The organism is Burkholderia sp. HAN2018, from assembly GCF_024704855.1.
In the GTDB taxonomy this organism is placed as follows: Bacteria; Pseudomonadota; Gammaproteobacteria; order Burkholderiales; family Burkholderiaceae; genus Burkholderia; species Burkholderia cepacia.
This window is the reverse complement of the sequence record NZ_QOBB01000039.1, coordinates 1-46164: the sequence shown is the minus strand read 5'-3', so window position 1 is coordinate 46164 and position 46164 is coordinate 1. Positions and strand designations below refer to the sequence as shown.

The window sequence follows — 46164 nt, the reverse complement described above, 5'->3', positions numbered from 1 at the left end:
CTTCGGACGGGCCGGCGCTCGCACGCTTCGCCGTCGACCTGACCGCCCGCGCGCGGGCCGGCGAGATCGACCCGGTCGTCGGGCGCGACGCCGAGATTCGCCAGATCGTCGACATCCTGCTGCGGCGCCGGCAGAACAACCCGCTGCTGGTCGGCGAGGCCGGCGTCGGCAAGACGGCCGTTGCGGAAGGCTTCGCGCTGCGGATCGCCGCCGGCGACGTGCCGCCGTCGCTGCGCGACGTCGCGCTGTACCTGCTCGACATCGGGCTGCTGCAGGCCGGCGCGAGCGTGAAGGGCGAGTTCGAGAGCCGGCTGCGCGGCGTGATCGACGAGGCGATGTCGTCCGAGCGGCCGGCGATCCTGTTCATCGATGAAGTCCACACGCTCGTCGGCGCGGGCGGGGCCGCCGGCACCGGCGACGCCGCGAACCTGCTGAAACCCGCGCTCGCGCGCGGCCTGCTGCGCACGATCGGCGCGACCACGTGGTCCGAGTACAAGCAGTACATCGAGAAGGACCCGGCGCTGACGCGACGCTTCCAGCTCGTGCACGTGCACGAACCGGAAGAGGCGGCCGCGCTGACGATGCTGCGCGGCCTGGCCGGAAAGCTCGAGGCGCATCACCGCGTGCTCGTGCTCGACGACGCGCTGCAGGCCGCAGTCACGCTGTCGCACCGTTACATTCCCGCCCGCCAGTTGCCGGACAAGGCGATCAGCCTGCTCGACACGGCCTGCGCGCGCGTCGCCGTCAGCCAGCACGCGGTGCCCGCGCCGATCGAGGATGCGCGCCGCCGCATCGACGGCCTGCACGTCGAGCAGGAGCGGATCGGACGCGAATGCGCGCTCGGCACCGGCGACATCGCGCGACGCGATGCGATCGATCACGACATCGCCACCGCCCGGGCCGAGCTCGACCGGCTCGATACGCGCTGGCAGACCGAACGCGACGCCTTGACGGCGATCGTCGATGCCCGCGCGCTGCTGCTCGACGACGACCCGTCGCACGTGCTCGACGCCGACGCGCGCGTCGTCGCTCAAACCCGCCTGTCGGCCGCCCAGCAGGCGCTGGCCGACCTGCAGGGCGATGCGCCGCTCGTGCTGCCCGCCGTCGACACGCACGCCGTGGCCGCCGTCGTCGCCGACTGGACCGGCATTCCGCTCGGCCGGATGGTGCGCGACGAAACGCAGGCCGTGCTGAAGCTCGCCGATACGCTCGGCGAACGCGTCGTCGGCCAGAAGCATGCGGTCGAGCTGATCGCCGAGCGCATCCAGACCGCGCGCGCCAGGCTGGACGACCCGAAGAAGCCGCATGGCGTGTTCCTGCTGTGCGGGCCGTCCGGCGTCGGCAAGACCGAAACCGCGCTCGCGCTGGCCGACACGCTGTACGGCGGCGAACACAACGCGATCACCATCAACATGAGCGAGTTCCAGGAGGCGCATACCGTGTCGACGCTGAAGGGCGCGCCGCCCGGTTATGTCGGCTACGGGCAGGGTGGCGTGCTCACCGAGGCCGTGCGCCGGCGCCCGTACAGCGTCGTGCTGCTCGACGAGATCGAAAAGGCGCACCGCGACGTGCACGAGATTTTCTTCCAGGTGTTCGACAAGGGCTGGATGGAGGACGGCGAGGGGCGCGACATCGATTTCCGGCATACGGTGATCCTGCTGACGTCGAACGTCGGCGCCGATCGCGTGATGCAGCTGTGCCGCGATCCCGAGCGCCTGCCCGACGTGCAGACGCTCGCCGATGCACTGCGCGCGCCGCTGCTCGACGTGTTTCCCGCCGCGCTGCTCGGCCGGCTGACCGTCGTCCCGTACTACCCGCTCACCGACGCGACGCTTGCGAGGATCGTCGCCCTGCAGTTGCGGCGGATCGAGCAACGGATCGACGCGCATCACGGCATCCGGCTGCGCTGCACCGACGCGGCGACCGCGCTGGTCGTCGAGCGCTGCCGCACGATCGAGTCCGGCGGCCGGATGGTCGACGCGATCCTCACGCATACCGTGATGCCGCGCATCGGCCGCGCGATCCTGCAGGCGACGCTCGAAGGCCGCACGCTGTCGTCGATCGAGCTGGGCGCGGCCGACGGCGAATTCACATACCGGTTCGACGAGGAGGAGGCGACTTGAATCGCGTATTCACACTCGACAGCCCGCACGGCGACGACCTCAAGTTCCATACGCTCGACGGCAGCGACGAACTCGGCCGGCTGTTCGAATTCCGGATCGAGGCGCTCGCCGACAGTCACAGCCTGTCGTTGAAGGACATGCTCGGCAAGCCCGTGACGGTCAGGATCGAACAGCAGGACCTGTCGACGCGCTACCTGAACGGCATCGTGGCGCGCGCGTCGCTCGCCGGCCGGCGCGCCGAGCGGTACTACGGCTACGAGCTGATCGTGCGGCCCTGGTTGTGGCTCGCGACGCGCCGCTCCGATTGCCGGATCTTCCAGAACAAGACCGTGCCGGAGATCGTGCAGGAGGTCCTGTCGACGTACGGCTTTCCGATCGAGAGCCATCTGGCGGAGACGTACGTGCCGCGCGATTACTGCGTGCAGTACAACGAGACCGACGCCGCGTTCGTGTCGCGGCTGATGGAGTTCGAGGGGATCTACTTCTGGTTCAGGCACGCCGAGGATACGCATACGCTGATGCTGGGCGACGCGATGTCGTCGCACACGGCGCTGCCCGGCTACGAGACGATTCCGTACATCGCGCGCGACCGCACAGCGATCGCCGACGAGGAGCGCATCGACGGCTGGCTGCCCGCGCAGGAAGTGAGCGTCGGCCGACACCAGACCACCGACTACGACTATACGAAGCCGCGTGCCGATCTTTCGTCGCAGAAGGTCGATCCGCGTGGGCACGATCACGACAGTTTTGCGTCGTTCGAGTGGCCGGGCGGTTATCGCGACGATGCGCCAGGCGCACATTACAGCCGCGTTCGGCTCGAGGAGCAGCAGGCCGAGCATGAGCGGGCGAGTGCCGATACCGATGTGCGCGGTGTCGCACCCGGTTACCTGTTCACGCTCGAACGATGCCCGCGCGCCGACCAGAACCGCGAATACCTGATCGTGCGGTGCCAGTACCGCTTCCAGGAGAACGCGTATGCGAGCGATCAGGGCGCGGAGGCCGTGGTGCATCAGACGATGATGCTCGTGCAGCCGTCGAGCCTGCCTTACCGGTCACCGCGCGACACGCCGCGGCCACGCACCAACGGGCCGCAGACGGCCACCGTGGTCGGGCCGCCGGGGGAGGAAATCTGGACCGATCAATACGGGCGCGTGAAGCTGCAGTTCCGGTGGGATCGGTATGGGCAAAGCGATCAGGATTCGTCGTGCTGGGTGCGGGTGTCGAGTCCTTGGGCGGGTGGTGGGTTCGGGGGCGTGCAGATTCCGCGGGTGGGCGACGAAGTCGTCGTGGATTTCCTCAACGGCGATCCGGATGAGCCGATCGTGACCGGGCGTGTTTACAACGGCGAAAAGATGCCGCCGTGGGGGCTGCCGGGGAGCGCGACGCAGAGCGGGTTGCTGTCGCGCTCGTCACCGGGCGGGACGACCGAGCATGCGAATGCGTTCCGGTTCGAGGACAAGAAGGGCGCCGAGCAGCTCTGGATGCACGCGGAACGGAATTTCGATGCGGAGACGGAACTCGATCATTCGCTTTCCGTCGGGAACAACCATACGCATACGGTCGGGAACGACGAAACGATGCAGGTGAAGAACAACCGGCAACGGAGCGTGGGGCAGAACGAGACGGTGAATATCGGGCAGAACCGGGTCGCGCAGATCGGGGCGAACGAGACGCATGGGGTCGTCGGCAACCGGACGCGAACGGTCGGACAGAACGAAACCGTGACGATTGCCGCGAATCGGGATGCGACCATCGGTGGCGCGCACACCGAGACGGTTGCAAAAGCCAAGACCGAAACGATCGGCGAAGCCAAGACGCTGAACGTCGGGCAGATGTATCAGACGACGTCGCAGGACATGAAGACGCTGGTTGCGTCGGCGCATACCGAAGAGATCGGCACGCGCACGTCGACGATTGCGAATGCGCACACGCACACGGTCGGCGGTGAGCACACCGTCAACGTCGGCGCGAACCATACGACGAACGTGCAGCATCAGGTGCTCGTCAACGCAGGCGATCAGCTTGCGCTCGTCTGCGGGATGTCGAGCATCGTGATGAAAAGCGACGGCACCATCATGATCCAGGGCGTCAACGTCGCGTCGACCGGCACGAACACCCACAGCGTGAACGGCAAGACGGTGACGTCGTCGGCGACTGCGGAGCACACGGTCGAAGGGGCCGTCCTGAAACTGAACCCGTGACGGAGGTCCGCACGAATGCAGAACTGGCAGCCGACCAATCCGGTGGAGCGCAGGTTCATGGATGCGCATGCGGACTGGATGAGTTTCGCGAAAGACAAAGCCGCGAGGTTGATGATCTGGCAGACCGACGAGACCGATTCGGAACTCGTGCGGCTGTATTTCCAGGTTCAGGACGAGACGTCGTGCGCGGTCAGGACGATGCGGGCGTCGTTCGTCGATGAATCGGGTTATGCAAAGGCATTGACGGATGAACTCGTTGCGTTCTACGACAGCCGGCGAGAGGGATCTGATGCGCAGGGCGTGCGTGCGAACTGGCAGCCGCCGTATGACGACGGCAAGAATCCGTTGCTGTATCTGTTCGCGGTTGCCGACAGCCTGATGCAGCACCACCCGGATGTTTTTCCGGCGATGGTGTTCGTGCTGGAGCCGGTGAAAGTGCGGGATGACGCGGCATGGGTGCGATGGATGGACGATGTGCTGTCGATCATTGCAGTCGCGCCGCAGCTTGCCGAGCGCGTGCGCTTTGTCGTGCCGCGTATCGAAATCGCACCGTTTGCTGCATTGATGCAACGGCATCGGGCGGCAGTGCGTGTCGTACGGGGAAAATATTCGATGGCGAGTGTGCCGCGCGAATTGCTGGCGGAATCGGGCGAGCGCGGGCCAAGCGGCGAGTTCCGACGGCACTTCGTGATGCTGACCGAGATGATCGAAGGCGGCAGTCCCGCACGGCTCGAGGAACTGCGTGCGGCTGCACTGGGCGTCGCGGAACGCGAGGAGTGGTTTGATCAGTGCGTGGTCGTCCATTTGATCGCAGGTGCGGCATATCTGAAGTGGCGCGATCGGGCGCGTGCGATCGAAGCGTATCGCAGCGCTGTCAGCAGCGGGATGCGTGCGGTCGAAGCAGGGCATCCGGCCGGGCACAAGCTTGTCGCGAATGGTTTGTTCGGCGAAGCGAGCGTGCATCTGACGCACGGGGATTACGCGCACTCGGCGTATTGCTATGAGCGTGCGGTGGCGTCGACTACCGCCGCGAAGGACGGGCTGATGACGGTCGAGGCGTGGCGGATGAGTGCGGTGTGCTGGGAGCGGGCAGGGGAGCGTGACCATGCGCTGGAGGCCGGGTTCAACGCGCTCGATGCGGGATTGATGATCGACGAGCCGATGCGGGCGAACAGCAATCTGCCGATGGTTGTCGAGTGGATGGTGTCGCAGCTCGGTGTACAGGATCGACGGCGCAACGCGTTGAGCGAGAAGGTCGCGGCGTTGCGCAGTGGTCGCTGAGCGGGGGCGAAACCGTGGCACTTCTGGCCGTCAAGCATCTGGATCCCGTTGTTGGCGTGGACGTTCATTCGGTACTGGTCACGCCGGGTACGCCGCCGGTGTTCCTGCCGCACCCCCATGTCGGGTTCATGCTCGATCTGCGCGAGTACATCCAGGCCGCAAAGGCTGTGGCCGGCTGCATTGCGATGATGATCGTGCAGGAGAAGGTGACCGAATACATCGAAGATCACCCTGAAGATGTGGCGAAGCTCGAACACCTCGCCGATGAAGCGGGCCAGCAGGTCAATGAACTGACCAGCGACCCCAATGTCGCCGAGGGGATGAAACTGGCGAAAGCAGCCAACACGATCAAGAATCGCATCAGCGACGATCTTGGCTCGAACGTCGGATCGGGTGGCGGCAGCGGCAGGCCGATTTTCGTGAACGGCATGATGCGGGCCACGGCCGGAACGCATGCGTATCACGTTCCGGGTTTGCATTTTCCGCTTGGCGAATCGTTTGCCCCGCCGCCGGCCGAGTTCGAACCGTCAAATGACGGGGAATCGTTCATGGGCAGCAAGACGGTGCTCGCCAACAACGATCCGATGTCGTACATGGCGCTGGAGGCGTTGAGTTGCTGGTCGATCGGGATGGAGCCGCCACCGCATAACAGCGCGCATACCGATCGAACCTATCCGTCGATGCCGAGTTCGGTGATGCTGCCGATTCCGGCAGGAAGGCCCGTGTTGGTGGGCGGACCACCGATCATGAACATGGCCGCGGCGGCGAAGGGGTTGTTCAAGGCATTTCGGGGATCGAAGTGGGCGAAGACGCTGGCGGACAAGCTGCATTTGAAGCCGGGATTCTTGCGCTGCAAGGTGTTGCACGCGGAGCCGGTGGACGCGTCGACGGGTGAAGTGGTCGTAGAGCAACGCGACTTCATCGTATCGGGACGCTTGCCGCTCGAGTGGGATCGATACTATTCAAGTCACGATGCGCATGTCGGTGCCGTTGGAGCAGGCTGGCAGACGCCAGCAGATATCCGGTTGGAGCTGTTGCCGAACGACGACGCGATCGGCGTGGTCGCCTATCTTCCGGATCATACGACTGCGTTCGATGCACTGCCCGCGACCGAAGGCTGGTCCTCGCGCGAATGCGACTGGCAGCAAGCGGATGCGTTGTACCTGCTCGGCGACCGGCTTTTGCTGCGCACGCGCGAAAGCATCGAATACGGATTCCCGTTGCCGCCGCAATGGCGGCAAACGATTATCCCGCCGAGCGGCGAGTCGAGACCGACGCTGCCCATCCATCGCATCTCCGACCCGAACGGAAATGCATGGGTCTTCGAACGCGATCAGGGCGGACGACTCGAACGTATCGCCGAATGGAGACGGGATGGCGCAACCGGGCGCGTCATCGCATGCGAGATCAGGGACGCTACGCGTCATGATGCGAACGGCGCCGCGCATGCCGGATTGCTGACCGCATTGACGCTGGTCGACGCGAACGGACACGCGCATCCGCTCGTTACCTACGAGCATGATCGAGACGGCAACTTGCGTGCCGCGGTCGATGCGATGGGATGCCCGTATCGCTTCGATTATGCGGACGGGCATCGGATCGTCAGGCATACGACCGCGCGGGGCATGTCGTTTCATTACCATTACTGCACCGACGACGACGGCGTTTGGCGCGTCGACCATGCATGGGGCGACGACGGCTTGTTCAATTACCGATTTGTGTACGACCGCACACGAATGCAAACGTGTATCACCAATTCGTTGGGACATACGACAGTACTGCAACTGAACGCGCAGGGCATGCCTGTATTCGAGCTGGATCCGCTCGGCGGTATCACGAGTTACCGGTACGAGGCAAGGGGACGCACGAGTGTCGCGACCGATCCCGCCGGACGTATCACGTCGTGGGCATACGACCGGCGCGGCAATCTCGTGATGGAAACGCTGCCGGATGGCAGATCGATTCGAACCGAGTACAACTCGAACCATCATCCGGTCTGCGTGACGTTGCCCGGCGAACGACAATGGCGATACGAATGGGATGAGCAAGGCAATTTGCTTGCACAAACGACGCCGTCGAATGCGGCCTCTCGTTACGAGTACGACTCGTACGGGCAGCTTGTCGCACAGATCGGACCATGCGGCGAACTTTCGCGATTCGAATGCGACCGCGACGGTCATCTGGCGGCGGTGACGGACCCACTCGGCCATCGAACGCTCTATCGGCACGATGCGCGAGGACATCTCGTCGAAGTGATCGACACGCTCGGACAGACGAGTCGGTACGAATACGATCGCAACGGCAATTTGACGCGCGCAATCGAGCCGAGCGGGAAGGAGATTCTGTGCGGGTACGATGCCGATGGCAACCTGACGCACTATCGCGATCCGGCCGGCGCTACGGCGCAGCTTCAGTACTCGACGCTGGGGCGAATCACCAAACGGCTATCGCTGGACGGAACCAGCGTCGAATACCAGTACGATACGGAAGGCCGGCTCATTGGCGTCATCAACGAGCGCGGCGAACGATACCAGCTCAAGCGCGATGCGATGGGCCGCATTGTCGAGGAAGTCGACTACTGGGGCCAACTGCGTCGCTACGAGTATGGCGAGCTCGGCGAACTGCGACGGAGTGTCGACCCGGCCGGGCTGGCTGTTCTCTACCTGACCGACAGGTTCGGGCGCGTGGTGCAGAAGCAGGTCGCGGACGCCAGACAGGCCGACGGTTTCCGCATCGAGAAATTCGAATACGATCGCATCGGCAGGCTCGTCGGGGCGCAGAATCCGGACAGTTGCCTCAGACTGGGCTACGACGACGCAGGCCGCCTCATTGAAGAAAGGCAAGGCGACGATTTCGTCATTGCTTACCGGTACGATACGGTCGGGCGGCGCATCGAGCGCCGCACACGGCTCGTGACCGGTCGCGAAACGGTGACGCACACCGTACGCTACGGCTACGACGCTTTCGGCGCCGTCGCCTCGATCCAGATCGACGATGCCGCGCCCGTCAAGCTCGAGCGGGACGCGCTTGGTCGGATCTGCGTGGAATACCTGGGCGAGGCGTTGCGACGCGAGCTGGTGTACACGAAGGAGGGGCAGCTGGCGCGGCAAACATTGTTGTCCGGTACCGGCGCCATCTTTGCCACCGAGTACACATACGATGCCAACGGCGAGATGACCGAGAAGCACGACTCCCGACTCGGTATCGAACGTTTCGATTACGACCCGATGGGCAAGCTGACCGCACACCTCGACCCGAGCGGCAAACTGCTGCGCTTCCTGCACGATCCTGCGGGCGACCTGTTGACGACGAGAAGCAACCTGGGCCATCGCACCGGTGTGTCGGACCCGACATTGCCACTCGATGCCTGGGTCCGCGAGGGCGAGCACGATGGCTGTCGTTATACGTTCGATCGTACCGGCAACCTGATACGCAAGCGTGACGCGCAACAGGATTTGCTGCTGCGCTGGGACGGCGACGGGCTGCTGATCGAAACATCGGCGGTACGCATGCCGGCGGACCCTGCGATCCAGGCGAGTCGTATTCATACCCGCTACGCGTACGACGTCTTTCAAAGGCGCATCCGGAAGACTACGCAGATCCTCGACAAGCCTGACGCGCCGGCCGGGTCGGTATCAGCATCGACAGTCAGGTCGCACCGTCACGATTACTTTTGGGACGGCGACGCGTTGGTGGGTGAAATAGCGCGCCCGGACCAGAACGTCGACGTGCCGTTGATGAATGTCGTCAACGAGCTGGATCCCGGCTGGGGAGCGGGCCCGGTCGACATCTCTCAGGCGGATGGCTACGGAGAATCGTGCGAGTGGGTTTATTACCCTGGTACGTTTCGGCCACTGGCAGCGTTGCGATACGCACCGAAGAACCGTTCGGATCAGTCGACGGCGGCGTCGGAATCTGCGGCGCGCAACGTGTTCTTCCAAACCGAGCCCAGCGGGGCGCCGACACGACTGATCGATCAATCCAGTGCAATCATCTGGGAAGGGCGCTACGGAGCGTGGGGGCATGTCGGTTCAGCCCGGATGCACGCTGCCGACGATCAGCGACTACGGCTCCAGGGGCAGTACGAGGACTGGGAAACAGGCCTGCACTACAACCGATACCGATATTACGATCCGATGATCGGGAGCTTCGTCAGCCAGGACCCCATTCGAATCGATGGTGGAATCAACCCATACCAATACGCGCCCAACGTATTTGGCTGGAGAGATCCTCTCGGTCTTAAACGAGAGGAAACGCCATTTGACGGCTATCAAAGAATCCGGTCATTTCGGGAAAGAAGAGGGCTCGATCTGCCAAACAATCCTGATGGCCGGTTCAAGACCGGGGATAAATTGGGCTCGATCGGCACGATCTTGGGCTCGGATCGCGTGTACGGGATCAATTCCACTTTGCGGGAGACCCAGGATTTCCAGTTGACGCGGGCGTGGCGGCAATGCCTCGGCCTTGATGGGTCAAAGGGAAACACGTTTCAATTTCTATTTCACTCCGAGGCGGGCACTTTATTGCTGGGGCATCGTGAAGGCCTGCTCGGCGATGAGGTCACCCTGATCAATGACCGGACGACATGCGCGCCTGCCTGCAGACCGATGCTGTCCCGGCTCTTGGCCCCCCTGGGCATCGGCCGTTTGACGGTGTACTCCGGTGGTTCGATGTCGCAGATTGCGCGCGTGGACGTCTATACACGCGGCGGACGGCACGAATGCATGACCGGCAAGCGCGATCCCAAGTTGTAACGTCGGCACGCCCGCCGGCCATGGTTCGTGCCACGCGTCGCGGCACGTCCGGCCGCCACGACCCGGCAGCAGGTTTGTTCAGTTTTATGAATTGACATAACGTGAAGGAAGACTGCTAACTAAAGCTGGCGTTACACCTGCGGAGCCCAAGCCCCACAAGCGTTAGCGGGTAGCGCCAGCCACCGAAAACCCTTGGAAAAATTTTCCCAAGCGTCCATCCAGAAAGTGCGGTGACGCTCATCGCGCGCGCGTTCTGCGTGCGTCGATGCAACGACTTCGAAGGCCCGCACGTTCAGAATTTCCGCGACGCGGAAGCAGGTGTCTTCATCGAAAGTCGATTTCCCGTTGCGGTAGCCGCTGACCGTCGAGCGGGTAACGCCTAGCGCCTTCGCGGCAGCGTAGTCGGAGGGCAAATCGAGTGCCGCCTTGACGGCATCGAGCCATTCAATCGTAGTTTTCATTGACAAACCCCAGTTAATTCAACCCGGCGTCAAGACTATCCGAACGCTCGACCCATGGCAACGTTCGCCGACAGCGAACGTTCGAAGGGTATTGACATGTTCAACCCCATCGAACTATTCTCCGACCCGTCACCCCGGCACCGGTTTTCAACCCCGCCGGTCTTGAGCTAGCTACTCAGGCGCCGGGGTGATGTTTCTCGCGGTATCCGTTCAAGGGGTTGAATAGGGGAAGTCAAATGCACGTTTCGCTGCAACAAACGCTTACACCTTCGGCGCCGATGCGCCAATCGCTCACGCCGCATTTCCGTGCGTGGATGGACGCAATGATTGCCTTGGTCCGAAAGTGGACTGCTTTCGACGGCGCGCAATGCGCAGGGTGGGCGGCATGAAAACCATCGCCAACGAACTGCGCGACGAGTTGCGCGCCGCGCACATCATCATCCGCAATGCGCTCGGCGTCGCGACGTTCGACCAGAAAATCGCCTGGGGCAACGCGAACGAGCGTGACGGAGTGATCGGCGAGGGCACTACGCGGGCCTACGAGCGGCAGGCCGCGATTGACGGGGGCGACGCGGATCGCCTGTACTGCGAACTGCGGAATGCCGACCGGATCATCGCAAACGCTGCGGCGCTCCTGTCGGCCCATCAGTTGGACCTGTGGGCCGTCGCGAATCGTCAAGCCGATGCGGTGCTCGCGCACCAGGCGCGTGATGACGTGCGGACCGCGTTGCTTGATCGCGCGGTGCACACTCTGGCTGTCGCGAAAATCGGTATCGATGCCGGTGACGCGCGGGGCGATCAGACCGTCGTGGTGATCAAGCCGGTTGGCGAGCTGTCGGCGGCCGACGTGGCGGCGCTGCGGCGCGTGCTGTCAAGTGCGCCGCGCGATCCGCGCATCATGCTGATGCCCGCGGAATTCGACATGCATGCGTTTCTGCGGCGTCAACGTGCATTTTCCGCTCGCACTTTCGGCCCGGGCCGTCTTACGGCTCGCGTGTGCGATCACATCCGCAAAGAGTTGACCGAGGTCGAGGCCGCGCCCGACGACCTGCGCGAGTGGATCGATGTAATCCTGCTCGGGCTCGACGGCGCGTGGCGAACCGGCGCAACGCCTGAACAGATCACTGCGGCGCTCTCGGCGAAGATGACGACGAACGAGGGGCGGGCGTGGCCGGACTGGCGCACGTGTGACCCGGAGCGCGCGATCGAGCACATCGAGCACGCGTCAAAAGGTGGTCAGGCATGACGGCGGAAAATATGGTCGCAGCCTTCAACGGTGACTTGCGCGGCACCGATCTCGTCGGTGAATCCAGCGTCGAGAAACCAGTTCGTCACCTGCCGCGCATCGGGAACGATGTAAGCGCCGATGCGGCGATACAGGTCGCCTGCGTCGTTGCGAACACCAATCACGAAGCGCGGTGCACATCGGCGGAATTCGCGCAATGTGTCTACATGAGCGAGGCCGAGACATTCAACCAATTCTGCATCGAATTCGGGTGGCTCGAACTGCGCGTCAACAGTGGCAATGAGCGGGTCCCAAGCCCCTGTGCGATCAAGCTTTTTCATAGGCGATTCGATAGCACAAGCCGCCGCGACCCGATCGATGAACTGTCCTATTTTCTGAAGTGGATTTCGATCGGTGGGTTCGACGGTGCGCCTGCTCCCGCTGAATGGTTGTCGAAAGTGCGTGAGTATATCGCGCGCCAGAAGGCGTCCCGGACAGTAGCGGACGCCAGTTCCTAAAGCAAACTGATTCAATCGAGGGATGACGAAATGGCTATTGTCTATAGCATTCCTAACCAACAAGAGGCGGAAACGCTCGCGATCCGGCGAGTGATTCGTGCCAGTAACGCCGAGCAAATGGCCCGCCGTCGCGCAAGCGATGAGGCAGAACGGCAGGCGTTGGCGTTGCACTGCGCCGATCGGGCTTTCGCTATCGTGAGGTCGGTATGACGCTTGCCGACATTCAAGCCGCTGCGCCGCGCCAGATCGAGCGCGGCATTATCGAAACCGGCCCGTTCTACGAACGTCGCACGCGCGGCGGCTACTTCACGGTGAACGGATCGGAATTTCACTGGTACGAGGAAAGCGGTGTGGCCCCGGCTTGCTGCATGTCGCGCGATGACGCGCTGCGCTCGGCACGAGAAAGCCGTCGAACGATCCACGCGGAGGCAGCGTGACCGTTACGGCGCCCCTTATCAGCTACTTCGGCAGCAAGTTTCGCGTCGCCCCGTGGGTGCTCTCGCACCTGCCGTCACACGAAATCTACGTCGAACCGTTCGGTGGCTCGGCGGGTGTTCTGCTGCAAAAGCCGCGAAGCCGTGTCGAGATTTACAACGATCTGGACGGCGAAATCGTGAACCTGTTCCGCGTGGTGCGCGATGACGTGATGCGGGCGCAGTTGATCGACGCGCTGAATGCGACGCCATACGCGCGGGCCGAATTCGAGGCAGCGTGGAATGTGGCAGACGAACCGGTCGAGCGCGCGCGCCGCTTGTGCATTCGTGCGCAGATGGGTTTCGGGTCGGTCGGCTCGACCCGCCCGCTACATTCGCCGATCGGCTTCGCCGCCGACATTTGGTCGGACGGCCCCGGGCAGTGGCTACGGTACCCCGCGCGCCTCACGGCCGTCGGCGCCCGTTTGCAGGGGACCATGATCGAGCATATGCCCGCCGTCGAACTGATCGCGAAATATGACGCGCCGGGCGTCCTGTTCTACGTCGACCCGCCGTACCTGCCCGAAGTGCGCAACAGCGTGTCGCGTGGGCTTGGCCGCGACTATCGGTGCGAAATGTCCCCGTTCGAACACGCCGATCTGCTGGCGATGCTCGCGAATCTGCGTGGTATGGCGGTCGTCAGCGGCTACGCGTCGGGAATGTATGACCGCGCATTGAGTGGATGGGCGCGGTTCACACGAAGCACGCGCGCGACCGGGCAGGTTGGCACCGTAGCCCGTGAAGAGGTGGTTTGGATTTCGCCTGCGGCTTGCGCTGCAACGGGTATCGATCCGCGCTCGTCAGTGTGCCTCGGCGACGATGCGGCGGAAATGCCCCTGTTCGCGGCTGACACGACGCGGGGCTGACATGGATCAGCGACGCGATGATGAGGCCGCCTCGACGCGCGAACTACTGATCGAAGACTTGGCGGATTTCGGCATCGGTGCCGGGGCGCTGGCAGCATTGCCACCGCTGTCTTGTCCGCCACGGACCACGCAATCCGATCGTGCCGAAGCCGACGCAATGCGGGTTCTCCGACCGCTGCTACGTGACATGTCGAAGCGGCGGTTTCTGTTCCGTTAATCACTGGAGGTTCCCCCGATGAAAACGTCTCCCGAGAAAAAACCTCTGCCTCTGTGGGCGATCTGGTTGATTACGTTGGTCGCCGTGATTACGTGGTGCGGTACGCACCCGGATGAAGGCATGGACCCGGCGTGGCCGATCAAGACTGCGCAACGCGCGTGATGAAGCGAGCGAGCGAAATTCGATGAAGAAGAAAATCAATCATTGGTTGCATGTGTTGGCGAGCGCGGGTGTATATGCGGCGTTGCTGGTCGCTTGGCAGCGCTTTTCCATCGACGGTGCGCGGCTTGTGCTGCTTTCCGGAATGTGGATTCTTATCGCGTGTTCGCTGTGTATCGCAATCGCCGGGCCGGGCGACGTGAAGCCGATAGCGTCACGCATCGCGTACCTGTTCAGCGGCTTGGTTCTTGGCGCGGTCGCTGTCGCCGTCACATGGTGCGGCTATCCCGTCACGGGCAGTCTGTTCCTCGTAGCGGTGTGTTTCTCTCGGGCGATTGCGCGTTCGGCGCTCAAGGCGAAGGCAGGGGTCTAGCTCGCAATGTGGATCTACGCGCACGACGCGGCAAGCAGCGTTCCAACGCTTCCCGAAGCGAACAAGGCGAAAAAGCGCCTTCCCGTCAAGTGGATGCGCCGCGCGCTCGAACAAGCGCGCGAAGCAGGGCGCGAAAGCGCGCGCAAGTATCGCGAGCGCACCGGGTTCAACGCGTCGCACATGTTTGATTTGGCCGCCGCCGCAAACTCGCTGCGTGACTTTCTCGAAGATCATGCGCCGGACGGGATGCCGGTATCGCCCGACGCGACCGATCATGAAATCTGCATGAAGGCTCGCCGAATCGCGTCCGATGTGACGATGCGCGCGTATGGGCTCGAACTGGCCGATGCGCTCGTCGTCGCGCGTGCGACGTGCGGCGCTTACAACGTCGAAATGCCGAATTTCGAGCATCCGGCCGATCAGGTCGCGCGCGTGAAGTGCGAACTGTGGTGGCGTCGTCAGTTGCGCAAGATGCACATTCGTAGCCTGGAACACTCGAACATTCGTCTGCACTTCGTCCACCTGAAAGCGGAGCCGTACGCGAGCAACGAAGCCGTTCGGCGACGCATTGCGCAGAATCGGCGCAACGCTCGCACGCTCGAAGCGGTGACGATGGAGAACGAAGACGGGCAGCGCTTCACGCTCGCCGAACTGGCGTCGAAGGGCATTTCGAACAAGGCATTGAAGCGCGGCGAACTGTTCACGCGCTTGCGTGGGCTGGAAGAACTGGCCGACGGTGCGAAGTATCGCGGCGTCATGTTCACGCTGACTTGCCCGAGTCGGTTCCATGCGGTCAGGCAGACCGATAGCTGGTTCAAGCCGAACCCGAACTATGCGGGCGTCACGCCGCGCGACGGGCAGGCGTACTTGCGGAAGGTGTGGCAACGCATCCGCGCCGAGTTGAGCCGCGAGGGCGTGACGTACTTCGGCATGCGGGTAGCGGAGCCGCATCACGACGGCTCGCCGCATTGGCATGGTCTGGTGTTCTCGAACGATATCAAGCGGTTCTGCGAAATCATGCGCAAACACGGCCTGCGCGATTCCGGGAACGAACCGGGCGCGCGCGAGCATCGCGTGCGCTTCGAACTGATCGACAAGGCGAAGGGCTCGGCGGTCGGCTACATCGCCAAATACATTTCGAAGAACATCGACGGTCACGCGGTCGGCGACCACAAGACGAACGAAGGCTACGTGGTGCAGTCGGATTTTTGGGACGACGACGAAATCACGCCGTCGGCGCGCGTCGAGACATGGGCCGCGTTGTGGGGCATCCGACAGTTTCAGCAGTTTGGCGGTGCGCCGGTCGGCGTGTGGCGCGAGCTGCGCCGCGTCAAAGAGGACGATTTGCCCGCGATCGAGGAATCGGCGCGCATCGTTGCCGCGTGGACGGCTGCGCAGAAGCGCGACGACAAACCCGCCGATTGGGCCGCGTACTCGCGCGCGATGGGCGGCATCGCGGGCGAAGCCCGCATGGTCTACATCCGTCACACGGTCGAGCATCGCGAAGGGCGGTATGGCATCGCTCCGGTGCGCGTGCCGCACGGCGTCGAGGCGATCGGCGTCGCGAGCATCGTTGACGGCCTTTGTTCGTACACCCGCGAAACGCAGATTTTCGTACCGTCGACGCGTCACGTGTGGCGGGTGGTTCGGCGCGGCGGCGCAGCCGCCCGCCCTTGGACTGGTGTCAATAACTGTACGCAGGAGCCCGAGCGGGTCGAAGCGCCAGAAACGCCGGTCGCCGCATGGCTCGAATACGCGGGGTCTTTCCGCATCGATCCGTCTTCAGATCCGGGCTGCACGCGCCGCGAGGGCGCACGCGCACGCGGTTCGCACGACGTATCCGACTGGCTGGCCGACTACGACACGGCCAATGCCACGCAGCATCTGCAACCTAACCATTCGGGAGCCCTATGAACGCCAGCTATCGCGATCCGCACGACATGTCGATCGAGTGTCCAGCGTGCGACGGGAAAATCGAAGCGCGCCATTCTGAGCCGATGAGCGACACGATGCGCCGCTTGTATTTTTGGTGCCCGGATTGCGGGTTCCGTGCGCCTGCGTCGGTCGAAATTCTCTATTCGCTTTCCCCGTCGGCCGCGCCGCGTGACGGGCTCGATATCCCGATCGTGCGTGCGGGCCCGTTGCTCGGCTCAGTCAATTCCCGCACGCGGAAGTGGATCGGGCATTGATATGCGGTGGACCATGCCATGCCCGCACTGCGGGGCGCGCGGCATAGCGCGCGCGATGCTGCGCACGTCTGAGCTGTGCTGGAACGTCGATTTCCAGTGCGACAACGTGCTGTGCGGTCACACATACCGGACGGCGCTCACGATGACGCCAGCCGAACAGCCGGTGCGCCGCGCCGAGCGGCGGGAGTCGCTTTCGCTTTTTGATGACACGCCGGACGGCGGGTCGGTTTCTGATGATGGCGACATTCCGTCGCCGGGGTACTTAAAAGGGGATGAACGATGAATGCTGCAACGAAGGTACAGGCTGAAATGGAACTGGTGCCGGGCAACGTGAAAGAGATCGTGAAGCCGTTCCGACAGGGCACGGCCGACGTGTACATGGTTTCGCTCGACGCGATCCGAGTCCGGCCCGAATTCAACGAGGCGCGCGAGGCTGACCCGGAATACCCGACGGCCGTTCGCGAGGTTGCGGACTCGATCAAGGCAAACGGGTTCTTTCGCCACAAACCGATCAAGGTCGCGGCGGCGGCCGACGGCTATCTGTACGTGTCCGACGGTCATACGCGGTGGGATGGCGTGTTGCTGGCGAACAGCGAGGGCGCGGGCATCGAAGCGGTGCCGGTGATTAACGAAGTGCGCGGCACGACCGAAGAAGATCGGATTTTCGGCCTGATTCTCGATAACTCCGGCCGCCGCCTGACGCTGCTCGGCGAGGCGATGGTGATCAAACGCCTGATCGGCCGCGGAATCGATGAGAAGGAAATCGCGCGGCGCTTGACGCGCAATGTCGCGTCGATTCGCAATGCACTCACGCTCGTAGCGGCACCGACGCCGATCAAGGAAATGGTCACGTCGGGCGCAGTCTCGGCGACGAGCGCGGTCAAGGTGATGAAGGAACAGGGCGTGAACGCTGTCGCGCACCTACAAGCCGCGAAAGACGCGGTGACGGCGGCCGGTAAGACGAAGGTCACGCCGAAGGCTCTGAAAGCAGTCGGCGGCCAGAAGCAAACAGCCAGGTCAAGCGATACCGATCTGCTCGACTGGCTTCAGGCGCAAGGCAACGTTGCGATCAGCAAAATGCACGTGGCCGGTGAACAGCCAGTGTTCCGGGTCGGCGTGCTCGACCTGCTCGAAAGGCAGGTTGCCGGTGAGGGGGCAGACCTGCGCGCGGCGATCGTGAACGCACGCAAGCGAGGTGCGAAATGACGGCGCTCGCGGCGCTGACCGCCGCCGATCTGCGGGCATTGGCTGACGTTGAAGAACCGCGCTTCGCGCAGTATTGGGCGTCCGGTGTGTGGTTCCACGCCGGCGATAGAAGCGGCTGGCGCGGCATCGGATGGGCCGTGTGGATGGAGTGCGCTGCTCGCTCGTGGATACCGCTGCACGCTGAATCGTTGACGGCATGGGGCGTGACGGACGGCCGCGCGCTCGTGCGTCTTGCTTACGACGAAGATGAAGCGCGTTCGTGGGCCGTCGCCGCGCGGGCAGAACACCGCAATCGCAACACGCTGCCCCCGGTATACAGCGTCGTGCGCCTCTCCGTCACTGGCGATCGCGCTGCGCAGTCCACGGCTGCGACGGTCGGATATTGCGAACGTGCTGGTGGTTGCGTGTGCGGCGGCGATCTGCCGCGAGTCCGCGAGGGTTGTTCGGAGTGGGTGAAATTGGGAAGCGCGCAGGCGCGCGGTCGGGAGGCGTGATGGAAAACGACAAAAGCTTTTCCCGCGTCGCCCCGCTGGAACAACGCGGTGATATCAAGATGGTGATTTTCGATAGTGCCAGTAAGGGACTTACCATCGTGATGGAAAACGGCAATGAATACCGGCTCGAACAGCAGTACAGCGCAACGCACTCCGGCTATGGCAATGGCTACGGTGGGGCGTTCATTACGCTCGCGGCGCTGCTGCTGGATCAACAGCGACGCATAGAGGCGCTGGAACGCTGCAAGGCGTGTTCGGGTGAAGCATGACAAGCGACCACAAATGGATTGCGACTGTCGGCGATAGCGGGTGGATCGCATACGAGCCGGGCGACCGTGAGCGCTCGGCGATCTGCTCGATGACGAAGGATGGCGAAGGCGTGTTGCGGATGCTCTACAGCCAAACGTGGGAACCCGACAACGGCCTAACATCGCTGGCTGTCGAGTATCACGCTCGATGCGAGGCTTATGACCGTCTCGTGTGTACGGGGCCGATAATCGACGGTGCAATCATGCCGATAGGGTCGCGCGAGCGTTCGTTGATTTCTGCGAATGCGCGCCGCGTGCGCCGTGAACTGGAATGGCGCGCGGAGTCTCAGGGATACACGCCCCGCGCGTTCGCGCGCGCGATAAGTAAGGTGGGCCAGTGGTGGCGCCCTGACGCGTCAACCTAGCGTTCCGAAAGCCTGCGCCGGGGCTCGCTCGTTGTTCGCGAAACCGGCGCGTTCCAACACTTCACGGGCCGCGCGCCCCAATACTTCCTCCGACCACTGATTGATGCTTTCGTCCGACAGGGCGGCGGCGATACCGACGCGCGCATGCACGGCCGGATCAATGCGCAGCATCAGCTTCCCGGACGCGGGCTTTTGCGGCTCGCGCCCGGCGCGCTGGCAGTCCTCCAGGTAGTGATCGACGGCCGCATGAAAGTCTCGCGACAGTTCGTCCACCGTCTCGCCGTGGAAGCTGATCTTGTCGTCCACGCCGAGCACGTGGCCGACGAAAATGTTATCGCGCCCGTCGAAATCGACCCGGGCGAAATACCCTTTGTAAGACATGGCGTTGTTCATGGCTTGATTCCCATTTCGATAAACCAGTCGCGCAGATCCTCCACCTGATACCGCTTCGCCTCTTTGCCCGGGTGCGGGCGGTGGTGATAGCGGCGCGTGCCGTTCAGTTCGAAGGCGATGCGCGACCCGGCGCCTTCGTGGATTTCGCCGCCGAGTGCGGCGACGAGCGATTCAATATCGGAAAACACGATCCCGCCCAGAGTGGGCTTCGTGAAGATCGCGGCGAGGGTGCGGGCGTGTTTCGATTTCATGCCCAAATGATAGCAGAAAGTGCTATCAACGTGCAATCAAAAAGTGATATCACATCAGGAAATCGAGGCACCGCGCCCGGCGCGATTTGCGGGCCTCTGAGCGGTTCGACGCCTAATGCGTCCCGACCCTTGGCTGAGGCTTCGGCGTGCCCGTGGCGGGCCGGACGCGGGCTCGGTGGGCGGGTGCCGCACGGGCCGGGCGGTGGGGTGGCTCGCGCCCCGGCGCCCGGATAGCGCAGTCCCCTCCGCGCCTGCCCGCCGAAAAAAAAGGGCACTTCCAGACGCAAAACCCCGGCCCGGGGCGCGCCCGCGCGGGGCGGGTTTCGGCGATTTTCGGGGAGAATTTCCAGACGCAGCCAGACGCACGCCGGGCAGGGCCAGACGCGGGGTCGAAAAGTGCCAGATTTGGCACTTTTCGACCGATTACGCGGCGCTCGTCGTCGGGATCACATAGTCGGTGAACCGCACGATTTCCTCGCCCGCCCATTCGTTGATCTTGAGGAATTGCTGTTGCAGCGGCACGATTTCGTTCCGCCCGAACACGCGCGCGGCAGTGTCGGCCGCGCCGAACCCGCCCGTGTTGCTCGGGACGATGCCGAGCAACTGCGGCGGCACGCGGTGGGCCGCAAGCGTGTCATCGCGCGTCACGTTCTTGATGTCGAAAAACTGGTCTTTCGCTGCAACCTCGGAAATCGGGATCAGTTGGACCGCGCCTTTTTCGCCGCCGCTGTTTCGCGCGGCCGAGTGCAGAAACAGGTTCCGGAAATTGCCGATGCCTTTCGAGTCGCGTAACGCCTTCCGGATCGCGTCTACGTCGTCCGGGTCCATGTTCGGGTCATTCAGGTACAGGATGAACCCGGCGTGCGAGCCGTTCGCGTAGTAGCGGCGCCGAAACAGGGTCGCCGACTCGTTCAGCCACGCGGATTGCAGGGAAGCGATGTACTCGGGCATACCGTACACCTCCTGATTCACGTCCGGTTCCATCAACTGAAAGATCGAGCCCGTGTCGAACTGGTAGCGGTCGAGAAACCCGTCGATGAACACGAAGTTGACCAGATCCGTTTTCCGGCGCGTGTACTTTGCCGGGGAAGGGCGATAGCTGCGCGCTCCACCCATGCGGTTGCGCTCGCGTTCAAGGTACGCATCGCCGAAAACGAGAAAATCGAGTGCGAGGCGGCGGAACGCGTCGCGCGAAAACTTCGGATGCTCGATGAACGTCGAGGCGAGTACGTTTCGTTTGAAGTACAGCGCGGACGCGTGATGCGTGCCCGCGCGAAGCGATTTCGCGAGCCCAGGGCGGCTGATCGGTGGTTCGAAATAATCATCGATCGCCCACAGTTCGGCATAGTCGAGAATGTCGGCGCCGTCGATCGCGGCGACGGCATCGCCGAACGTGAAAGTTTCGATCGAAGAAAGCGGCGCACGCGTTGCAACGTCGTGCGCGTCAGTGGTCGGAACGAGGGCGGTGCTCATCAGTAAATCTCCACGGTGCTGCGCGCGCGGCTGGCACCTTCGAGGGGTTCGTTATCGAGCGCGTGAAGGCAGGCCCATGCAAGGTCAGCGTGGCCGATTTCCTCGTTACGCGCGGCGGTGTAGGTCATCTTTGCGCCGCTCGGCGTCATGGCTCGACGGATGGACAGGAACGATTGCGCGAGGTCAGTCATACCCGCGTCGAATTCCAGGCGCTTTTTCCCGATCACCGACATGCCTTTCAGGACAAGGCGGTTCTTCACTTCGGGCGAGTATTGGATCGGCACGACGCGCGGGAAGAACTGGCGCACGAGCTGGTGCACGCCGTGACCGATGCCGGTCGTGTCGATCGCGATATAGGTCACGTGGTAGCGCTGCGTCAGTTCGCGAATTTTCTCGGCCTGCGTTTCGAAGTCGATGCCCTTCCACCGGTGCCGCTCGAGCACGCGGAATTTTCCGTTCAGCTGCTCGGGCGGGGCGATGACGACGCACCCGGCCGAGTCGCCAGTAAGGGCAGGGTCATAGCCGATCCATACCGGTTTCCAGCCGAACGGCCGATCGAGCAACGGCTTTACGTCCGTCCACACGTCCCATGAATCGACCATGCACGCCTGTACGAGCCGGAAGGCGAACACCGAAGAGGTGTCGTCCACGAACTGGCACATATACAGGTTTTCGAAATCGGCGGGGCTGTTCGTTGAGCGCAAGTCCTCCAGATCCAGTTTCGTGAATCCCGATGCGATGGCATCCTCGGCCGTGACGATCTGCCGCCATTGCCCGTCGCCGCACTGGCGCCCGCGTGCAAGGGACGTATGGGAAATGTCGATCTCGACGCGCTCGTCGTCGGGACGGTCGCGGTTAAAGTCCGCGCCAGTCCAAAACGCATAGGCTTCGTGCGTCGTCGTGGACGGCGTAGAGAAGTGCGTCATCCGCAAATGCGAATGCGTCGCCATCCCCTTCGCAACCTTGTTCAGTTCCGCAAACTTGCTGACCCAGAAATACTCATCGAAATACAGGTCGCCGTTGTAGCTTTGGGCCGTTCGTGAACTGGTGCCGAGAAATATCAATTCCGCACCGTTCGACAACCGCATCGGATCGCCGGTTAGCTCAACCTGCGCAGCGTTCCACGCGAATTTCTGGATATACGAGCGAAACACGTGCGCCTGTGCGCGGCTCGCCGACAGAAAAATCTGATTCGTGCCGGTTTCGAGTGCGCGCACGAGCGCCTCGTGCGCGAAATAGAACGTGGCGCCGATCTGTCGTGACTTCAGGATGTTGCGGCGGCGCAGGTGTCGATTCTCGAACCACGTGTTTTGATGGCCGATCAGTTGTTCGCGCATCGCGTCCTTCAGCCGCTGTTCCTGCTCGGCCGTGATGACGTTGCGATTCGATTTGCGCGACGACGAGCGCGGCGATGTGCTCGGCTTGCCTTCGTTCGCCGTACCGCTATCGCCTCCGAAACTTTCGGCCCGCTCGGCGCGCACTTGAATGCGTTGCTGGCGCTCCATTTCTCGACCGAGCAAGTCGAGTTCTTTGAAGTCCTTCCCGTCCTTGTTCTCTTTCGCGATCAATACACGCTGTCGCTGCACGAGCGCATCGATAACCTTGTCGGTTGACGTTGCCTTGTCCCATCCCTCGCGCTGTTTCCACGTCTCCACCGTCGACCGCGGCTCGCCGATGTACTCGGCGATGGCGGCGATTTTCCATCCGCTCCAAAACAGATCACGTGCAACGCGACGCGTGGCGAGGTTCGTCACGTTCGTTGCGGATACATCGTTCGATGCCGGGAAGTCGGCGAAGGGGTTTGCAGGTTTGACCATGCGTCGAGCGTATCGCGCGCGCGAGCGCGAAATCGACCGTCTGAATCTGTACCCGGCCTGTCACACGGCAACGTGCGTTGAAGCGTTTGCCGCGCTCACGCACGATGGTGTTCACGCTCGATAAGCGGACAGGAATCAACAGGGAGAAAACACAATGAAGTTTGTGCGGGTGGCAACGGAGGGCGCGACGACAGACGGTCGCGACATCACGCGACAACAGATCGAGGAAATGGCGAGCACGTACGACCCGGCGAAGTACGGCGCACGCGTTTTCCTCGAACACTACCGGGGAACCATGCCGGATGGTCCGTTCCGCGCGTATGGCGACGTCCGGGCCGTCGAAGCGCGCGAGGTCGAGGATGGCAAGCTGGCGCTGTTTGCACAGATCGATCCGACGGACGATCTCAAGGCAATGGTGAAGGCTCGCCAGAAGGTCTACACGAGCGTCGAAATTGCGCCGGATTTCGCAAAGACGGGCAAGGCATATCTGTTCGGCATCGGCGTGACGGACAGTCCCGCCAGTCTCGGAACCGAAATCCTCACGTTCTCGCGGCAACACCCGGACCACTTCAAGTCCCGCAAGGGGGCACCGGAGAATCTGTTTTCGATCGGCGTCGAGGTCGACGCGGCGTCGCTCATCGGCGACGCGCCCGCCGATCCTGCCGCGTCGCCTACGTCGATCGCATCGGCCGTGGTGGCGAAGTTCGCCGAAATGTTCGGGTTATCGCCGAAGACCCCGGCTCCGACCGCCGATGCAACGAAGGGTGACGCTGCGAAGGCAGGCGTGTTCGCACAAGGCGACGCGGCGAATGCCGACCTGATCACGCGGTTGTCGTTCCACAGCGCGTCGCAACAGGTCGTGATCGAAGGGCTGACGCGCGATATCGCTGCGTTGAAGGCCGACCGCGAGAAAGACCGCGAAGCGTTCAACACCCTGAGCCAGACGCTCGAACGTGAACCGGGCGCGACTGCGCGACCGAGCGCCACGGGTAGCGGCGATTGGGTCGCGACCGACTGCTGACGGCCGCCGGGCTCACTTACTACACATCGAATCACCGGAGAACACATGAACCCGATTACCCGGCGCGCACTGACGCGCTACATGGACAACATCGCGAAGCTGAACGGTGTCGCGAGCGTCGCGGAAAAATTCGCGGTCGCGCCGAGCGTCCAACAAACGCTCGAAAAGCGCATTCAAGAATCGGCGGCGTTCCTGCAAAGCATCAACGTACAGGGCGTGACCGAACAGATGGGCGAAAAGCTCGGCCTGCTGATCGGCGCGCCGATCGCGAGCACGACCGACACCACGAAGGCCGATCGAACCACGGTCGATCTGACCGACATGGACCCGAACGCTTACGTCTGCGCGCAGACGAATTACGACACGCATTTGAAGTACAGCAAGCTCGATGCGTGGGCGCAGTTCCCGAATTTCCAGACGATGGTGCGCGACGTGAACGCGACGCAACAAGCGCTCGATCGGATTCGAATCGGCTTCAATGGTGTGGGCCGGGCCGCGACGTCCGATCGCACGAAGAACCCGAACCTCGAAGACGTGAACAAGGGCTGGCTGCAGAAGTACCGCGATCAGGCGGGCGATCGCGTGATCAGCGAAGGGAAGAAGGGTTCGGGCAAGCTCGTGATCGGCGGCGTCGATGGTGATTACAAGAACCTCGACGCACTCGTGTACGAGGCGACGAATTCGCTGATCGAGCCGTGGCATGCGGAAAGCCCGGAACTGGTGGTGCTGTGCGGCCGCGATACGCTCCTGGACAAGTATTTCCCGATCCTCGATCGCGACAACCCGCCGACCGAATCGCTCGCGGCCAGTATGGTCATCAGCCAGAAGCGTATCGGCAATCTGCAAGCCATGCGAGTGCCGTTCATGCCGCGCGGCAAGCTGTTCATCACCATCCCGAAAAACCTGTCGATTTACTGGCAAATCGGTGGTCGTCGGCGCGCGGTGATCGACAATCCGAAGCGTGATCAGGTCGAGTTCTTCGAATCGAGCAACGAGGCGTATGTGGTCGAGGACTTCGGCGCCGGTTGCCTGATCGAGAACGTCGAATTCGCCGGTGCGCCTGCTCCTGCGGGCGGTCAGTAAGGTGCGGCGATGACGCGACATACCCCGATCACTCGGCACCTGATGCGCGTCGCCGCGTCGGCCGCCGCGCCCGGCGCAACGGTCATTGCCGATCCTGACGACACGCGCAGCGCGGTCGCAGCGAGCACGCAGCGCGGGCAGGACAGGGCGTACGAAATGATGCGCGCGAAGCTCGCGACGGATCAGCGGCGATTGAAGGAAACGCAATCCGTCGAGCGCAAGGTCGAAATCAAGCGCGAAATCCTGCCCGACTACGTTCCGTACATCAGCGAAGTGCTGGAACGCGACGCGGGCGGTCAGGATGACGTGGTGACAACGATCATGCTGTGGCGGCTTGACGCCCGTGACATGGGCGGGGCGATGGATATCGCCCGCTACGCGATCCGCCACGGGCTGACGATGCCCGCGCATTTCGATCGCACGCTCCCGGCGACGGTGGCCGAAGGGTTCGCCGACACGGCCGATGTGCCGTCGGGCCTGCTTGCCGAAGTGATCGACCTGACCGCGTCATTCGATATGGTCGATCAGATCCGCGCAAAGCTGTTCAAGGCGTACGGCGTGGCGCTGTCCGCGATCGATCCGGATGCCGCGCTTGCCGCGTTCCGACGGGCGTTCGAACTGAACGACAAGATCGGCGTGAAGCGCGATATCGCGCGGCTCGAAACGCTGCTGTCCGGCAAGGAATCTGCACCCGGTCCCGATGGTGGGGGCTCGGATGCGTAACGCGTCCCTCGCGACGTGGCGGCACGCGTGCCGGGCGGCAGGCATTGCGCCTTGCCAAGCGGCACGCGTCCACCGCCACCCCGAAGCGGTGCCGCGATGAACGATTTCGTTTCGACCGCACCTGTCCCGGCCGCGACCGCGCCGAAACCGGCCGATCCTGCCGTCGCCTCGGTCATCCCGGGCGATGGATGGTTTCCCGAAATCGATCTGCGCGTCGCCCGTGAAGTGATGCGCCTGCAAGACGGCACGATCACCGATGCGCGATTTCGCGATGCGGTGGTCGAAGGCATCGCGCACACCCGGGACGTGCTTGCCGCGTGGCGCGCCGATCGCGAGCGCGAAGGCGCGGCCGATCTGGCGGCGACCCTGAGCGGCGAAGTGGACGGCGTGAACGTGCAGGTGTCGCGTTTTCGCCGGGCCGTGTACGCGTGGGCGCTCGCGTGGCTGGTTGAGCGCTATCGCGGTTACGACACGTCAGCCAGTGGCGCGCGTCGGGCGGAGGCGCTGGATTGCTTGCCGGAAGACGCGCGGCGTGATGCGTATTGGGCCGTCTCGGACATCATGCGCCGCCAGCGCGTCACGGTGGACCTGATCTGATGAAGGTACGCGCACAACAAAACGAAACCGTCGACGCGCTCTGCTGGCGTTGGTACGGCCGCACCGATGGCGTGGTCGAGGCGGTGCTAGAGGCGAACCCGGGATTGGCCGATATCGGCCTGTTTCTTCCGCTCGGGTTCGAAGTCGAAATGCCGGACCCGACGGGGATCGCGGGAACGGCGCCGCTGGTTCAGCTATTCGATTGAGGTTCGTATGCGAAAAGACCCCAGTTTTCAAGATCACGGCGCGCGCGCTGTCGCGTTCCGCGCGCTGTATGCAGTGCTCGCGCTCGTGGTCGTCACGCGCAGCGTGTCGGCGCCGTACGCGCTCGCGGACATGATGATGCGGCGGGAGGGTTTGCCCGGCGCAATCCTGACGCTTGCCATGATCGGCATCGCAATGGTGCAGGTCGCCGACGTGTTGCTGAACGGCGTCCTGCCGCGACGGTGCGCGTGCGTGTGGCTCGTGCGGCATCGCCACGGGCTTTATGTCGGCGCGGCGTTCTGCTATCTCGTGCCGCCCTTCGTGTTTGCGCCGATCCTCGGCAATGCGTGGGGCGCTTATCTGCTGTATGTCGGAATGGCCGTTACCAGTCTGGTGCTGGCGTTCCACGATCAATTCGAAAAACGTCATCGGAGGGCTGCGTGCAAAACCTGATTCGGTATCGGTGGGTCTGGCTGGCGGTGGTGTGGCCGCCGTCGGCGTGGGCTGCAACGGTCACGTTCGGCGACGATCTGTCGAGCATCCCGCTCGCGGCCGTGACGCTGTGCCTGTTCCTGTCGTTCATTGGCGGGCTCGCGAGCACGTTGCAGAAGCTTGCGGCCGATGCGGCGCCGGTTCGCTCGATCGGGCTGGAAATCGCCAAGGATCTGGTGGTGTCGCTGGTGGCCGGGCTGCTGGCGTTCTTCGCGTCCGAATGGATGAATTTTCAGGCCGTGCTTGAGGCGGGCGTGATCACGCTCGCCGGGTATGGCGGTTCGCGGGTGCTCGATCGGGCGCTCGACCGCGCGTTGCGCGAAGTGGATCGCGGGGCAGACGCGGGCCGATAAGGCGCGCTCCGCACGCAGGCAATCAGGGAGGCTCTATGCAGTTGACGGACCATTTCACGCTGGAAGAATTGACGGCGAGCGACGTAGCGCGCACGCGGCAGATCGACAACACGCCGTCGGCCGCGACGGTCGAAAACTTGCGGCGTCTGGCGCAGACGCTGGAACAGGCTCGCGTGCTGCTCGGCGGCAAGCCGATGCAGATCACGTCGGGCTATCGTTGCCCGGCACTGAATCGCGCGGTGGGCGGCGTCGCCAGTAGCGCGCACCTTGCCGGGCTCGCGGCCGATTTCGTGTGCCCGAAGTTCGGCGCACCGCTCGACGTCGTGCGCAAGCTGGCGGCGTCGAATCTCGCGTTCGATCAGCTCATTCACGAGGGTGGCCGGTGGGTGCATATCGGCCTCGCGGCCGACGGCGTGAAACCGCGTCGGCAGGTGCTGACCGCTCATTTCAGCGGCGAATCGGCGTCGTACACGGTGGGCGCATGAGTCCGCTTGTCGCGAAGCTGCTGGCGGTCGGTGCGGCTGCGCTCGCCGCATGGGGGGGCGTTCGCTACGTCCAATCACTCCGTGCGGACGTTGCGGACGCACAGCAAGCCGCACGCGCTGCGCGCGATCAGGTGACGGCACGCGATCAGACGATTGCGCGACTGGAAGCGAATGTGCAGTCGAACGCTGAACTACAACGGCGGCTCGATACGACGCGCACGCAGATCAGCGCGGCGCAGGCGCGCATCGAAGCCGCAACCCGGAGAATCCTCAATGAAACGCCCGAATCTCGCGCATGGGCTGATACTGTCCTGCCTGCTGACGTTGCCCGCCTGCAAGCAAGCCCCGATCTCACCGGCGCCTGTGATTACCTTCAACGCGTGCCAGCCGGTGACGCGGTGCGCGTTGCCTGCGATGGCGCCCCAAACGAACCGTGACATGAATGCGGCGCTGCTGATGACGAAGGCCGCGTGGGCGCAATGCGCGGCGACAGTCGATGCGATTGCCTACTGCCAGGCGCGCGCCGAGCGCGCGGCTACGGTCGCAGATCCGGACGGTGCACGGTGAAAAAGCTCGATTCGTTGCGTGCCGCGATCACGGGTGCCGTTGCTTACTTGCCCGAAAACCCCGATCGTCTGCTTGTGTTCGTTGACGAAGGTGTGACCGAATCGAACGCGTCGCGCGCGCAGTCGTACGTGATTCGCTACGTGGCGCGTATCGTGCTGCTCGATTTCGCCGGGTCGACGTTCGCCCTGATGGGCGATATTGTCGAGTGGGCGAAGCGCAATCAGCCGGATATCGTGCAGAACCCGGATACGCGGCAGAACGGCATCACGTTCGAAGCGGACGTGCTCAACAATGGCGCCGTCGATCTGTCGGTCCGCGTCCCCCTGACCGAAAACGTCGTCGTGACGGTGGCGCCGGACGGTACCCGGTCGTATGCGTCCGTGGACGATAGCGCGCCCGGTAACGTCGATGTAGACTCGGCCGCATGGCTGGTCGACCCCGTTGAAACCATCCTCGTGGCGCGCAAACGGTGACGGACGATCTAACCGCACTCGATTCGTGGGTGGGCGAACTGCTCGCGAAGCTCACGCCCGCGCAACGGCGTGGCGTACTGCGCGCCATCGTGCGCGATCTGCGGCGCAGTCAGGCGGCCCGCATCGCGAAGCAAACGAACCCGGACGGAACGCCATTCGAACCGCGAAAGCGTGCGTCGGGCAAGCGCCCGCCTGCGCGTGCCGGTGCGGGCCGGATCAGGCGGCAGGCTATGTTCATGAAGCTGCGCACGACGCGGTTTATGACGGTCGCGGCGACGGCCGACGGCGGCACGGTTGGATTCGCCGGGCGCGTCGCGCAGATTGCCGCCGTCCACCAACACGGCGAGCGCGCCCCGGTTGCGCCGGGCGGGCCGGAATACCGGTATCCCCGTCGCGTGCTGCTCGGCTTCACTGAGCCCGAGCGCGGCATGATCCGCGACCACTACCTCAAACACCTTTCCCCCCGCTGACGCGCCGTCGCACGCGTCCGTCGCTTTTTCCTCGCTGATTTTGTACCCGGCCTGAGCCGTGGCGTCGTCGCTCGCCCGTCGATCGCGCGCGCGGCACGATGGCGTATCGAATGATTCAGCGGTGGGGCACACGTGGGACAGGCACAGGCTAACGAAGCGCAGCGACAACAGCGGAACGGGATTTTGCGTGGCCGCGTGGTCGCGGTCGATCTGGCCGACCCGACCGCGCCCCGGTGCCGCGTTGCGGTCGGCGACCCCGACACCGACGGCGAAGGGCTCACGACGAACTGGCTTCCGTGGAAGGCCGCGCGTGCGGGCAAGGTCCGTACATGGAGCGCACCGAGCATCGGCGAGCCAGTGGTGATCGACTGCCCCGGCGGCGATCCGTCGCAAGGCGTGGTGTCCGGCGCCGAGTATTCCGACGACCATCCCGCACCGAGCACGAGCCCGAGCGAGCACATGATCGTGTTCGCCGACGGCGGCCGGATCGTCTACGACGACGCGAGTCACGCGCTCACAGTTGCGTTGCCTGCGGGCGCCACGATCCATTTCGCCGCGCCTGCCTCGGTGCTGATCGAAACGCAGGATGCGACGGTCAAGGCCCAAACCGTCACGCTCGACGCGCAGCAAACGACGTGCAAGGGCGCGCTCACGGTCGAAGGGCCATTCACGTTCCTGAGTGGCGCAACTGGTCAGGCAGGCGAGGGCGGTTCGGGCGCGGTCATGAAAATTCACGGCTCGGCCGATTTTACGGGCGACGTTACCGCAAGCGGTGTAAGCCTCGTGCGTCACCCGCACGATGCGCGGGGCGAGTTTTCCCGTACTTCCTCACCGATCGCGGGGGCGTGATGATCGGCATGAACGCACAGACCGGGCGATACGTTGAAGGCGTGGACCACCTGCGCCAGTCGGTCGCCATCATCTTTTCGACGCCGTTGCGCACGCGCGTGAAGCGGCGCCTGTTTGGCTCGGACCTGCCGGACCAGATCGACGCACCGGGCAATCAAGGGGTGCTCACACAAGTGTATGCCTCCGTCGCAACCGCGCTGATGCGCTGGGAGCCTCGGCTGACGCTCACGCGTGTCTCGATCGATCAGGACGCGATCACGTCGGGCGAATTCGCGTCCGGGACGTTGCCGGTCATCGTCGAAGGCTATACGACGGTACGCGGCGCTTCTGTTGACTTCCGCACGTCGGTTTCGGTCGAGGGCATTGGCGCATGAGTACCCCCATCGATCTGTCGCGCCTGCCCGCTCCTGATGTTGTCGAGGAAATCGATTTTGAGGCAATGCTTGCGGAGCGTAAGGCCGGATTGCTTTCGCTCGTACCGGACGACCGTCGCGCGGAAGTGGCGGCAGCGCTCGAACTGGAATCGGAACCGATTACGATCATGTTGCAAGAAAGCGTGTATCGCGAAATGTACCTGCGGCAACGCGTGAACGACGCCGCGCGTGCGGTCATGCTGGCGTTCGCTATGGACGGCGATCTGGATCAACTGGCCGCGCTGCTCGGCGTCAAGCGCCTGGAAATCACTCCCGCAGATCCGGAAGCCGGTACCCCGGCGGTGATGGAAGGCAACAGCGATTTGCGCTATCGCACGCAGTTGGCGCCGCAAGGGTATTCCGTCGCCGGTCCAGAGGGCGCATACCGCTCGCACGCGCTCGCGGCGCATGGTTCGGTGCTCGACGCATCGGCGACGAGTCCGGCCCCCGGTGAAGTGCTGGTGACCGTCCTGTCGCGCGACGGCAACGGCACTCCGTCCAAAGAGGTAATCGACGCCGTGACGGCGGCGCTTCGTGCGGACGACGTGCGCCCCCTCACTGACAAGGTGACGGTGCGTGGTGCGTCGATCATCGGATACGAGGTCGATGCGGTGCTGTTCACGTTCCCCGGGCCGGATTCGGGTGTCGTATTGAAAGAGGCTGCCGCGAAGCTCGCGGCCTACGTCGCTGAAACCCATCGTATCGGCCGCGAGGTCACGCTGTCCGGCATCTACGCTGCGTTGCATGTGAACGGTGTCGAGCGCGTGAAGCTGAACGCGCCGACCGCTGACGTTGAGATTTCCGCCACGCAGGCGCCGTATTGCCGGGCGGTCAAGATCACCCCGGGAGGCGTTTATGGCGGGTGATCTGCTGCCGCCGAACGCGTCGCCGCTGCTGCGCGCGATCGCGGCCGCGAATGCGCGGCTTGGTGAAGTGCCGGTGCCGATTCGCGACCTGATGAACCCGGACACGATCCGGCTCGATCTGCTGCCGTGGCTCGCGTGGCACTTGGGCGTCGTCACATGGAAAGACGACTGGCCCGAGCGCATCAAGCGCGCCCGCGTGAAAGCCGCTATCCCGATCGCGCGAAAGAACGGCACGGCCGCGGCTGTCCGCGAGGTGGTCGAAAGCTTCGGCGGAAACATCGCAATGCGCGAATGGTTCGAGCAAGACCCGCCCGGCAAGCCGTACACCTTTGACATGGTGATGACGGTCGCGGCGCAGGACGGCAACCCGCCGACCGCATCGTATATCGCCGACATTCTCGCGGAAGTAGATCGCGCGAAGCCCGTGCGCGCCCACTACACCTTCACGCAGGGGTTTGCTCTTAGTGGCTCGATCGGTGTCGGCGCTGGCGGACAGGCCGCGCTCTATCGTCGTCTGACGTTGACGGAACAATGAACATGGCAGGGAATTTCATTCGAGTAACCGATGCCGGGCGCGCTGCGCTGGTGGCGCAAGGCAACACGGGGACGAACGAGCATCGCGTGACTGAAATCGGTCTGTGCTCGGCCGCATTCGTGTTCGACCCGGCCATGACGGTGATGCCGAACGAGCGCAAGCGCGTGAACACGTTCGGCGGGAAAAACGTTGCGAAAGACACGATCCACGTCACGATCCAAGACACGACGAGCGATCAATACTCGTTGTACGGGTATGGGCTCTATCTGGAAAACGGCGTGCTCGCGGCGGTGTACGTGCAAAGTACCCCGATCATGGAGAAGTCACCGGCCGCGTATCTGATGCTGTCATCCGACATGCAGTTTGTGTCGATCGACGCGGCGAAACTCGTTTTCGGCGACGCGTCGTTCTTGAATCCGCCTGCATCGGAAACGGTGCAGGGCGTCATCGAACTGGCGACACAGGAGGAGGTCAACGACGGCAAAGACTCGTTGCGCGCGCTCACGCCTAAGACCGCTGCCGCATGGTATGCGCCGCTGATTCGCCCGAAGTTCATCGGGCCGGTGAGCGTGACGTCGGCGCCGACCGATCAGGACGCGCAGCTTGCAATCGCGGCATCGTCTGGGGCGCTGAACCGCGACGCGAAGCTGCGTTTTCACGGCACGTTTGCGGCGGGCACGACGGACACCAATGCCCGGCTCGTCGCGACGATCCGTAGCGGATACGACGCCGGGACGTGGGGCCGGGAATACCTGGACTTCTGGATTAACCGCACGCCGAACGATTCCAGCAGCGACGCGAATCAGGTTCGCGCCATGCGGATCACTCACGGCGGCCGAGTCGTCGTAGGCAATCGCGAAGATGATGGAAAGACCGCGTTTCAGGTCGGCGGCGACGGCGCGTTCACTGGCGGCATTTCGTCGTCGGGGCTCGACGCGGGCGGCGCCAATCTCCGACTGCGGAACGGTCGCGATGTGCTGCTGCGCAATGACGGCTCGAATTTCTATGTGCTGCTGACCAATAACAGCGATTCGGGCGCATCGTGGAACGCGTATCGGCCGTTCACGATCAATATGGCTACGGGTGTCTTGTCGCTGGATGACACAGGCGCCGGGACGTACGTCGGCGGCCAGTTGAACGTCAAAGGCATGTTGAACATCCGCAATGGCGAAAACGAAGGGCGCATGCTTGTCGGCGCGAGCGGCGGCTACTTCTTCGGCAATACGGCGCAGGCCGGGTTCTACCTTCCGTCCACGGGTGCGATGTTCGCATTCGATTTCACGAAGAAGAATCTGGTCGTCGGCAGTGGGAGCGAGGTGTGGCACGCGGGGAATCTGCCGAACCCGGCGCAATCCACCGGGATCACCATGTCCGGGCAGATTCTGGCCGCCGAAGGCACTGTGACGCGACCCGGCTATTCGTTCGTGAACGACGGCGCACCGGACACGGGCTTTTTCCACATCGCGGATGGCGTGTTTGCGGTCACGAACAACGGGCGAGAAACCATGCGGTTTCTTGCCGTCGATGGCAACTATCAAAATAATCGCGTCCTGATCGGTCAGCCAGCCGACGACGGCAGCATGTTGCAGGTAGCGGGCAACGCGACCACGCGCGGTTTGCATCGGTTCGGCGAGGGCAAGACTACTGCTTGGGCCAACTGTGGTAGCGATTGGGCCTACTTCCGCTCGAACGGCCACGTCTCGATCGGCAGTGAAGGCGCTGCCGGTGTCCTGCAACTGATTGCGGGCAAGACCGAAGCGGCCCGCTTCTTTCCGGGCGGTCGGATGACGCTGGGCGGGCTCGATGACGACGGATCGAATCGGCTGCAAGTTGGCGGTAATAGCCGCACCTATGGCACGTCATTTTCTGGCGGCGCAGGCTCGGTTACAGCATGGGTATCGGCTGACGCGAATTACGGATACTTCCGCACGGCAGGTAACGCTACTGTCGGGTCGGAGAACGCGAACGGTTATTGCGATCTGATTGCGGGCAATGCCGCACGCCTTCGCGTGATGCCGTCCGGTCGTGTCCTGATTGGCACCGCCAACGACAACGGCGGCGATCTCCTGCAAGTCGCGGGCACGGTAAGGGGCACGAACAGCGTCGGCGCTCTGGTTGCATCGAACGGTTCCGGGGCGGGCCAAACGTCGATCATCCTGCGCCGTGAAGGTGGTGCGACTGACCAGAAGCAATGGGAGCTATTGCACGACGGTGGCGGCGGCTTTGGCATCCGCACGGTAAACGATGCGTACTCTGCTTCGCAGAACGTTCTGACCGTTTCGCGCGGTGCGGGCTATGCCGCCGGGAACATGTACCTGATGCCGAGTGGCGGCCGCGTGCTGGTGGGCGGGGCGACTGACGACGGCTCGATTCTCAACGCGGAAGGGCTCGTGCGCGGACGCGGATACGCTGTCGATGGTGGTGCGTCGTGGGCGACGATCTATTTCAAAAACGGCGCCAAGACGCGATTCGCGATCGGCAAAACCGACACCGACGATTTCGCAATGACGGCATGGGCCGACGACGGCACCACGCAATCTAGGGTGCTGGACATTGCCCGGGGCACGCAGGTTGTTTCGTTCTCGAAGCGCCCGACATGGGCGGGCGGAGCCGTACCGTATGACACCGGCAATTTCGACCCGAATTCGAAGGTGAACAAGGCCGGTGACACTATGACCGGCGATCTGCGCGTCAAGCAACCGAACAACACGGACGCGCGCGGCTTCGTGGTCGCTCGTGCCGACGGCACGGCGCAGGCGTGGTTTCACGGCACGATGAACAGCAGCTATAGCGGCAGCTATTCGGCATGGGCAACCATGAAGGCTGACGGCAACTGGCAGTCGAACGTCATCGTTGTCTACAACGACGACAACCGTGTTCACTTCAACTCCAACATCCATGTCACTGCGCTTTCGCGTTTCTATAACCGGCCCACTCTGAATCGTGACGGTTGGCAGGCAGACATCGGCCTGCGCAACAACAAGCCGGGTCAAGACGCGTGGACTTACCTGCGCGCACGTGACGGCGGCGGCATGGAAATCATCAACAGTGCATACAACGCAGTCACGTGGTCTGTTGACGATTGGGGAACCATGTACATGCGTGGTCAAGAAACGCTCAGGACAGACGGGAATCTGCGCCTTGGATGGCGCGGTCGCTGGCTCGGTGAAGAAATCGACGATATCTGGGGGAACATCAATGCGCGAGCCGGTGCCGGTGCGCGCGTGCAATGGGACTCCGGTGTGAACAACTTCGGCACCGTCGATCGCCTCAATGGCGCACTGCCGGCGCCGTGGGTCGTTTGTGGATTGAGCGGCCCGGGCAACGGGACTGCAAATGCGATTGTGGTCTACGGCGTAGTGCTGAGGAACCAATGACGAAAAATTTCATGCTGCACGTCGAGCAAGCGGCTTTCATCCTGTCGAAGAAATTCCCGCAGCTTGTTCGCTGCAAGGATTATTGGGTCGCGCACCCTGTCGATGAAAAGTCATACGAGCAAACGAAATCGGCGTGGGTGCCGATCTGGTACCCGCGAGACATTCCGCAGCCGACCCCGGACGATCTGTTGAATTGGTGGCCGGAGTTCGAATCGGAATTCGAACTGATCGACGCCGCCGCGCGTACGCGGAGCGAGCGCGATGCGCTCCTTGCGCAGGTCGATCCGTTGGTCGAACAGGCTGCGGATGCTGGCGACACCGAACGCGAAGCGGCACTTCGAAAGTACCGCGCTGCATTGCGTGACGTGCCGCAGCAGGCCGGGTTCCCTCTGAATGTTGTATGGCCGGTTTCGCCTGTCTGAGCCGGAACGTTGTCGAACCATTTTCTGAACCTTTATCGGAGATTCCAGCAATGACCCTCAAGAAAACAATCACCGTCGAACTGTCGGGCGCACCGGCGAGCATTCACCGTATCGACTCGGTGACGATCAATTACGCGGCCAACAGTACGTCGGTGCAGATGTCGAGTTTCTACGACGACGCGGCTCGCCGTGCGAACCGCACGCCACTTGCAAACTCGATGCTGAGTGTCGAGGGCGTCCCGAAGGCCGGGAAAGACCCGAAGGCGTACGTAGAAGCGGCGTTGGTCGCGCCGGTGCCGGAAGGCGAAGACGGCGACGCCACGTTGAAGCAGTACGCGCCGAACCGCTACGCGTTTTCGGGCGCCGAAATCATCGCCGACTGACCGCAACCGATGACGCGCGATCCAGATCCGGGCCGCGTCGATCCAATATCAAGGGAGTAGAACAATCATGGCGCAGGACTATCACCACGGCGTAACCGTCGTCGAAGATAACACCGGCGTTCGTCCGATCACCACGATCTCGACGGCCGTTATCGGTGTCGTCTGTACCGGCGACGATGCGGACCCGATTACGTTCCCGCTGAACAAGCCGGTGCTGCTCACGAACGTGCAGGCCGCGCTTGGTAAGGCGGGCCGAAAGGGCACGCTGTACACGACGCTCGACGCGATCCAGAAACAGTCTCGGCCGTACACCGTCGTGGTGCGCGTCCCGCAAGGCAAGGATTCGGCGGAAACCACGTCGAACATTGTCGGCACCGTGAACGCAGACGGCACGAAAACCGGGCTCAAGGCGCTCGAATCGGCTCCATCCGTGGTGCAGGTGAAGCCGCGGATTCTGGCTGTCCCGGGGCTCGATACGCAGCCGGTTGCGAACGCGCTGGCATCCACCGGGCAACTGCTGCGTGCGATGGCGTACGTCGCCGCTCGCAACGAGACGGGGGAACTGGTCGCCACGCAGGAGGAGGCGGTGGCCTACCGGAAAAAGTTCGGTCAACGCGAAGTGATGGTGATCTGGCCGGATTTCGTTGCATGGGACGACGCCGCGTCGAAAGAGGTTGAAGTGCCCGCCGTTGCGTATGCAGTCGGCCTGCGCGCAAAGATCGATCAACAAATCGGCTGGAACAAAACGCTCTCGAACGTCGCCGTGAACGGCGTCGAAGGGATTAGCAAGCTGGTTTCGTGGGATTTGCAGAATCCCGCGACCGATGCGGGTTTCCTCAACGAGAATCAGGTCACGACGTTGATCAACCGTAACGGCTTCCGATTCTGGGGCTCGCGCACGGCGTCCGACGATCCGCTGTTTGCGTTCGAAAGCTCCACCCGCACGGCGCAGGTGCTGGCCGATACGGTGGCCGAAGCGCAGATGGTCGTGATCGATGGAGTGATGGTTCCGGCGCTGCCGCGCGACGTGGTCGAGACCATCAACGCAAAGATGCGTGAGCTGGTGACCAAGGGCCGCTTGATTGGCGGCTCGGCGTGGTTCGACGCCGAACAGAACGGCGTCGTGGCGCTGAAAGACGGTAAGGCGGCGATCAATTACGACTACACGCCGACGCCGCCGTTGGAAAACCTCACGCTAATCCAGAAGATTACCGATCAGTATCTGGCCGATTTCGCGTCGCAGGTCAACGCGTAACGCACCCGCCTGGACACGTCGTCCGGGCCAGACATAGGGAAGGGAGGATAGAAAAATGGGTATGCCGTCCAAACTGAAGCACTTCAACGTGTTTCTCAACGGCGTGTCGTACATCGGGCAGACGGCGGAACTGACGTTGCCGAAGCTCACGCGCAAGATGGAGGAATGGCGCGGCGGCGGCATGGTGGCGCCGGTGAAATACGATTTCGGGCCGGAGGCGATGGAACTGGAGTGGTCACTCGGCGGGATCGACAAGAACATGCTGAACCAGTGGGGTACCCCGTCCGTCGATGGCGTGATGCTGCGCTTCGCTGGTGCCTACAAGAACGACAGCGACAACGAGTGGACCGCAGTCGAAATCGTCGCACGCGGCCGTTACTCCGAAGTGGATTTCGGCAACGCGAAAGCGGGCGACGACACCACGACCAAGGCAACGATGGCGCTGGCTTACTACAAGCTGTCCATCAACGGCGAAACCGTGATCGAAATCGACGCACAGAACTTCATCGAACTGGTGGGCGGCAAGGATGCGCTCACGCAGGTTCGCAAGATCATCGGCGTCTAAGCGCAACGTGCGGCGTGACCGCACTCCAACACTCACCACACTGAGAAACGAAAATGAAAGAACTGAACACTGAAAACACCCATACGCTCGATCAACCGATTCGTCAGGGCGACAACGAAATCAAGGCGATCACGCTGCGCAAGCCGGGGTCCGGCGAACTGCGCGGCGTGTCGCTGTCCGATCTCGTGAACCTCGACGTGTCTGCGCTGCACAAGGTGCTTCCACGTATCACCACGCCGACGCTGACCGAAGCCGACGTCTCCAAGCTCGACCCGGCTGACCTACTGCAACTGGCCGGGATCGTGAGCGGTTTTTTTATGACGAAAGCCATGCGAGCAAGCATGGGCTCCCCGACGTAGTAGAAAACGCTATGGCAGACGTGGCGGCGGTGTTCGGGTGGACGCCCGCCGTCATGGACCAGATGACTGTCTCTGAACTGATGGAATGGCGCGAGCGGGCGCGGGTGCGAAACGAACGAAATGAATAACGAACTGAAACTGCGCGTCGTGTTCGATATGGTCGATCGACTGACGCGCCCGCTTCGCCAAACGCTCGCTGGTAGCAAGAGCCTGTCGCGTGCGCTCGCCGACACGAAGAAGCAGCTTTCCGAACTGCAGAAGCAACAGAAGACCGTCGACGCAGTCAAGGCCGTCCGTACCGAAATGGGGCAGACCGCCACGAAGCTGAAAGCGGCGCAGGAGAAATTCGCCGGACTGCAAGCGCAGATCAAGGCGACAGAAAATCCCACAGTACGCATGCAGAACGCGATGCGGCGGGCGTCTGCGTCCGTTGTCACGCTCACGCAGCAGCAGGAGAAGCAGCGTACCCGGCTTGGCGAACTGAACGCGCGCATGCAGCAGGCCGGACGGGGTACGCAAACGCTGACGGCATACGAGAAATCGTTGCAGTCCAGCATGGAGAAAACGAACGCGACCATCGCGGAACAGGGGCGCCGGTTGCAGGCCGTGCACGGTCGGCGTGCTGCGCTCGCGCCTGCTCGCGATCGTTATCAAGCCGCGCGTGGGGCGGCGGCCGAAATGGCTGTCGGCGGGTACGCGACGCGCGCCGTCGGTGGCCGTGTGCTTGGCGGCGTTCGTTCGGTGCTCGATGAGTCGAAGCACTCGAAGCTCGAAGAGGTGAGAATTCAGGCGCTCGGCACGGGCGACCACGATACGAAAAAGGCGATCGAGTTCGCGCGCAAGAACAAGTCGTATGGTGTCAGCACAACGGAAAGTCTCATGCTGATGCGTGACGCCATGACGATCTTGAACGACGAGCACCACGCCGAAGAAGTGCATCCGACGCTTCAGAAAATGAAGTTCGCGAACGATGCACTGTTCGGCGCTGAACAGGGGGCGGAGAACGAACAGAAGTTCATCAACATGTTGAAGGCGATCGAACAGCGCGGGGGCATGAACGACCCCGCAACGTTCAAGCGCGAAGCGAACATGGTGCAGAAGGTCATCACTGCGACCGGCGGGCGCGTCGGTGGTGATCAGTGGCAGGAGTTCATCAAGACGGGCGGCACGGCCGCCAAGCTGATGCGTTCCGATGCGTTCTATTACCAGATGGAGCCGCTTATTCAGGAAATGGGCGGAGACTCTGTCGGTAGTGCGGTCATGTCAGGCTATCAGAACCTGATCGAAGGTCGCACGACCGTGCGCGCGACGCGCAAACTCATGTCGCTCGGCTTGCTCGATAAAAAGAAGGTCGAATGGAACAAGAAAACCGGGCTCGTGAAGGCGTTCGCCGATGGTGCGCTGCTGAACACCGATCAGTTCAAGTCGTCGCCGTTCGAGTGGTTGGAACAGACCCTGCTCCCGCAGTTTGAGAAGAAGGGCATCACGAAGGAGCGCGACGTTCTCAGTGCGATCAGTTCGATTTTTACGAACCGTCGCGCCTCGAATCTGTTTGCCACGATGTTCCTGCAACGCAAGGCAATTCATAAGAGCGTTGCACTGAACGAACACGCTTACGATATCGATCAGGGGTTCAACGTCGGCCAGACGTTGCCGCAAGGCAAGGAAATCGACGCGTTGTCGAAGAAGGCGATTCTAGAGGAACAGCTTGGGTCGAAAATCTTGCCGCTGTACAACCGCGGACTCGAACTGACGGCCAGCCTTATTGAGCGCGTGAGCGGGTGGACCGAGCGGAACGCAGGTACGGCGCGCGCACTGGCGATCGGTTTCGCTGCACTCGGCGCGGTGCTCGTAGTCGGTGGCTCGCTGACGATCGGGCTCGCGGCGTTGATTGGCCCCCTAGCGATCGTGAGATACGGCATGTCAATGCTCGGGGTCCAGGGGGGAATTGCGAGTGGGGCACTCAGCCGCGTAGGCGGCGCACTTGCTCGGGTAGGTGGGGCATTCCGCGCATTCGGAGGCATGATTTTCGCGGTCGGCCGCCTGCTGCTGATGAATCCGATCGGCCTTGCGATTACGGCCATCGTCGGCGTGATCGCCGGGGCGGCGTACCTCATCTATCGATACTGGAAACCAATCTCGGCCTTCTTCGCGAAGGTGTGGGACGGCATCAAACGGACGGTGCAGACCGTCGGCGGGTGGGTCGTTGACTACTTGATGAATTGGACCGTGGTCGGCTTCGTTGTCGATCACTGGAGCGATCTGAAGGCGATCACGCTGGCGATCTGGGAACTGATCAAATCCGGGGTGCTGCGTGCCGCGCAGGCTGTCGCAGACTTCTTCTTGAATTGGACGATCGTCGGCGCGATCGTGCGCCATTGGGACGACATCAAGGCGGCGACCGGCGCAGCATGGGAGTGGGTCAAGGAAAAGGCGCTCGGGGCTGGCGGTGCGATTCTCGATTACTTCATGAACTGGACGGTGCTCGGTCTGGTGATTAAGCACTGGGACAGCATCATGTCCTATATGTCGGGGATCGCGGCGCGCTTTATCGAAATCGGCGGCAACATCGTAGACGGGCTCGTGAACGGCATCACGGGCGGCATGAACGCGATTCGCACGGCGCTGCACAACGTCGGTGAGGCCGCAATTGGCTGGTTCAAGGAAAAGCTTGGCATACATAGCCCGAGCCGCGTTTTCGCATCGCTCGGCGGGTTCATCGGGCAGGGCGCGGCACAAGGGATCGAGGGTGAGCGCGCGAGCGTGGCCGGTGCCGCTGCCCGGCTCGCCGGGGCCGCGTCGATCACGTTCGGTGCGCTGACGGCGAACGCTGCGCCGTCGCCGTTGGAAATGCGACCGCTGATCGACACCCGGCCGCCGCTGTCGGCCGCGAGCGCGGCGCCGTCGGCGCCCGTCGATAGTGGAACGCGGAATTACTACATCACGATCAACGTAGCGAATGGTGACAACGTGAAGGAATTCGAGGCGGCCGTGCGCCGCGTGATTGATCAGGTCGAACGCGAGGATCGTCGTCGCGTCAGCTCGCGTCTGTCCGACTGAGGCCGCCATGCTGCTTTCTCTCGGACAGTTCGTTTTCGGCACACTCACGGCGCCGTTTAGCGAAATGCAGCGTCGCCGCACGTGGAAGTTCGCGAGCAATTCGCGCGTCGGCGCGCGCGATGCGCGTCAGTTCGCGGGGCCGGGCGACGACACGTTTACGATGCAAGGCATGATCGCAACGGGGGTGCTCGGCTCGCCTATCTCGATGGACCTGATTTCCGAGATGGCGAACACGGGCGATGCGTACGTGCTGGTGGATGGGCGCGGCATCGTCTACGGTGCATACGTGATAGACGAGCTACACGAAACGCACTCGTATTTCACGGTCCTCGGTGTGCCGCAGAAAATCGAATTCACGCTGACGATCACGCGCGTGGACGATCGCGCACTCGCGGCGTCGGTTGACGGCGGCGCCGCGACGAGCGAGCCGACGACTGGATCGCTCGACAAGGCACCGGCCGGGGCGACGCCGCCCTACGTCAAGCCGAAGAAGCCGAAAGCGAAGAAGGGGTAGGGCGATGGCGGATTTTGTGCAAACGGCCAAGCTGCCGACGCGACGACTCGTCCCATACGCTGACTACCGCATTACCCTCGACGGGCGCGACCTGTCACGCACGATTGCGCCATATCTGGTCTATCTCACGTTGAGCGAGTCACGCGCCGACGAAGCGGATTCGCTCAATCTCGTGTTGGACGACTCGCGCGGCGATCTGGAATTGCCGAAGCGCGGCGCCGAACTGAAGCTGTCGATCGGGTGGGAGGGCGAAACGCTCGTCGACAAAGGCACGTTCACGATCGATGAATTCGAATTCCACGGCGCACCCGATCAGATCACAGTCAGCGCGCGTTCGGCGTCAATGACGGATGCCATGCACGAGCGGCGCGACAAAAGCTGGCACGGCCAGACGATCGGCGATATCGTCAAGACGATCGCCGTTCGGCACAAGTTGACACCCGCGCTCGGCGACGCGCTCGCCAAGGTCAGGATCGCGCATATCGACCAGACGAGCGAAAGCGACATGTCATTTTTGACCCGGCTCGCGAAGCGGTACGACGCGGTGATGACGGTCAAGGATGGGCGGCTGCTGTTTATGCCGATCGGGGCGGGCACGAGCGCGAGCGGTAAGCCCCTGCCCACGCTCGAAATCCGGAAGGCAAAAGGGGATTCGTACCGCTATCACGTGTCGCAACGCGAAAGCTATACGTCGGTGCGTGCGCGTTGGCACACGTCGAAGAAGGGCAAGCAAGAGTCCGTGATCGTCGGCGGCGAAAACAACCGCAGCACGAAGCTACTGCCGGAAATCTACGGTTCGCGCGCTGATGCGGAAGCGGCAGCGAAGGCAGAATATGCGCGTACGCAGCGCGGGCAGGCTACGTTCAATATGACGCTGGCGCTCGGTCGTGCCGACGTTTACCCGGAAATGACCGTCAACGCGAAGGGCTTCAAACCTGATATCGATGCGACACCGTGGCTCGTGAAGCGCGTCGTGTCCCGGATCGACGGTAATGGCGGATTCACGTCATCGCTCGAAATGGAGATGCGCGACGATCCGACGACAGATCGGCACCGAACGCACTTCCGGAAGGGAGGAAAATAGAAAGGCCCGCACGTGCGGGCTTTTTTGTTGGGCTGGATCGGGTCAGATATGCAGAAGCCGAACGCCGATGAACCACAGTACCCATTGCGTGATCACTGCGCCGACAAGGTACGCGACGACGATACGCGATGGTCGGCGACGGGCGAACACGAAAAAACCGAGCGCAGCGAACAGGATCGGCGGGCCGAACAAGTACACGAACAGATCCATTGTGGCGTGTGTCGTTGCGGCGCATGCGTCGACGCCGCCGCCGCACGTCCCGGCCGGTGGCGTACACCAATTTTTGATGACCGTGCATAGGCGAGAATCGACCGCAGACCACGCGATCACGCTCACGAGCCCCGCAATCGCGAATCCGATCGTTCCCAATAGACGCCGCATTATTTGATTTCCCAGAAAAGAATTTGCTTCGAATTCCGAAGGTCAGACCACCCGAACGACGTTCCGGGTGCGAACGCCTGAAACCCGAGCACCCGGCTAAACGTTGCGACAGCATCAGGTGCGCTGCTCACTGTCAGGCGCGAGCCATTCCACAAATCGATGTGCCCGCCGCTCGCGTTCCCGGCGGCTTCGCCTTCGCGTGTCCAGTAGCGCGAGAACTGGATTATGCCGGTGCGCCCCTTCACCTTGGATTCCCAATCGGCGCCGGTGATGTTTTCGGCTTTCGGCAGTCCCGCGAAGGGCTGATGTTGCAACCATTCGCCGAGTTCATCCGCACGCGTTGCTGTCGGCTTTCCATCGAGCATGATTCGGCCGATGGTCGGTGATCCGGACATGGGCTTGACCGTTTTCTGTGAAAACGACTTCATGCCGACGCCGACCCGATGCAAGGTCACGCTCATGCGAATGGCGCACTGGTTCGAGTAGTCCGGATTGTCGTACGGGTTGCCGGAGGGGTAGGCGTCCCAAAGCTCTTTGAATGTGATCGCCTTCACGGGGATTTCTTTTTGCGAGCCCGTCTGTGTATTCGTGTCGATCTTGGTCGGTTTCGTGTGCGGCATCGATCATTCCCCGTGGTGCTTGGCGAGCGCGTCGTCGCCCCAATGAACGGTGTAGGAGCCCGGATCGTCCCCGGTGTAGACGCGTGGCAATGTCCCGCTCGCGTCCAGGCGGCCGAAATGCACGCGGCCGTCGGCCGTTTCGATGTAGTACGGCAAGCCTTCCACCTGATGCTCGGTCGCCTTCACTTGCTCATCGAAAGCGCCTTTCTTGACCGCTGCGACGCCGCCCGTGGCGGTCAGGCTCGATATCACCTTGCCGTGCCCTTCGATCATGTCGTCGCACCATGATTCACCGCCGAGCGCGGCAATAATTTTCGGTGGCCTCGGGCATCCGCACAGCACAATGTCCTGATCGAGCGCAGACTCTCCCGACATACTCATGCGATATGGGCCGCCTGATTTCGCGATGACGCCGGTTGCTTTGCAGACGACGCAGAAGGCCGGGCCGCCGATCAACGCGACCTGATGCCCGTTGATTGTGATGGGTGGGCCGCCGTGTGGCAGGACGGTGCCGCCGGTCGACAACGTATCGCCGACGACTGCGATTTTTCGCAACATGCTTTGTGCCTCTCGAAATATGCGGCTCGGCGCGGTGCGCGTCGGCCTCTCTCAGTTTTTGTTCGGATGATTCGACGGGATTCTACCAATCCGGATCGTCAGGGGGGCGCAACAGCCACGTGTAGACGCGCCCGGAGCGGTCGGCGTCGTCCTGCGCCGCGAACCACATGGAATGCAGGGCAACGGCGCAAGGGAACACAACGACCGTTCCATCGTTGTCGTTCCAGCCGAATTCGGTGTTCCAAAAGCACGAGAAATAACCGCCAAACGGCATGGCGACACCGCGCGGATCGAAGTACAGGCGTGTGCGAACCATCGCGCGAAAATCTGCGTCGTGCCTCGGTATCCCGGCGTCAAAGGTCATGATCGCGGCGCGCTCATTGAAGAATTCCCAGACGTTCGAGTCGTCGTCGCACTTCATGATGCTCAAAAAAACACTGTATGAACATACAGTATTCGGTGCGTGTCGGCCAATGTCAACGTTATGGCCCGTTGGTCGCCGTTTATGGGGGAACGTAGGCTGGCGGCCCGACGCCGGACCATAGGGGGCCGGATCGCCACGCGCGAGGCAGATCCAGCGCGAGCGTGCGCCACTTGGCGAGCACGGCCGCGAACGTGCCTTCGCTCTTGGCTCGGCGGATTTTGTCGACCACGTTCCACCCGCGAATGTAGTGCGTGAGGCTGCGTTGGCTCGACAGGTAGTGCGGCGCGTGAACACCGACCCATGCCAGCATTTCATCGGGCGGCACGTCCGGGGCGGCCGGGTCCGGCTCGATGTTCGCGCGGACCAGCGATGGCGCGTCGACGCGCGCGCCGGGCGCCGTTGCGGCGTGTGCGTCGCGGTTAGATTCGAGCGCCAACAGGCGCAAGACTTCGATACGGTGCCACGGGATCGGCGAGCGACCGGCGACGTAGTTCCGGACGGTACGGGTGCAGCAGCGGAGGGTTTGCGCGATTCGTGCGATGGACAGGCCGTCGGTGAGCGCGAGAAAATCGTCTAGCGCGCCGTGACGGCAGGCGGCGGCATTCATAGGCGTTGCGGGAAGCGAAACTGTGTAAGCGATTGTAAGTATGTTTACAAACAGTTTCCTTCAACCTGACAGAAGTACCGGTTTTGCTAGCAGTCCGACTTTACATAACGTGAATTATCGGTGGTTTGTGTTGTAGTAGCTAGATGGAAATGTCCGCTTTTGGCTACATGGAAATGTCCGCTTTCGTGCCGCGTAAGCTGTCCGGCCGCCGGGTGTCCGGCGCCGGAGGCTGCGATGGCTGCAACGGAGTGGATCACGATGACGATGCGCGAGCTGG

General features: G+C 62.9%; 53 protein-coding genes. 42 read left to right on the top strand and 11 right to left on the bottom strand.

Translation table 11 applies throughout. The annotated features are described in order from the left end of the window. The 4 genes from tssH to DPV74_RS12815 all read left to right on the top strand — a co-directional run. Positions 1 to 2123: type VI secretion system ATPase TssH (gene tssH / locus DPV74_RS12830; RefSeq protein WP_119337339.1), on the top strand; the 2123-nt coding region annotated here is incomplete at its 5' end. After that, entirely contained in the window at positions 2120 to 4324 is a 2205-nt protein-coding gene (gene tssI, locus DPV74_RS12825; RefSeq protein WP_119337338.1) for a type VI secretion system tip protein VgrG, read from the top strand. The genes tssH and tssI, both read left to right, overlap by 4 nt. 15 nt (positions 4325 to 4339) lie before the next feature. Beyond that, positions 4340 to 5605: a tol-pal system YbgF family protein gene (locus tag DPV74_RS12820; protein WP_119337337.1), complete on the top strand. Its 1266-nt coding sequence runs from the start codon at positions 4340 to 4342 to the stop codon at positions 5603 to 5605. A gap of 14 nt (positions 5606 to 5619) precedes the next feature. Next, on the top strand, positions 5620 to 10359 hold the full coding sequence (locus DPV74_RS12815; RefSeq protein WP_119337336.1) for an RHS repeat-associated core domain-containing protein: 4740 nt from the start codon (positions 5620 to 5622) through the stop codon (positions 10357 to 10359). A 131-nt stretch (positions 10360 to 10490) separates the two neighbouring features. Here DPV74_RS12815 and DPV74_RS12810 read toward each other — a convergent pair whose 3' ends face one another. Beyond that, a complete protein-coding gene (locus DPV74_RS12810) occupies positions 10491 to 10820 on the bottom strand; it encodes a helix-turn-helix domain-containing protein (protein WP_119337335.1) in 330 nt (109 codons plus the stop codon). A 385-nt stretch (positions 10821 to 11205) separates the two neighbouring features. On the opposite strand from DPV74_RS12810, the gene DPV74_RS12805 reads away from it, so the two are divergent. Continuing rightward, positions 11206 to 12066 (top strand): dATP/dGTP pyrophosphohydrolase domain-containing protein, encoded by an 861-nt coding sequence (locus tag DPV74_RS12805; RefSeq protein ID WP_119337341.1) that lies wholly within the window; start codon positions 11206 to 11208, stop codon positions 12064 to 12066. On the opposite strand, the gene DPV74_RS12800 is transcribed toward DPV74_RS12805, so the two are convergent. Then, positions 12057 to 12734, bottom strand: coding sequence for a hypothetical protein (locus DPV74_RS12800; RefSeq protein ID WP_162923026.1), 678 nt, complete (start codon positions 12732 to 12734; stop codon positions 12057 to 12059). The genes DPV74_RS12805 and DPV74_RS12800 overlap by 10 nt on opposite strands. A 35-nt stretch (positions 12735 to 12769) precedes the next feature. Between DPV74_RS12800 and DPV74_RS12795 the strand changes: the two genes are divergently transcribed. The 11 genes from DPV74_RS12795 (at position 12770) to DPV74_RS12745 (ending at position 19213) form a co-directional block, all read left to right on the top strand. Beyond that, complete coding sequence (locus DPV74_RS12795; RefSeq protein WP_119337332.1) at positions 12770 to 13000, top strand: hypothetical protein; 231 nt, start codon at positions 12770 to 12772, stop codon at positions 12998 to 13000. After that, positions 12997 to 13902, top strand: coding sequence for a DNA adenine methylase (locus DPV74_RS12790; protein WP_119337331.1), 906 nt, complete (start codon positions 12997 to 12999; stop codon positions 13900 to 13902). The genes DPV74_RS12795 and DPV74_RS12790 overlap by 4 nt, the downstream gene beginning before the upstream one ends. Before the next feature lies 1 nt (position 13903). After that, positions 13904 to 14119 carry a hypothetical protein gene (locus tag DPV74_RS12785; RefSeq protein WP_119337330.1) on the top strand — a complete coding sequence of 72 codons (216 nt, stop codon included), beginning with the start codon at positions 13904 to 13906 and terminating at the stop codon, positions 14117 to 14119. A gap of 184 nt (positions 14120 to 14303) precedes the next feature. Beyond that, positions 14304 to 14651, top strand: a complete 348-nt coding sequence (locus tag DPV74_RS12780) for a hypothetical protein (protein WP_119337329.1) — start codon at positions 14304 to 14306, stop codon at positions 14649 to 14651. Between the two features lie 6 nt (positions 14652 to 14657). Then, on the top strand, positions 14658 to 16565 hold the full coding sequence (locus DPV74_RS12775; protein WP_119337328.1) for a replication endonuclease: 1908 nt from the start codon (positions 14658 to 14660) through the stop codon (positions 16563 to 16565). Next, entirely contained in the window at positions 16562 to 16840 is a 279-nt protein-coding gene (locus tag DPV74_RS12770) for an ogr/Delta-like zinc finger family protein (RefSeq protein ID WP_119337327.1), read from the top strand. The genes DPV74_RS12775 and DPV74_RS12770 overlap by 4 nt, the downstream gene beginning before the upstream one ends. A 55-nt stretch (positions 16841 to 16895) precedes the next feature. Beyond that, positions 16896 to 17123: an ogr/Delta-like zinc finger family protein gene (locus tag DPV74_RS12765; RefSeq protein WP_240439971.1), complete on the top strand. Its 228-nt coding sequence runs from the start codon at positions 16896 to 16898 to the stop codon at positions 17121 to 17123. Then, positions 17120 to 18046 (top strand): ParB/RepB/Spo0J family partition protein, encoded by a 927-nt coding sequence (locus DPV74_RS12760; RefSeq protein ID WP_119337325.1) that lies wholly within the window; start codon positions 17120 to 17122, stop codon positions 18044 to 18046. The genes DPV74_RS12765 and DPV74_RS12760 overlap by 4 nt, the downstream gene beginning before the upstream one ends. Beyond that, positions 18043 to 18540 (top strand): hypothetical protein, encoded by a 498-nt coding sequence (locus DPV74_RS12755; RefSeq protein WP_119337324.1) that lies wholly within the window; start codon positions 18043 to 18045, stop codon positions 18538 to 18540. The genes DPV74_RS12760 and DPV74_RS12755 overlap by 4 nt, the downstream gene beginning before the upstream one ends. Beyond that, the gene (locus DPV74_RS12750; protein WP_119337323.1) at positions 18540 to 18809 is read left to right on the top strand and encodes a hypothetical protein; all 270 of its coding nucleotides are present in this window, start codon (positions 18540 to 18542) and stop codon (positions 18807 to 18809) included. Before DPV74_RS12755 ends, DPV74_RS12750 begins: the two co-directional genes overlap by 1 nt. Further along, positions 18806 to 19213 (top strand): hypothetical protein, encoded by a 408-nt coding sequence (locus tag DPV74_RS12745; RefSeq protein ID WP_205571911.1) that lies wholly within the window; start codon positions 18806 to 18808, stop codon positions 19211 to 19213. Before DPV74_RS12750 ends, DPV74_RS12745 begins: the two co-directional genes overlap by 4 nt. On the opposite strand, the gene DPV74_RS12740 is transcribed toward DPV74_RS12745, so the two are convergent. The 4 genes from DPV74_RS12740 to DPV74_RS12725 all read right to left on the bottom strand — a co-directional run bounded on the left by DPV74_RS12740 (position 19205) and on the right by DPV74_RS12725 (position 23147). Next, positions 19205 to 19606 carry a type II toxin-antitoxin system HicB family antitoxin gene (locus DPV74_RS12740; RefSeq protein ID WP_119337322.1) on the bottom strand — a complete coding sequence of 134 codons (402 nt, stop codon included), beginning with the start codon at positions 19604 to 19606 and terminating at the stop codon, positions 19205 to 19207. The genes DPV74_RS12745 and DPV74_RS12740 overlap by 9 nt on opposite strands. Continuing rightward, positions 19603 to 19857: a type II toxin-antitoxin system HicA family toxin gene (locus DPV74_RS12735; protein ID WP_015875749.1), complete on the bottom strand. Its 255-nt coding sequence runs from the start codon at positions 19855 to 19857 to the stop codon at positions 19603 to 19605. Before DPV74_RS12735 ends, DPV74_RS12740 begins: the two co-directional genes overlap by 4 nt. A 423-nt stretch (positions 19858 to 20280) precedes the next feature. Next, positions 20281 to 21330, bottom strand: coding sequence for a phage portal protein (locus tag DPV74_RS12730; RefSeq protein ID WP_119337321.1), 1050 nt, complete (start codon positions 21328 to 21330; stop codon positions 20281 to 20283). Next, positions 21330 to 23147, bottom strand: coding sequence for a terminase large subunit domain-containing protein (locus tag DPV74_RS12725; RefSeq protein WP_119337320.1), 1818 nt, complete (start codon positions 23145 to 23147; stop codon positions 21330 to 21332). Before DPV74_RS12725 ends, DPV74_RS12730 begins: the two co-directional genes overlap by 1 nt. A gap of 154 nt (positions 23148 to 23301) precedes the next feature. Between DPV74_RS12725 and DPV74_RS12720 the strand changes: the two genes are divergently transcribed. From DPV74_RS12720 to DPV74_RS12595, 26 genes are all read left to right on the top strand, one after another. Continuing rightward, entirely contained in the window at positions 23302 to 24168 is an 867-nt protein-coding gene (locus tag DPV74_RS12720) for a GPO family capsid scaffolding protein (RefSeq protein WP_119337319.1), read from the top strand. Between the two features lie 45 nt (positions 24169 to 24213). Then, positions 24214 to 25251: a phage major capsid protein, P2 family gene (locus tag DPV74_RS12715; protein ID WP_119337318.1), complete on the top strand. Its 1038-nt coding sequence runs from the start codon at positions 24214 to 24216 to the stop codon at positions 25249 to 25251. Positions 25252 to 25260: 9 nt separating this feature from the next. After that, the gene (gpM, locus tag DPV74_RS12710) at positions 25261 to 25974 is read left to right on the top strand and encodes a phage terminase small subunit (protein WP_119337317.1); all 714 of its coding nucleotides are present in this window, start codon (positions 25261 to 25263) and stop codon (positions 25972 to 25974) included. Positions 25975 to 25989: 15 nt separating this feature from the next. Further along, positions 25990 to 26571, top strand: coding sequence for a head completion/stabilization protein (locus DPV74_RS12705; protein ID WP_240439970.1), 582 nt, complete (start codon positions 25990 to 25992; stop codon positions 26569 to 26571). Further along, complete coding sequence (locus DPV74_RS12700) at positions 26571 to 26777, top strand: tail protein X (RefSeq protein WP_027812682.1); 207 nt, start codon at positions 26571 to 26573, stop codon at positions 26775 to 26777. Before DPV74_RS12705 ends, DPV74_RS12700 begins: the two co-directional genes overlap by 1 nt. 85 nt (positions 26778 to 26862) lie before the next feature. Beyond that, on the top strand, positions 26863 to 27228 hold the full coding sequence (locus DPV74_RS12695; protein ID WP_240439969.1) for a hypothetical protein: 366 nt from the start codon (positions 26863 to 26865) through the stop codon (positions 27226 to 27228). Further along, positions 27216 to 27620 (top strand): phage holin family protein, encoded by a 405-nt coding sequence (locus tag DPV74_RS12690; RefSeq protein ID WP_119337314.1) that lies wholly within the window; start codon positions 27216 to 27218, stop codon positions 27618 to 27620. Before DPV74_RS12695 ends, DPV74_RS12690 begins: the two co-directional genes overlap by 13 nt. Before the next feature lie 35 nt (positions 27621 to 27655). Then, entirely contained in the window at positions 27656 to 28105 is a 450-nt protein-coding gene (locus DPV74_RS12685) for a D-Ala-D-Ala carboxypeptidase family metallohydrolase (RefSeq protein ID WP_119337313.1), read from the top strand. Further along, positions 28102 to 28542: a protein lysB gene (locus tag DPV74_RS12680; RefSeq protein WP_119337312.1), complete on the top strand. Its 441-nt coding sequence runs from the start codon at positions 28102 to 28104 to the stop codon at positions 28540 to 28542. Before DPV74_RS12685 ends, DPV74_RS12680 begins: the two co-directional genes overlap by 4 nt. After that, complete coding sequence (gene lysC / locus DPV74_RS12675) at positions 28430 to 28672, top strand: Rz1-like lysis system protein LysC (RefSeq protein ID WP_240439968.1); 243 nt, start codon at positions 28430 to 28432, stop codon at positions 28670 to 28672. The genes DPV74_RS12680 and lysC overlap by 113 nt, the downstream gene beginning before the upstream one ends. Beyond that, positions 28669 to 29145, top strand: a complete 477-nt coding sequence (locus DPV74_RS12670; RefSeq protein WP_119337310.1) for a phage tail protein — start codon at positions 28669 to 28671, stop codon at positions 29143 to 29145. The genes lysC and DPV74_RS12670 overlap by 4 nt, the downstream gene beginning before the upstream one ends. Next, on the top strand, positions 29142 to 29615 hold the full coding sequence (locus DPV74_RS12665) for a phage virion morphogenesis protein (protein WP_119337309.1): 474 nt from the start codon (positions 29142 to 29144) through the stop codon (positions 29613 to 29615). The genes DPV74_RS12670 and DPV74_RS12665 overlap by 4 nt, the downstream gene beginning before the upstream one ends. Positions 29616 to 29747: 132 nt before the next feature. Further along, the gene (locus tag DPV74_RS12660; RefSeq protein WP_119337308.1) at positions 29748 to 30464 is read left to right on the top strand and encodes a phage baseplate assembly protein V; all 717 of its coding nucleotides are present in this window, start codon (positions 29748 to 29750) and stop codon (positions 30462 to 30464) included. Then, positions 30464 to 30838: a GPW/gp25 family protein gene (locus tag DPV74_RS12655; protein WP_119337307.1), complete on the top strand. Its 375-nt coding sequence runs from the start codon at positions 30464 to 30466 to the stop codon at positions 30836 to 30838. Before DPV74_RS12660 ends, DPV74_RS12655 begins: the two co-directional genes overlap by 1 nt. Then, positions 30835 to 31743 (top strand): baseplate J/gp47 family protein, encoded by a 909-nt coding sequence (locus tag DPV74_RS12650; RefSeq protein WP_119337306.1) that lies wholly within the window; start codon positions 30835 to 30837, stop codon positions 31741 to 31743. The genes DPV74_RS12655 and DPV74_RS12650 overlap by 4 nt, the downstream gene beginning before the upstream one ends. Next, positions 31733 to 32278, top strand: a complete 546-nt coding sequence (locus DPV74_RS12645) for a phage tail protein I (protein ID WP_015875768.1) — start codon at positions 31733 to 31735, stop codon at positions 32276 to 32278. The genes DPV74_RS12650 and DPV74_RS12645 overlap by 11 nt, the downstream gene beginning before the upstream one ends. A gap of 2 nt (positions 32279 to 32280) precedes the next feature. Next, positions 32281 to 35655: a phage tail protein gene (locus DPV74_RS12640; protein WP_119337305.1), complete on the top strand. Its 3375-nt coding sequence runs from the start codon at positions 32281 to 32283 to the stop codon at positions 35653 to 35655. An 11-nt stretch (positions 35656 to 35666) separates the two neighbouring features. Next, entirely contained in the window at positions 35667 to 36077 is a 411-nt protein-coding gene (locus DPV74_RS12635) for a tail fiber assembly protein (protein ID WP_240439967.1), read from the top strand. After that, the gene (locus tag DPV74_RS12630) at positions 36056 to 36460 is read left to right on the top strand and encodes a hypothetical protein (RefSeq protein WP_240439966.1); all 405 of its coding nucleotides are present in this window, start codon (positions 36056 to 36058) and stop codon (positions 36458 to 36460) included. Before DPV74_RS12635 ends, DPV74_RS12630 begins: the two co-directional genes overlap by 22 nt. A gap of 67 nt (positions 36461 to 36527) precedes the next feature. Beyond that, positions 36528 to 37715 (top strand): phage tail sheath protein, encoded by a 1188-nt coding sequence (locus DPV74_RS12625; RefSeq protein WP_119337302.1) that lies wholly within the window; start codon positions 36528 to 36530, stop codon positions 37713 to 37715. Positions 37716 to 37770: 55 nt separating this feature from the next. Beyond that, positions 37771 to 38280, top strand: a complete 510-nt coding sequence (locus tag DPV74_RS12620) for a phage major tail tube protein (protein ID WP_119337301.1) — start codon at positions 37771 to 37773, stop codon at positions 38278 to 38280. Positions 38281 to 38333: 53 nt separating this feature from the next. Then, positions 38334 to 38639 (top strand): phage tail assembly protein, encoded by a 306-nt coding sequence (locus tag DPV74_RS12615; RefSeq protein ID WP_015875774.1) that lies wholly within the window; start codon positions 38334 to 38336, stop codon positions 38637 to 38639. An 11-nt stretch (positions 38640 to 38650) separates the two neighbouring features. Next, positions 38651 to 38767 (top strand): GpE family phage tail protein, encoded by a 117-nt coding sequence (locus DPV74_RS12610; RefSeq protein ID WP_119337300.1) that lies wholly within the window; start codon positions 38651 to 38653, stop codon positions 38765 to 38767. Further along, positions 38760 to 41699, top strand: coding sequence for a phage tail tape measure protein (locus DPV74_RS12605; RefSeq protein ID WP_119337299.1), 2940 nt, complete (start codon positions 38760 to 38762; stop codon positions 41697 to 41699). Before DPV74_RS12610 ends, DPV74_RS12605 begins: the two co-directional genes overlap by 8 nt. Before the next feature lie 7 nt (positions 41700 to 41706). Further along, on the top strand, positions 41707 to 42213 hold the full coding sequence (locus DPV74_RS12600) for a phage tail protein (protein ID WP_119337298.1): 507 nt from the start codon (positions 41707 to 41709) through the stop codon (positions 42211 to 42213). Positions 42214 to 42217: 4 nt separating this feature from the next. Further along, a complete protein-coding gene (locus tag DPV74_RS12595; RefSeq protein ID WP_119337297.1) occupies positions 42218 to 43297 on the top strand; it encodes a phage late control D family protein in 1080 nt (359 codons plus the stop codon). A 42-nt stretch (positions 43298 to 43339) separates the two neighbouring features. Here the strand turns inward: DPV74_RS12595 and DPV74_RS12590 are convergent, their stop codons facing one another. The 5 genes from DPV74_RS12590 to DPV74_RS12570 form a co-directional block, all read right to left on the bottom strand. Next, on the bottom strand, positions 43340 to 43678 hold the full coding sequence (locus DPV74_RS12590) for a hypothetical protein (RefSeq protein ID WP_119337296.1): 339 nt from the start codon (positions 43676 to 43678) through the stop codon (positions 43340 to 43342). Next, positions 43678 to 44298, bottom strand: a complete 621-nt coding sequence (locus DPV74_RS12585) for a type VI secretion system amidase effector protein Tae4 (RefSeq protein WP_119337295.1) — start codon at positions 44296 to 44298, stop codon at positions 43678 to 43680. Before DPV74_RS12585 ends, DPV74_RS12590 begins: the two co-directional genes overlap by 1 nt. Before the next feature lie 3 nt (positions 44299 to 44301). After that, positions 44302 to 44856 carry a PAAR domain-containing protein gene (locus DPV74_RS12580; protein WP_119337294.1) on the bottom strand — a complete coding sequence of 185 codons (555 nt, stop codon included), beginning with the start codon at positions 44854 to 44856 and terminating at the stop codon, positions 44302 to 44304. 82 nt (positions 44857 to 44938) lie between these two features. After that, positions 44939 to 45277 carry a hypothetical protein gene (locus DPV74_RS12575; protein ID WP_119337293.1) on the bottom strand — a complete coding sequence of 113 codons (339 nt, stop codon included), beginning with the start codon at positions 45275 to 45277 and terminating at the stop codon, positions 44939 to 44941. A gap of 82 nt (positions 45278 to 45359) precedes the next feature. Next, positions 45360 to 45887: an IS21 family transposase gene (locus DPV74_RS12570; protein ID WP_119337292.1), complete on the bottom strand. Its 528-nt coding sequence runs from the start codon at positions 45885 to 45887 to the stop codon at positions 45360 to 45362. Positions 45888 to 46164: the final 277 nt, after the last annotated feature.

Coding starts and splice junctions, on each gene's coding strand:
- DPV74_RS12820 (WP_119337337.1), top strand. CDS start 4,340: ATGCAGAACTGGCAGCCGACCAATCCGGTGGAGCGCAGGTTCATGGAT.
- DPV74_RS12810 (WP_119337335.1), bottom strand. CDS start 10,820: ATGAAAACTACGATTGAATGGCTCGATGCCGTCAAGGCGGCACTCGAT.
- DPV74_RS12805 (WP_119337341.1), top strand. CDS start 11,206: ATGAAAACCATCGCCAACGAACTGCGCGACGAGTTGCGCGCCGCGCAC.
- DPV74_RS12795 (WP_119337332.1), top strand. CDS start 12,770: ATGACGCTTGCCGACATTCAAGCCGCTGCGCCGCGCCAGATCGAGCGC.
- DPV74_RS12785 (WP_119337330.1), top strand. CDS start 13,904: ATGGATCAGCGACGCGATGATGAGGCCGCCTCGACGCGCGAACTACTG.
- DPV74_RS12780 (WP_119337329.1), top strand. CDS start 14,304: ATGAAGAAGAAAATCAATCATTGGTTGCATGTGTTGGCGAGCGCGGGT.
- DPV74_RS12775 (WP_119337328.1), top strand. CDS start 14,658: ATGTGGATCTACGCGCACGACGCGGCAAGCAGCGTTCCAACGCTTCCC.
- DPV74_RS12770 (WP_119337327.1), top strand. CDS start 16,562: ATGAACGCCAGCTATCGCGATCCGCACGACATGTCGATCGAGTGTCCA.
- DPV74_RS12765 (WP_240439971.1), top strand. CDS start 16,896: ATGCTGCGCACGTCTGAGCTGTGCTGGAACGTCGATTTCCAGTGCGAC.
- DPV74_RS12760 (WP_119337325.1), top strand. CDS start 17,120: ATGAATGCTGCAACGAAGGTACAGGCTGAAATGGAACTGGTGCCGGGC.
- DPV74_RS12755 (WP_119337324.1), top strand. CDS start 18,043: ATGACGGCGCTCGCGGCGCTGACCGCCGCCGATCTGCGGGCATTGGCT.
- DPV74_RS12750 (WP_119337323.1), top strand. CDS start 18,540: ATGGAAAACGACAAAAGCTTTTCCCGCGTCGCCCCGCTGGAACAACGC.
- DPV74_RS12745 (WP_205571911.1), top strand. CDS start 18,806: ATGACAAGCGACCACAAATGGATTGCGACTGTCGGCGATAGCGGGTGG.
- DPV74_RS12740 (WP_119337322.1), bottom strand. CDS start 19,606: ATGAACAACGCCATGTCTTACAAAGGGTATTTCGCCCGGGTCGATTTC.
- DPV74_RS12735 (WP_015875749.1), bottom strand. CDS start 19,857: ATGAAATCGAAACACGCCCGCACCCTCGCCGCGATCTTCACGAAGCCC.
- DPV74_RS12730 (WP_119337321.1), bottom strand. CDS start 21,330: ATGAGCACCGCCCTCGTTCCGACCACTGACGCGCACGACGTTGCAACG.
- DPV74_RS12725 (WP_119337320.1), bottom strand. CDS start 23,147: ATGGTCAAACCTGCAAACCCCTTCGCCGACTTCCCGGCATCGAACGAT.
- DPV74_RS12720 (WP_119337319.1), top strand. CDS start 23,302: ATGAAGTTTGTGCGGGTGGCAACGGAGGGCGCGACGACAGACGGTCGC.
- DPV74_RS12715 (WP_119337318.1), top strand. CDS start 24,214: ATGAACCCGATTACCCGGCGCGCACTGACGCGCTACATGGACAACATC.
- gpM (WP_119337317.1), top strand. CDS start 25,261: ATGACGCGACATACCCCGATCACTCGGCACCTGATGCGCGTCGCCGCG.
- DPV74_RS12700 (WP_027812682.1), top strand. CDS start 26,571: ATGAAGGTACGCGCACAACAAAACGAAACCGTCGACGCGCTCTGCTGG.
- DPV74_RS12685 (WP_119337313.1), top strand. CDS start 27,656: ATGCAGTTGACGGACCATTTCACGCTGGAAGAATTGACGGCGAGCGAC.
- DPV74_RS12680 (WP_119337312.1), top strand. CDS start 28,102: ATGAGTCCGCTTGTCGCGAAGCTGCTGGCGGTCGGTGCGGCTGCGCTC.
- DPV74_RS12655 (WP_119337307.1), top strand. CDS start 30,464: ATGATCGGCATGAACGCACAGACCGGGCGATACGTTGAAGGCGTGGAC.
- DPV74_RS12650 (WP_119337306.1), top strand. CDS start 30,835: ATGAGTACCCCCATCGATCTGTCGCGCCTGCCCGCTCCTGATGTTGTC.
- DPV74_RS12645 (WP_015875768.1), top strand. CDS start 31,733: ATGGCGGGTGATCTGCTGCCGCCGAACGCGTCGCCGCTGCTGCGCGCG.
- DPV74_RS12640 (WP_119337305.1), top strand. CDS start 32,281: ATGGCAGGGAATTTCATTCGAGTAACCGATGCCGGGCGCGCTGCGCTG.
- DPV74_RS12635 (WP_240439967.1), top strand. CDS start 35,667: ATGCTGCACGTCGAGCAAGCGGCTTTCATCCTGTCGAAGAAATTCCCG.
- DPV74_RS12630 (WP_240439966.1), top strand. CDS start 36,056: ATGGCCGGTTTCGCCTGTCTGAGCCGGAACGTTGTCGAACCATTTTCT.
- DPV74_RS12625 (WP_119337302.1), top strand. CDS start 36,528: ATGGCGCAGGACTATCACCACGGCGTAACCGTCGTCGAAGATAACACC.
- DPV74_RS12620 (WP_119337301.1), top strand. CDS start 37,771: ATGGGTATGCCGTCCAAACTGAAGCACTTCAACGTGTTTCTCAACGGC.
- DPV74_RS12615 (WP_015875774.1), top strand. CDS start 38,334: ATGAAAGAACTGAACACTGAAAACACCCATACGCTCGATCAACCGATT.
- DPV74_RS12610 (WP_119337300.1), top strand. CDS start 38,651: ATGGCAGACGTGGCGGCGGTGTTCGGGTGGACGCCCGCCGTCATGGAC.
- DPV74_RS12605 (WP_119337299.1), top strand. CDS start 38,760: ATGAATAACGAACTGAAACTGCGCGTCGTGTTCGATATGGTCGATCGA.
- DPV74_RS12600 (WP_119337298.1), top strand. CDS start 41,707: ATGCTGCTTTCTCTCGGACAGTTCGTTTTCGGCACACTCACGGCGCCG.
- DPV74_RS12595 (WP_119337297.1), top strand. CDS start 42,218: ATGGCGGATTTTGTGCAAACGGCCAAGCTGCCGACGCGACGACTCGTC.
- DPV74_RS12590 (WP_119337296.1), bottom strand. CDS start 43,678: ATGCGGCGTCTATTGGGAACGATCGGATTCGCGATTGCGGGGCTCGTG.
- DPV74_RS12585 (WP_119337295.1), bottom strand. CDS start 44,298: ATGCCGCACACGAAACCGACCAAGATCGACACGAATACACAGACGGGC.
- DPV74_RS12580 (WP_119337294.1), bottom strand. CDS start 44,856: ATGTTGCGAAAAATCGCAGTCGTCGGCGATACGTTGTCGACCGGCGGC.
- DPV74_RS12575 (WP_119337293.1), bottom strand. CDS start 45,277: ATGAAGTGCGACGACGACTCGAACGTCTGGGAATTCTTCAATGAGCGC.
- DPV74_RS12570 (WP_119337292.1), bottom strand. CDS start 45,887: ATGAATGCCGCCGCCTGCCGTCACGGCGCGCTAGACGATTTTCTCGCG.